Origin of the sequence: Pseudomonas sp. AM8 (genome assembly GCF_036346475.1) — a bacterium.
GTDB lineage: Bacteria > Pseudomonadota > Gammaproteobacteria > Pseudomonadales > Pseudomonadaceae > Aquipseudomonas > Aquipseudomonas marginalis.
Window position 1 is genome coordinate 168,573 of sequence record NZ_JAOTNX010000013.1, and the last position, 56,598, is coordinate 225,170.

Sequence of the window (56,598 nt, forward strand, 5' to 3'; positions counted from 1 at the left end):
GAAGTATTCGTGGGCAACGATGGCCTCGACCCGCTGGTGCGCGGCGTCGGTGGCGGTTTCGGCGCGGGCCAGCACGGCGCTGGAGTTGAAGATATTGAGGCCCTTGTTCTCCATGGCGCCCATGTTGAAATCGTTGACCGCCACGATCATGAAGATGTCGAGGTCATACTCGCGACCGTAGGTTTCTTCGTCCCAGCGCATGGATTTTTTCAGGCTGGTCATGGCGTGCTGGCACTTGTCGATATTTTCCGGCTCGACGTAGATGCGCAGTGCCACTTCACGCTGGGTCATGGTGGTAAAGCTGTCTTCGACACACCACAGGTCACCGGCCACCAGCGCGAACAGGTAAGCGGGTTTCTTGAACGGGTCTTCCCAGGTCGCCCAGTGGCGGCCGTCTTCGCCGGGACCGCTGGCAATCGGGTTGCCGTTGGAGAGCAGCACCGGGTAGCGGTGTTGCTCGGCGATCACCGTGGTGGTGAAGGTGCTCATCACGTCGGGGCGGTCGAGGTAATAGGTTATCTTGCGGAAGCCCTCGGCCTCGCACTGGGTGCAGAACATGCTGCCGGATTTGTACAGGCCTTCCAGGGCGGTGTTGGTTTCCGGGTGGATGCGCACGCTGGTGTCGACCGTGAAGGTTTCGCGGGTCGGATGCAGGGTCAGGTGGCTGTCCGTCAGCTGGTAGTCAGCCTCGCTCAGTTCCTGGTCGCCGAGGTTGACGGTCAGCAACTCCAGTTGTTGGCCGTCGAGTACCAGCGGCGGCAGGCCGGCGCCACGCTCAGGGTTACGGCGCATCACCAGCTGCGCGTGGACCAGGCTGTGGTCCTCGAACAACTCGAAGGTCAGGTGCGTCTCTTCGATCAGGTAGTCCGGCGCCTGATAGTCCTTCAGGTAAATCATCTTCGGTTGTTCGGTGCGCATGGGTGGCATCCTTCTACTGATGCACGGCGAGCTGGTAGGCCGTGTACTTACGAATATTGATCACGCCGGTGTCGAAGATCAGGTATTGGCCCTTGATCCCCAGCAGCGTGCCTTCGGCAATCGGGTTCTTGTCCAGATTGAAGCTGACGATCTTGGCTGGATACTGCTCCACCGGGTAGCGGATTTCCAACGGTTCGAGGTCGGTTACCGGTTGGATAGCCTGCAGGCCTAAGCGTTCCTGCAATTGCAGCAGGCCATCGGCGCAGGAGGCGAACAACTCGTCGCGCACCTGCTTGAGGTCCACCGCCACCGCGTCGCCCTTGAGCAACGCACGCCAGTTGGTCTTGTCCGCCACCTGGCTGCGCAATACATCCTCGACAAACCCGGATTGCTGGCGCGTCGCCACGCGCATGATCGGCAGCGCCTGGCTGGCGCCCTGGTCCAGCCAACGCGTCGGCAATTGGGTGGCACGGGTGATGCCGACCTTGATGCCCGACGAATTGGCCAGATACACCACGTGGTCGGTCATGCAGAAAGTCTCGCCCCAGCCTGGATCACGGCAGGTGCCGGCGTCGTAATGGCAACGCCCAGGGCTCATGATGCACAGGTCACACTGGGCCAGCTTGGTCATGCACGGGTAGCAATAGCCCTGGCTGAAGCTGGTCTTGGTCTTGCGACCGCAATGGCTGCAATGAATGGCGCCGAGGTATTCCAGGCGCACATGGGTGCCGATCAGGGGGTTGACCGGCACCTCGGTATCGCCCAGGCGAAACGCGTATTGAACGGTCGGCTCACCGAGTTGCGCCGACATTTTGCTGACTGCACCGCGACCAATTTCAATCAATGGATCGCATCCGACTTGAACAGGATGTTCGGCACGGTGGTCGATTTCGACTGGCATTCCTGCGGGCCCATGTAGCCGGTGCGCTGCTCTTCCGGCAGGTTCTGGATCTCCCAGGCGATCATGGCCTGCAGGGACAGCTCGCGCTGCTCGGCACTGAGCTTGCGGCCATCGGACCACTTGCCGATTTCCACGGCGAGCTTGAGGCTCGCGTAGATGTCCGGGGTGATGTTTTCGATCATTTCAGCAAAAGAGGACATAAGGCTCTTCCTTATCAAAGAGAGGATTTGCGACGGTTATACACACCGCCGAGCAAACCGGTAAGGCAACCGATAACCAGGCCGCCGACATGGGCAGCGTTGGCGATTTCGCCGAAGCCGATCATCGACACCAGCCCCGACAGGCACAACACCAGCCACACCAGCATCATCACCAGCACCCCACGGGGCAAGCGATAGGCCGGGTTGGGCGAGAGCAGTTGAAAGATCCAGCAATGCCCGAGCAGGCCATACAACACGCCGGACAAGCCACCGAACAGGCCGGGACCACCGTAGGCATATTGCGCGTAGTTGGAGACCAGGCTGAACAACAGGGTCAGGCCCAGCAGGTTGATGCTGCCCTGGCGCACTTCGATACGCCGGCCCAGCTCCCAGTACCACATGCCGTTCATGGCCAGGTGCAGGATGCCGAAGTGGATCAGCATCGGCGTAAACAGCCGCCACCATTGGCCGGAAGCCAACATGTCGGCGAACGGCGTGAACTGGATGTACTCGCCCATCACCCGGAACGGCAGGAAGGTCAGCCAGCTCATGGCTTGCAGGTTTTCACCGAGCAAGGTCACGGCACCGACAATGATGCTTGCCAGCAGCACCAGCGCCGTTACCGGGCTATGGCGCACTTGCTGGACAAAGCCCGGACGTGTGACCGGCGCCTGTTCGGGAATATCCAGTTGCTGGTCCGGGTCACCGGCGGGAAAGCGCTGGTACAGCACGCGCACGTCATCGCTGATGGTCTCGGGCACCCACAGCACCTGCTCGCCGGCTTCTTCGCTGACGCGATGGGGCACTTGCATGCGTTGCAGCAGTTTCACGAAACCGCCCAGGTCGACGCTCAACGGCAAGCGCAATACGGGCACGGCACTCATACAATCACCTCGGGCCGCTCAACGTCGACCCACACGAATTTACGCGGATCCAATTGGGTTTCCTGGTCCAGGCGGTACGCCACCAGCTTGCCGTAGAGCACCGCGCTGTAGTCCAGGCACGCCAGGTTCGGGCGGATCGGCGCCGGTTTGCCGCTGCGCCAGTAATGACCGACGAACAGCAAGGGTTCGTCGGCGCCGTAGCGCAGCAGGGAATTCTTTTCATGGGGCGACAATGGCGTGCGCGCCACCGGCTCCGGCAGTGCGTCGGGCTGGAACACAATGTCGCCGTAGGTCTTCGGGTCGTCCTCCCAGAACTTGGTGCGGAAGAACGAGCGCGTCAGGCCATCGCCACCGGTCAGCGTCAGGCCGTCCGGCAAGCGCATATCGGTGCCGCGCAACAGGCGGTCGAAGGCGTTGCAGGCAAAACTGCCGGGCACGGCGGCGGCCTGCAGGAAGTGCCGGTCGATGCAGCCATCCGGGAACGTCGCGCGCAGCGGCTGGATAAAGCCGTCGTCCCAGCACGCATGCACCACGCGGAAACGCCCGGCATCGACAAACAGCGGCATGTCGTAGAACCAGGCGAGGAAGTCGTGCCAGTCGGCCGGGTGCTGCTCGAACTGGGTCAGGGTCTCGTGGATCAGCCGCTCATGCCGTGGGGTGTGCTCGCGCACGAACTGCCTGCCACTGCCCGGCGGCGCCGGTGTGGCCCAACCCAGGGCATTGAACTCGTGGTTGCCCATGATGCACAGCGCCTGGCCGGCCTCGGCCATGTCGTGGACGATATGCAGCGCCTCGCGAATGCGTGGGCCACGGTCGATGATATCGCCGAGGAACACCGCCATGCGCGAAGGATGGCGCCAGGTGCCGCCCTGCTTGTGGTAACCCATCTGGTCGAGCAAGTGCTCAAGGGTATGAGCGCAACCGTGCACGTCACCAATCAGGTCGTAGCTACGCGCGGGATCGAGCATCAGTCGCCTCCACCCCCCAAGCGGCTGCCCCAGCCCAACTTGGTACGGCACACTTCGTAGTAGTTGTGATCCAGCGGGTGGATCAAGCGCAACTTCTGTGCCTTCTTGCTCACGGTGATGGTGTCACCGGGGGCGCAGGTGAAATGATTCTGCCCGTCGCAGGAGACTTGCGGGTAGATCTGCATGTCTTTGGACACCACGATTTTCAGCTCACTGTTGCCATCGACCACAATCGGCCGGCTGGACAACATATGGGGGTACATCGGCACGATCACAATGGCATCGAGCTTGGGATGCATGATCGGGCCACCGGCCGACAGCGCGTAGGCGGTGGAGCCGGTGGGGGTGGCGACGATCAGGCCGTCGGCCTTCTGGCTGCACACGAACTGGCCGTCGATATACAGCTCGAATTCGATCATCCGCGTGGATTTGCCCGGGTGCAGCACCACGTCATTGAGCGCATCGCCCTGGCCGATGGCTTCGCCGTGGCGGCGCACTTCGGCCTGCAGCAGGAAGCGGTTTTCCACCAGGTAATGGCCGTCGAGCACCTTGGCCACTTCGACTTCCAGCTCATCGGGGCGGATATCGGTGAGAAACCCCAGGCTGCCACGGTTGATCCCCAGCACCGGCACGTTATGCCGCGCCAGGGCCCGGGCCGCGCCGAGCAGGCTGCCGTCGCCGCCGACCACGATGACCATGTCGCAGACTTCGCCGAGCATCTTGCGCGAGGAGGTTTGCAGGCCGTGGCCGGGGAGGATTTCGGCGATGGTGTCTTCGAGGATCACATGCAGGTGGCGTTCCAGCAGGAATTTTTTCAGCCGGCGGACGGTGTCCAACACCTGGGTACTGCCCAGGCGACCGATAATGCCGATATTGCGAAAGTGCTCCATGGGGCTCCTGCGGGATTGGGGGTGGGGCAAAAAAGAAACGATTATGGGCGAAAGGCCGGCTCAGGCAAAATCCTTTGTCGCCGTGAAGCCTTGATGACAACGGTTCTCAGCCCCCTGCGCAACGGTTAAAAGGCTATGCTCGGACCATGACTGTGTTCCCGGATTTGCACAACCTGCCCCGCCAACTGCGCCACCCCGAGGTGCGCGACCTGGCGTGGGTGATGCTTGCCCCGCCGATGCTCGCGCAGACACCGTGGCCACAGCGCCACCCGCTGGCGGGCAGCGACTGGGTGCAGGCGCCCGACCGTCTTGAACACTGGCTACGCGCACTCGACCAGGACAGCCGCGCCTTGCAGCACTGGTTGAGCCTGTCACGCACCCGGCGCCTGGGCCTGTACTACGAACGCCTGTGGCAGTTCGCCGTGCAGCATGCGCCGGGGGTGGAGTTGCTTGCCGCCAACCTGCCGATCCGCCGCGCCGGGCACACACTGGGCGAACTGGACATGCTGCTGCGCGACCGCAATGGCGTGCATCACCTGGAACTGGCGATCAAACTCTACCTGGGCCCGCAGGACGGCAACGGCCAGGACACCGCGCAATGGCTGGGCCCAGGCTGCCACGATCGGCTGGACCGCAAGCTGGCGCACCTGGCCCAGCATCAACTGCCGATCTCGGCGCGGGCAGAAAGCCGCGAGGTGTTGGCGGCCCTGGATATTCAGCAGTTTGACGCGCACCTGTGGCTCGGCGGGTATTTGCTCTATCCCTGGCCTGGGCTGGCCGAACCGCCCCACGGCGCCCATCCGCAGCATTTGCGCGGGCGCTGGTTGCATCAGCGGGACTGGCGGGATTTTGTCAGCGCCAGTGCGCCAGGCCGCTGGCAACCGTTGCCCCGGCACGCGTGGCTGGCGCCGGCGCATTACCCGGCGGATGAGGTGTGGAGCGAAGAACAGATGCAGGCCTGGCTGGCAGACCTTGATCCGATGGCGCCTGCGCAGCTGCTGGTGCGCATGGTGCAGAACGGCGCGGATTGGGAGGAAGCCGAGCGCTTGTTCCTGGTGGCGGATCTTTGGCCGAATGTGCCGGGGGCTGGTTGATAGAGTGTGTGGTGTATGTGAGGGCCTCATCGGGGCAAGCCCCCGATGGCTGTGGTACCGCCACTACAACTCATCGATATGCCGATAATCCATCTGCAACCCCACCGCCAGCTCCTGGGCCCGCCCCAACCTGATCGGCCCGCGCTCGATATCCACCAGCAACCCCGCACACGCCAGTAACGGCAACCCGGTAATGTCCTTCAGCCGCCCATCCGTAATCACCAGTACACGCTGCTGCTCGGCCGGATAACGCTTGCGCCGCGCCACCAGCCAATGCCCGGCCTCGGTCAGCGCCGCCAGCAACGGCGTACCACCGCCCGCGCCCAACTGATCCAGCCAGCCCGCCAGGCCTTTCGCAGCTTTCAACCCCTGTACCTGCCACTTCGGCGCCTGGCCGCTGGCGGTCAACAACGCTATGCGCGCCCGTTGCCGGTAAGCATCGTCAAACAGCTGGGCGAGCAAGCCCTTGGCGTCGGTTAATGCACGATGCCGCCGCGTGGACGCCGACGCATCCACGATCACCAGCCACAACTCATGGGCCGAGCGGCTGCGCAGGTGGTAGCGCAGGTCTCCACGGGAGTGCGGCCGGCCGCCGAGCAAGGTGCCCGGCCAGTTGATCGAACCCAGCTGTGCGCTGCGTGCCTTGCCCTGCCTGCCGTTGTCCAGTCGCCCCGCCTTGGGCCGGGCATCCGCCCCCGCGTCAGGTCGGGGGCGAATGCCTAGGGCTTTTTTGGCCAGGTGGGCACGTCTCGGCGCGTGCCAGTAGGCAGGGCCGGTGCGGGCATATCGCCCCATTGGCCTTGGCCGGGCGAGGTGTCCGAGGGTGTCGGCGCCTGCCCTGGCTTGGGTGGACTGGCCGGTGGGGATTGCGCCTGGCGACGGTGGCGCAAGGCGAATTCCGCCACCGCTTCGATGTCTTCTTCGGCAATGGTATCCGCGCCCCGCCACGCCGCATGGGCCCGGGCGCCGCGCAGCCAGACCAGGTCGGCGCGCAAGCCGTCGACACCGGCGGCAAAGCAACGCTCGGTGATCTGCGCCAGGGCCTGATCATCCAGCTCGATACTGTCCAGCCGCGCCCGCGCCTGGGTGCAGCGCTCGCGTAACGCCGCCTGCTGCCCGGCCCACTGGGTGCAGAACGCGGCGGGGTCACTGTCGAAATCCAGGCGCCGCCGGATGATCTGCCCGCGCTCGGCCGGCAGCGTCTGCCCGCTCAGCGCCACGTTAAAACCGAAGCGATCCAGCAACTGCGGGCGCAACTCGCCCTCCTCCGGGTTCATGGTGCCGATCAGCACAAAGCGCGCCGAATGGCGATGGGAAATGCCGTCGCGTTCGATCAGGTTGGTGCCGCTGGCGGCGACGTCGAGCAACAGGTCCACCAGGTGATCGGGCAGCAGGTTGACTTCATCCACATACAACACGCCGCCGTCGGCCTTGGCCAGCACCCCAGGGGAAAACTGCGCGCGGCCTTCGCTCAGCGCGGCATCCAGGTCCAGGGTCCCCACCAGGCGCTCTTCAGTGGCGCCCAACGGCAAGGTGACGAATTGGCCGCTGGCCAGCAGATCCGCCAGACCACGGGCCAGGGTGGATTTGGCCATGCCACGCGGGCCTTCGATCAGCACGCCGCCGATCTTCGGGTCGATGGCGGTCAGGCACAGCGCCAGTTTCAGGTCGTCGGCAGCGACCACGGCGGACAGTGGGAAATGCGGAGTATCGGTCATCCGTTCTCTCTTTAAATTCTGCTGTACAAGTAATCACCCGGTCATGAGCAAGCTACTTGTGGTGAGCGGGCTTGCCCCGCGCTGGGCTGCGAAGCAGCCCCAATAGGAGCGCTGCAGTGTGCCAGGTAGCTCCGGGACTATGTTTTTGGGGCCGCTTCGCAGCCCAGCGCGGGCGGTGCGACGATTCGACAAGCCCGCTCACCACAACAAGCCCGCCAGCCACAACAAGCCGCATCTCGCGTTCTAGCTGTCTTCTTCTATATCCAGCAACAGGTTTTCCAACGCCTCGCGATACGCCCCCGGTTCCTGCCACAAACCGCGCTGCTGGGCTTCGAGCATGCGCTCGGTCATATCACGCAGCGCTGCGGGGTTGTGCTGCTGCACAAAGGCCCGGGTGTCAGGGTCCAGCAGGTAGGCGTCGGCGAGCAATGCATATTGATGATCGTCGATCAGCGCCGTGGTGGCGTCGAAGGCGAACAGATTGTCCACGGTCGCGGCCATTTCAAACGCACCTTTATAGCCATGGCGCTTCACGCCGTCGATCCACTTGGGGTTGGCGGCGCGGGAACGGATCACCCGGTTCAGCTCTTCCTTCAAGGTGCGAATCCTCGGCAGGTCCGGCTGGCTATGGTCGCCGTGATAGCTGGCGGCCTTGTCGCCACTCAGGGTTTCCACGGCGGCGAGCATGCCGCCCTGGAATTGGTAGTAGTCGTTGGAGTCGAGCAGGTCGTGCTCGCGGTTATCCTGGTTCTGCAACACCGCCTGCACCTGGCTCAGGCGCTGGGCAAACTGTGCGCGAGCAGCGGTGCCTTCGTCGGAGCCGCCATAGGCGTAGCCGCCCCAATTCAGGTAGACCTCAGCCAGGTCCTCGCGGCTTTGCCACAGGCGCCCGTCAATGGCGCCCTGCACGCCCGCGCCGTAGGCACCGGGCTTAGCCCCGAAGATACGCCAGCCGGCCTGTTTCGCTGCGGCCTCTGCATCCAGGCCGGAGGCCAGCAACGCCGCGCGCTCACTGCGCACCTTGGCGGCCAGCGGGTTCATGTCGTCCGGCTCATCCAGGGCCGCCACCGCCTGTACCGCCGCGTCGAACAGGCGGATCAGGTTGGCGAAGGCATCGCGGAAAAACCCGGACACGCGCAAGGTGACGTCCACGCGCGGGCGGTCCAGCAGGCTGATCGGCAGGATTTCAAAGTCATCCACCCGTTGACTGCCGGTGGCCCACACCGGCCGCACGCCCATCAGCGCCATGGCCTGGGCGATGTCGTCGCCACCGGTGCGCATGGTGGCCGTGCCCCACACCGACAGGCCGAGCTGGCGCAGGTGATCGCCGTGGTCCTGCAGGTGCCGCTCAAGTATCAGGTTGGCGGACTGGAAGCCGATGCGCCACGCGGTGGTCGTCGGCAGGTTACGCACATCGACGGTGAAGAAATTGCGCCCGGTCGGCAGCACATCCAGGCGCCCCCGGCTCGGCGCACCGCTTGGGCCGGCCGGAACAAAGCGCCCGCCGAGGGCCTCCAGCAAGCCGTGCATTTCCGCCGGGCCGCAGGCATCCAGGCGTGGCGCCACGACGATGCGCAGGCTTTCGATCACCGCCTTCACCTCTTCCCAGCCGGGCTCTTCCAGCTGTTCCAGCGGCCCTTCCAACGCCTGCTCGATCATTCGCGCCGCATACAACTCCAAGCGCTCGCGGGTATCCCCGGCGGTGCGCCACTGCTGCCCATCGATCTTCTGCAACACTGCCGGGCGTCGCCCGGTCCAGGGCTCGGCCAGGGCACAGTCCAGCGGGTCAAAACCCAGCGCGAACGCCTTGGCCAACACGCGCAGCAGGCTCGATTGCGGGCCACGGCCGTCTCCACGCGGGATGCGCAGCAAGGCCAGCAAGGTGTCGATGCGCAAGCGGCCCACGGGGGATTCGCCAAAGATGTGCAGGCCGTCGCGGATCTGCGACTCCTTCAAGTCGCACAGGTAGGTGTCGAGGCGCGGCAGCCAGATAGCGGCATCGGCGTCGCCATCCAGCTCAAGCTCCTGGTCGATGCGGGTTTCGCGCACCAGCTTGAGGATGTCTTTTTGCAGCTCGCGGGCCCGGCGTGGGTCGAGCAGTTGGGCTTCGTAGTATTCGTCCGCCAACAGCTCAAGGTCCCGCAGCGGCCCGTAGGTTTCGGCGCGGGTCAGCGGCGGCATCAGGTGGTCGATGATCACCGCCTGGGTGCGCCGCTTGGCCTGGGCGCCCTCGCCCGGGTCGTTGACGATAAACGGGTAGATGTTCGGCAGCGGTCCCAGCAGCGCATCCGGCCAGCAGTTTTCCGAGAGCCCCACGCCCTTGCCCGGCAGCCATTCGAGGTTGCCGTGCTTGCCCACATGGATCACGCCATGGGCGCCGTAGGTGTGGCGCAACCAGAAGTAGAACGCCAGGTAGCCATGGGGCGGCACCAGGTCCGGGTCGTGGTACACCGCGCTGGCATCCACCTGGTAACCCCGGGCCGGCTGGATACCGACGAAGGTCTGGCCCAGGCGCAGGCCGGCGATCATCAGGCGGCCGTCACGGAACATTGGATCGTTGTGCGGCGCGCCCCATCGCTCCAGCACCGCCTGGCGGTTGGATTCAGGCAAACGCTTGAACATCGCCTCGTAGTCGTCCAGGCCGAGGCTTTGATGACAGGGGCGCAGGTCGAGGCTGTCGAGGTCGTTGGTGACGCCGCCGAGCAGGTCATGGATCAGTGCAGTGCCGCTCTCAGGCAGTTGATCCGGCACCGGATAGCCTTCGGCCTGCAGGGCACGCAGGATATTCAGCGCGGCGGCCGGGGTGTCCAGGCCCACACCATTGCCGATACGGCCGTCGCGGGTCGGGTAGTTGGCAAGGATCAGGGCGATGCGTTTATCCTCATTCGGTACCCGTGCCAGCTCGACCCAACGGCGCGCCAGCTCGGCGACGAAGTCCATGCGTTCGGGCGCTGCGCGGTAGCACACCACGTCCGACTGGCTGCGCTCGCTGCGCCAGGCCAGATCCTTGAAGCTGATCGGACGGCTGATAATGCGCCCGTCCAGCTCCGGCAAGGCAATGTGCATCGCCAAGTCGCGCGGGCCAAGACCTTGCTCGCTGGCCTGCCAGCCCGGCTGGTTATCCTGGGCGCAGATCGCCTGGATCACCGGGATATTGCGACGAAACGGACGCAGATGCGGGGCTTCGGGGCTGGATTGGGCAAAACCGGTGGTGTTCAGGATCACTGCCGCGCCGACCTCATCCAGCAGGTCCTCGACCACCGCCAGGCAGCCGGGTTCTTTCAAACTGGCCACCGCCATCGGCAACGGGTTAAGGCCCGCCGCCTGCAAGCGCTGGCAGAACACATCGATAAAACCGGTATTGGCCGCCTGCAGGTGCGAGCGGTAGAACAGCACCGCCGCCACGGGCCAATCCGCGTGCCAATCGGTCTGCCAGTCATTGAGGCGAGGGTTGGCTTTGTGCGGGTGATAGATCGCGGTGCGCGGCAAGGTCTGCGGCTCGGCCCACGGGTAATCGCGGTCCAAGTAGCCGCTGGCCAGGCAGCGGAAAAAATCCAGCGCGTTAGAGAGCCCGCCCTGGCGCAGGAAGTGCCACAGGCGGTCGCGCTGTTCGGCATTCACCGTGCTCAGGCCGCTGAGCTCCGGGTCCGGGCGATCATCACCCGGCACCAGGATCAGGGTGACGCCGCGCTCGGCCAGCTCCACCAAACGCTCGATGCCGTAGCGCCAGTAACCGATGCCGCCGTGCAGCGAAATCAGGATGACCTTGGCGTGGCGCAGCACCTCATCCACATACAGGTCGACCGAGGCGTGGTTCTGCACCTGCATCGGGTTGGCCAGGCGCAGGCTGGGGTAATCCTCGGGCAACTGCTGGGCGGCTTCGGCCAGCAGCGCCAGGCTGGAATCGCCGCTGCACAGGATCACCAGTTCAGCGGGGGTTTGGCCAAGGTCGGCAATATTGTCGTCCGCGACGAAACCACCGGGCTGAGTCCTGAGCAGGTGCATGGGTTAAACGCTGAGGGCAGCGCGCAGTTGCGCTTCGAGGCCCGCTGCGTCCAGCGCCTGGCCGATCAGCACCAGCCGCGTGATGCGCGCTTCGTCGGCGCCCCAGGCACGGTCGAAGTGCTTGTCGAAACGCGTGCCCACACCCTGGATCAGCAGGCGCATCGGCTTGTTCGGGATGGCGGCGAAGCCTTTGACCCGCAGGATACCGTGCTGAACCACCAACTGGTTCAGGGCGTCGAGCAGCAGCGCTTCGTCGGCTTGGGGCAGGTCGATGGAGATGGAATCGAAGGCGTCGTGATCATGCTCGTCTTCACCTTCGTGGTGATGATCGTGGTGGCTATGGCGAGCGTCGATATGTTCTTCGGAACCCGCGCCCAGGCCGATCAATACGTCCAACGGCAGGCGACCGCTGCTGGCTTCGATGATCTTCACCGCCGGCGGCAGCTCTTCGGCGACTTCCAGGCGCACACGGGCCAGGTCTTCGGCGCTGATCAGGTCGGATTTGTTGAGGATCACCAGGTCGGCGCTGGCCAGTTGGTCGGCAAACAGCTCGTGCAGCGGCGATTCGTGGTCCAGGTTCGGGTCGAGTTTGCGCTGGGCATCGACCTGATCCGGGAACGCGGCGAACGTGCCGGCGGCCACGGCCGGGCTGTCGACCACGGTGATGACCGCATCAACCGTGCAGGCGCTGCGGATTTCCGGCCACTGGAAGGCCTGCACCAAGGGTTTTGGCAGGGCCAGGCCCGAGGTTTCGATGAGGATATGGTCGAGGTCGCCACGACGGGCGACCAGTTCGCGCATCACCGGGAAGAACTCCTCCTGCACGGTGCAGCACAGGCAGCCGTTGGCCAGCTCGTACACACGGCCGTTGGCCTCTTCTTCGGTGCAGCCGATGGAGCACTGCTTGAGGATCTCACCGTCGATGCCCAACTCGCCGAACTCGTTGACGATTACCGCAATGCGACGGCCCTGGGCGTTGTCGAGCATATGGCGCAGCAAGGTGGTCTTGCCCGAGCCAAGGAAGCCGGTAACGATGGTGACGGGGAGTTTGGCCAGTGTTTTCATCGGATGCCCTTTGGGGCGGGCATACAGGACGATAGGCACTGCGGCGGCGCGCAGAAGCGGATTTCGTCACCGGATCACCCCGCCCGGTTGAATTGGAAAATCGGTGGCGAGGCAGGTCTCCTGGCTTGGGGCTTGCGGGTCTTGCGACCGGCGCCGACTGCGCCTTCCCGCCGCAGTGGCAGTGGCGTGGCAGTCAGATAAACCCTTCACAGTTGCGGGGGCAGCCGCGGCTTGGACCGCGTTCCCTTCTTAGCTTCGGCCTGGGCCGAAGAACCTCGAGGGTGCAAGGCTACAGGGGCTCGCCGCATTTGACTACCGTCCCCGGCCCATGCTCTCCTACACATCTTGTTTCGGGTGCCCTTCACAGGGTGAAACGGGAAACCGGTGAGTCATGGCGTCATGACGAGTCCGGTGCTGCCCCCGCAACGGTAAGCGAGTGAAGCGTCAGATCCACTGTGCCTGTACGGCATGGGAAGGCGACGCTTTATAGACCCAGTGTCCCTCGCAAGCCCGGAGACCGGCCCGAATAACATCGAATAACAAACCCGCGGTGGGCGGGCGCTGTTAAAACCCTGCGTGCCTGGCTCGCGGAGTTTGCATGCGCTCGTGTCACCTTGACACCTGAAAGGGACGCGCCATGTCGATCATCAGCAGCACCTCGCACACCGCCAGCAGCTCCGCCACCCTCAGCCAACGCCTGACCGCCGCCATCGGTGCGTCGATCCTCGGCGCGTGCCTGGTGTATTTCGCCGGTTTCTCGCACATCGAGGCGGTGCACAACGCTGCCCACGATACCCGCCACAGCGCCGCGTTCCCGTGCCACTGAGGCCTGCCGACATGATCAAGCGTATTGCGCAAACCGCAGGGTTCACCGGCCTGCTGGCCGCCCTGCTGCTGACCCTGCTGCAAAGCTTCTGGGTCGCTCCGCTGATTCTGCAGGCGGAAACCTTTGAAAAGGCCCCGGCCGCGACTGAAGTGGCCCATGAGCACGCCGCTGGCGCCGCCGCACACACCCACGACGCCGAAGCCTGGGAGCCGGAAGACGGCTGGCAGCGCGTGCTGTCGACCACCGGCGGCAACCTGGTGGTGGCCGTCGGCTTCGCCCTGATGCTGGCCGGCCTCTACACCCTGCGCGCACCGACCCGCACGACCCAAGGCTTGCTGTGGGGCCTGGCCGGTTACGCGACCTTTGTGCTGGCGCCCACCCTGGGCCTGCCACCGGAGCTGCCGGGCACTGCCGCCGCCGACCTGGCGCAACGGCAGATCTGGTGGATCGGCACCGCTGCCTCCACGGCGGCCGGGATTGCGCTGATCGTGTTTGGTCGCAACTGGCTGCTGAAAGTCCTGGGCGTGGCGATCCTGGTGGTGCCGCATGTGATCGGTGCACCGCAGCCGGAAACCCATTCGATGCTGGCGCCGGAAGCCCTCGAAGCGCAGTTCAAGATCGCTTCGCAGTTGACCAACGTGGCGTTCTGGCTGGCCCTTGGCCTGATCAGTGCCTGGTTGTTCCGCCGCAACCGCGACGATCAATACTCGGCATGACCCTGGTGGTCGGCCTGGGTTGCCAGCGGGGTTGTGATGTCGACACCCTGCTGGCGCTGTTCGACAGCGCCCTCGCCGCAGGCGGGATCGAGCGTCAGCGTGTCAGCGCGCTGGCCAGTATTGACCGCAGGCAGGATGAGCCCGGATTACTCGCCCTGGCCCGGTTGCTCAACCTGCCGTTGCAGTGTTTCAGCGCCGGGCAACTGGCGGCTTATGAAGCCAGGCTGAGTCACAGGTCCACGGTCGCCTTCGCCCATACCGGCTGTTACGGCATCGCCGAAAGTGCCGCCCTGGCCCTGGCCGAACAGCTCTGCGGCGGCCCTGCCCGTTTGCTGATCACCCGTCAGAAAAACGCCCAGGCCACCTTTGCATTGGCCTGCGCCGGCTAAAATCCCGATAATCGCCCTTCCCGATCATGAGCAATCTTCATGCTCGCCCGTTTTTCCACAGGAATTCTCCATGACCGTCTACTTCATCGGCGCCGGCCCCGGCGATCCGGAATTGATCACCGTCAAAGGCCAACGCCTGATCCGCAGTTGCTCGGTGATCATCTATGCCGGCTCGCTGGTGCCGGCGGCGGTGCTGGAAGGTCATCAGGCGCAACAGGTGGTCAACAGCGCCGAACTGCACCTGGAACAGATCATCGAACTGATCAAGACCGCCCACGCCAACGACCAGGATGTGGCCCGCGTGCACTCCGGCGACCCGAGCCTGTATGGCGCGATTGGCGAGCAGATCCGTTACCTGCGCGAGTTGGGCATCCCCTTCCAGATCATTCCCGGCGTCACCGCAGTGGCCGCCTGCGCAGCGTTGCTGGAGACCGAACTGACCTTGCCGGACATCGCCCAAAGCGTGATCCTGACGCGCTACGCCGATAAAACCCGCATGCCGGCCGGGGAAGACTTCGACAGCCTGGCCCGGCATGGCACCACCATGGCGATTCATCTGGGGGTCAACCATTTGGAGAAGATCGTCGCCGAACTGCTGCCGCACTACGGAGCAGACTGCCCGATTGCCGTGGTACACCGGGCGACATGGCCGGATCAGGATTGGGCCATCGGCACACTCAGCGATATTGCCGACAAAGTCGCCGCCAAGGGCTTTCGGCGTACGGCGTTGATTGTGGTAGGTCGGGTACTGGCGAGTGATAGCTTCAGTGAGTCGTCGCTGTATCGGGCGGGGCATGCGCACCTTTATCGACCTTGATGATTTACTTCAAAAAATCAAAGCAATCCATTGATTTAAATGACTAAATACAAAAAATTTTGGAGGGGGCTTGCCCCCTCCCACACTTAATCCTACTTGTTAGATAGATGGCATAACTGTTTGAATTTTAATAATAAAAAACGACGCTCACGGGCGCCGTTTTTTGTTCGCAGTGAACACCTTACTCAGTAGTAGGCGTTTTCTTTCTGCGTGTGGTCTGTCACGTCACGGACGCCCTTGAGCTCCGGAATACGCTCGAGCAAGGTCCGCTCGATGCCCTCGCGCAGGGTCACGTCTGCCTGGCCGCAGCCCTGGCAGCCGCCGCCGAACTTCAATACGGCAATGCCGTCTTCGACGACGTCGATCAGGCTGACCTGACCACCGTGGCTCGCGAGCCCAGGGTTGATCTCGGTTTGCAGATAGTAGTTGATGCGCTCGTTGACCGGGCTGTCGGCGTTGACGTTCGGCACCTTGGCGTTGGGCGCCTTGATGGTCAATTGGCCGCCCATGCGGTCGGTGGCGTAGTCGACCACGGCATCGTCCAGGAAGGCTTCGCTGAAGTTGTCGATATACGCGGTGAAGCTTTTCAGCCCCAGGGCGGTGTCTTCAGGTTTCTCTTCACCGGGCTTGCAGTAGGCGATGCACGTCTCGGCGTACTGGGTGCCAGGCTGGGTGATAAAGACGCGGATGCCGATACCCGGGGTGTTCTGCTTGGACAGCAGGTCAGCCAGGTAATCGTGGGCGGCGTCGGTAATGGTTATGGCAGTCATGGAAACTCCTCACAGGCTTGCCGGCAGTTTACGCCAAAATATTACGCAGGTACAAAGTCCGAGTAATTTTGTCGGAAAAGACGCTGACCTCTGTCAGAGGTTTTCATAACGGTTCATATCCAGCACCCCCTCTTCCACCGGCGTCGTCTCGCGGATGTACTGGGACAAATCGTGGAAATACTGCCAGAACAACGGGTGGCTGCGGCGCACGCCCCAGCGGTTGACAATTTTCTCAAAGCGATTGGCGTCCTTGGCCCGCTCCATTTCGGCGACGAATTCGGGCACTTCCTGGGCAGGGATGTTGAACATGAAGTTCGGGTAACTGCTGAGCACTCCAGGGTAAAGGGTCAGTGTGTCCAGGCCCGGCTGATAGCGATAAGCCTCGCCCAGCAGAAATGCCACGTTACTGTGAGCGCGATTGCGCAGCAGGCTGTAGACCACGCGCTTGCCGCTGGCGGTTTCGACGCGCAGCATCGTCGCTTCGGGTAACTGGTCAATCACCTTGAGCCCCGCCGCCGGGCGTGAAGTCAGGCGGCTGAACGCCTGTTCGGCGTCCTGCAGCGCCGGGTCGATACCGTCGCGCGAACAAAACGCGCCCCCGCAACGGTTGATCGGATCCGGGCTGGCATTCAGGTCACCGTAGCGGGCAAGCAACTGGTTGGCGAAGTCGCGCTTGGGGTCCTTTTTATCCAGGTGCAAGGCAGTAGGCGTGTCGTCGTCGATGGCTTCGTAATCCAGCCACAGCTTGATCTTGCCGCTGTTCTGGTACCAATCATCCATAAACGCATCGCGGCTATCGGCCGGCATCAGGCGCAGGAAGTTCTGCTCGGCACCGTTGCGGATCAGGTCGAAGTACAGCCGGGTCTGGGCCTGGTGCGATACGTTGCCGAACACATCGAAATTGACCACCAGTTGGTAATAGGTGCGCTCGAGCAACGGATAGTCGAACAACCACAGTGTCTGCGGGACTTCACCAATCAGGCCCTTATTGACCGAGGCGCTGTCGAAGTGGCGGAAGATGCTTAACAGGGCATTGTCATTGCCGGCCCACAGGGTCGACCAACTGGGTGCCGGCAACTCGGCATAGCTGTCTCGCCGCAGGGCTTCGTACTGGTTGCGCTTATCGCGGTATTCGAGCCACAGGCTGAGCACACTGCCCACATCGTCATTCTGCCCTGGCATCGCCAGCAACGGCGTGACCTGGCCGCGATAGCGCGCATCGGTGACGTACAGGTCGTGGTCGGGCGCCTGGAACAACGCCCAGAAATTGTCGCGGATCACGTCCGTGGCAATTTGCCCGCGGCACACCGGCCCGCGAATAAAGGTGCGCACAAAGTACTCGGCGTTATCCAGCATGAACTGGTAGCGCGCCTGGGCGGGAATCGCCTCGAATGTCTCGAAAGGGTTGGCACGGCGGCCGGGGCCGTAGCCCGGCAAGGCGCTGGCCTGCCAGTCACCGCTGTAGAACAAGGCTTTGACCCGCGCCATTTTCTCTGCGCTGAGGGGGTATGTGATGTGAGTCTTGTGGACGATCACCCCTTCCACGGGCCACAGGCGGTAGTACACGCGGGTGCCGGGATCGTCATTGGGACGTCGGGTGTTGATCAGGTCAATCGGCTGGCCGCTGGGAGTACGCGAGCGCACCCACTGGAAGAAATGCCCCGGCTCACCGCCTTCGAAATACAGATGCGCAATAAACAAATGCTCGAACAGCCAACGGGCTACCAGGCTTTCCCGGGCGCCGGGGGCGTTGAACAGGCTTTCCCATTGCAGCACCTGCGCGGCTTCCTGGGCACTGGGGGCCACACCTTGCTCGTCAATCGGTGCACCGGAGGCCAGCCAGCGTTGCAGGGTCTGGTACTGCTGGTCGCTCAGGCCGGTGACCGCCAACGGCATGCCCTCCTTGGGATGGGCACCGGCATAGGCGTTGAACTCGCCCGGCGTGGCGCACATGTTTTCGCGGCTCAGGCCCAATACGATCTCTTCGGGCAACCTGGCATTGGGCTTCAGGGCTGCGGTATGCCCCAGCTCCAGCATGCGCGCCATCAACGCAGCCTGGCTGCCCTGGGCGTCGAGAACCGAATAAAAACCCTTCTGCTGCCACGCCTGCTTGCCGAAGGCGTCATAGAACAAGCGCGTGGTGGGTGTGGCCTGGCTGCGCTCGCCGTCGTACACCGGCACTTTGGTCGCACCGCGCGCCGCGCCCTCGGCACTGCCCAGGTTCAGTTGGCAGGCCGAGTCGTAGCACGCATGGCAAGCCACGCACTTCTCGGTGAAGATCGGTTGAATATCGCGCGTATAGGAGATCGCCTGAGGGGGACCTTCCGCCAGAGCGGTACTGGCTATCAATGCCAGGACGGCGCTGACGATAAGACGAAGTGACATGTATCCGGTCCCGATTCAATGCGTGCGGTTTAAAGTGGCGGTGATTCTACCGGGCCATGCACCCGCTCAACATGAGCGATATTCATGCAAAACCCCGGCATGCCGCAAATCCGCACAGGTTTGTTATGATCCACGCCCTCCGTAATGCCTGACCAGAGTAGTCCCATGTCCGATCGTAGCGCTCGTCTGCAAGCCCTTTACCACGCCCTCAAGGAACGCATCCTGATCCTCGACGGCGGCATGGGCACGATGATCCAGAGCTATAAACTGGAAGAACACGACTACCGCGGCAAACGCTTCGCCGACTGGCCGAGCGACGTCAAGGGCAACAACGACCTGCTGGTGCTCACCCGCCCGGACGTGATCGGCGGGATCGAGAAGGCCTACCTGGATGCCGGAGCCGACATCCTCGAAACCAACACCTTCAACGCCACCCGTATCTCCATGGCCGACTACGGCATGGAAGAACTGGCCTATGAACTGAACGTCGAAGGCGCACGCCTGGCGCGCAGGATCGCCGATGCCAAGACCGCCGAGAACCCGGCCAAGCCGCGTTTCGTCGCCGGCGTCCTCGGCCCGACCAGCCGCACCTGCTCGCTGTCGCCCGATGTGAACAACCCCGGCTACCGCAACGTCACCTTCGATGAACTGGTGGAGAACTACACCGAGGCCACCCAAGGCCTGATCGAGGGCGGTGCCGACCTGATCCTGATCGAGACCATCTTCGACACCCTCAACGCCAAGGCCGCGATCTTCGCCGTGCAGGGTGTGTTCGAAGCGCTCGGTATCGAATTGCCGATCATGATCTCCGGCACCATCACCGACGCCTCCGGCCGTACCCTCTCGGGCCAGACCACTGAAGCCTTCTGGAACTCGGTCGCCCACGCCAAGCCGATTTCCGTGGGCCTGAACTGCGCCCTCGGCGCCAGCGAGCTGCGCCCGTACCTGGAAGAGCTGTCCAACAAAGCCAATACCCATGTGTCCGCGCACCCCAACGCCGGCCTGCCCAATGAATTCGGCGAGTACGACGAATTGCCGTCGGAAACCGCCAAGGTCATCGAAGAGTTCGCCCAGAGCGGCTTCCTCAATATCGTCGGCGGCTGCTGCGGCACCACCCCGGGCCATATCGAAGCCATCGCCAAGGCCGTGGCCGGCTACGCGCCGCGCACCATCCCGGACATCCCCAAGGCCTGTCGCCTGTCGGGCCTGGAGCCGTTCACCATTGATCGCAGCTCGTTGTTCGTCAACGTCGGCGAGCGCACCAACATCACCGGTTCTGCGCGTTTCGCCCGCCTGATCCGCGAGGACAACTACACCGAAGCCCTGGAAGTCGCCCTGCAACAGGTGGAAGCCGGCGCCCAGGTGATCGACATCAACATGGACGAGGGCATGCTCGATTCGAAGAAGGCCATGGTGACCTTCCTCAATCTGATTGCCGGCGAGCCGGACATCTCCCGCGTACCGATCATGATCGACTCCTCCAAGTGGGAAGTGATCGAAGCCGGCCTCAAGTGCATCCAGGGCAAGGGCATCGTCAACTCCATCAGCATGAAGGAAGGGGTCGAGCAGTTCATTCACCACGCCAAGCTGTGCAAGCGCTACGGCGCCGCCGTGGTGGTGATGGCGTTCGACGAAGCCGGCCAGGCCGACACCGAAGCGCGCAAGAAGGAAATCTGCAAGCGCTCCTACGACATCCTGGTCAATGAAGTCGGCTTCCCGCCGGAAGACATCATCTTCGACCCGAACATCTTCGCGGTCGCCACCGGCATCGAAGAGCACAACAACTACGCCGTCGATTTCATCAACGCCTGCGCCTATATTCGCGACGAGCTGCCGTATGCGCTGACCTCCGGTGGCGTGTCCAACGTGTCGTTCTCGTTCCGTGGCAACAACCCGGTGCGTGAGGCGATCCACTCGGTGTTCCTGCTGTATGCGATCCGCAACGGCCTGACCATGGGTATCGTCAACGCCGGCCAGTTGGAGATCTATGACCAGATCCCGGCCGAGCTGCGCGATGCCGTGGAAGATGTAGTCCTCAACCGCACCCCGGAAGGCACCGACGCCCTCCTCGCCATTGCCGACAAGTACAAGGGCGACGGCAGCGTAAAAGAAGCCGAGACCGAAGAGTGGCGCGGCTGGCCGGTCAACAAGCGCCTGGAACACGCGCTGGTCAAGGGCATCACCACCCATATCGTCGAAGACACCGAAGAATCGCGGCTGTCGTTCGCGCGCCCGATCGAAGTGATCGAAGGCCCGCTGATGTCCGGCATGAACATCGTTGGCGACCTGTTCGGCGCCGGCAAGATGTTCCTGCCCCAGGTGGTGAAATCCGCCCGCGTGATGAAGCAGGCCGTGGCCCACTTGATCCCGTTCATCGAGCTGGAAAAAGGCGACAAGCCGGAAGCGAAGGGCAAGATCCTGATGGCCACGGTGAAGGGCGACGTGCACGACATCGGCAAGAACATCGTCGGCGTGGTACTCGGCTGCAACGGCTATGACATCGTCGACCTCGGCGTAATGGTGCCGGCCGAGAAGATCCTGCAGGTGGCCAAGGAACAGAAGTGCGACATTATCGGGCTGTCCGGCCTGATCACGCCGTCCCTGGACGAGATGGTGCATGTGGCCCGCGAGATGCAGCGCCAGGATTTCCACCTGCCGCTGATGATCGGCGGTGCGACCACCTCCAAGGCGCACACGGCGGTGAAGATCGAGCCCAAGTACAGCAACGACGCGGTGATCTACGTCACCGACGCCTCCCGTGCGGTGGGCGTGGCCACGCAGCTGCTGTCCAAGGAATTGAAGGCCGGCTTCGTCGAGAAGACCCGCCTGGAATACATCGACGTGCGTGAACGCACCTCCAACCGCAGCGCGCGCACCGAACGCCTGAGCTACCCGGCGGCCATCGCCAAGAAGCCGCAGTTCGACTGGAGCACCTACACGCCGGTCAAGCCAACCTTCACCGGCTCAAGGGTGTTGGACAATATCGACCTCAACGTCCTGGCCGAGTACATCGACTGGACTCCGTTCTTTATCTCCTGGGACCTGGCCGGCAAGTTCCCGCGCATCCTGACCGATGAAGTGGTGGGTGAAGCCGCCACCGCGCTGTACGCCGACGCCCAGGAAATGCTCAGGAAACTGATCGACGAAAAACTCATCAGCGCCCGTGCGGTGTTCGGTTTCTGGCCGACCAACCAGGTGCAGGACGATGACCTGGAAGTCTACGGCGAAGACGGCCAGCCGATTGCCAGGCTGCACCACCTGCGCCAGCAGATCATCAAGACCGACGGCAAGCCGAACTTCTCCCTGGCCGACTTCGTCGCTCCAAAAGACAGCGGCGTGACCGACTACATCGGTGGCTTCATCACCACCGCCGGCATCGGCGCCGAAGAAGTGGCCAAGGCCTACCAGGACGCGGGTGACGACTACAACTCGATCATGGTCAAGGCCCTGGCCGACCGCCTGGCCGAGGCCTGTGCCGAGTGGCTGCACCAGCAGGTGCGCAAGGAACACTGGGGCTACGCCAAGGACGAGCAACTGGACAACGAGGCGCTGATCAAGGAGCAGTACAGCGGCATCCGCCCTGCCCCCGGCTACCCGGCGTGCCCGGACCACACCGAGAAAGCCCAGTTGTTCCAACTGCTCGACCCCGAGGCCCGCGAAATGCAGGCTGGGCGCAGCGGCGTGTTCCTCACCGAGCACTATGCGATGTTCCCGGCGGCGGCGGTCAGCGGCTGGTACTTCGCCCACCCGCAGGCGCAGTACTTTGCCGTGGGCAAGGTCGACAAGGATCAGGTGACCAGCTACACCGCGCGCAAGGGCCAGGACCTGGCCGTGACCGAGCGCTGGCTGGCGCCGAACCTGGGCTACGACAACTAAGCCGGCCTGGATTGTCTATGCTGTCCCTCACACACCTTGTGTCGAGGGATGTATGGACGATCCAGTCAACAACAAGCCGCCGACCTTCTGGCAGATGCTCCACAGCGTCATGGCCGCTGCGTTTGGCGTGCAGAGCGGCAAGAATCGCGCCCGCGACTTCACCCACGGCAAGCCCAGCCACTTCGTGATCCTGGGCATTCTGTTCACAGCAGTATTCGCCTTGACGCTGTTCGGCATCGTCAAACTGGTGCTGCACCTGGCCGGCGTCTAGCGCAGCAGCAGGTGCAGGCTGAACGGGTAACGATAGGACACGGGCTTGTCCTGGGCGGACAACGCGCGGAAATTCACCGACGGTGTCGGCCCCAACAAGCGCCGCGCCTGGCCGGCATCGATCAATTGGAATAGCGCCAACTGCCGGTCGCGTCCGCCATAGGCGCCAATGTCCAGGCCCTTGGCATCGTCATGGACCAACACCATGGCCCAGCCGCCCACGGTGAAATGCCCGGCGACCAGGGACGACAAGCGTCCATCCAGGCGTGCCTGCAGGATCTCCGGCGAGCTGTTGACCGCGCTGAACAGCACGTCCCTGCCCGGTAACCGCCCACTGCCCTGCAGCGCCTGCATGGCGCCCAGCGCCATCTGATCGTTGGCCGACCACACCAGCGCCGTCTGCGGGTAGCGCTTGAACAGTTGCGTCGCTTGTTCGAAGGCGCGTTCGCGGTTCCATTCGCCGTAGACCAACTGACGCAGGCGCACCTCGGGATGCTCGGCCAGCGCCCGACGCATGCCGCGCTCACGCAATTGCGCCCCCGGGGTGGACTTGGTCCCGGAAAACGCCAACAGGTCGAGGGGCTCGCCCGGCGCAACCGGACCGTGCTGGCGCAACAGATCACGGAGCATCAGGTAGCCAGCCTGTTCATCGTCAGCCACCAGGCTGCCGATCAAACGGATGCCACGGCGGGTTCCCAGCAATTGCGCCTGATCGGATGTCAGCGCGCTGTTCACCAGCAGCAGCTTGACGCCACTGCCCTCGGCCATGCGCAGGATCTGCGGTGCAACGTACTGCTCATTCACCAGCACCAGGTAATCGGGCCGCTGGCTGCCTTGCAGCACCTCACGCGCCTGAGCCAGCGTGTTGCCGGCATCACGCTCGCCATAACGCACGCGCAAGTCCAGGCCGAGGTCCTTGGCGGCGGCCTGCATGAATTGCGCGTAGCTGACCCAGAAGGTTTCCGTCGCCATGCCCGGGTTGAGAAACACCACCGACGTTGCATGAGCCATCACCCCATACGTCGATCCCAGCAACCAGACACACGTAATCAACACCTTCAACATGGATGCTTGAGCCTCGAAAATAGGCCGCCATGATAGTGGCAATGCCTGAACCAATCGAGGCTCAATCAACGTCCTTTATTGGTGGCTGACCCAGAAAACGGCCGTTCCCACCACCAGAATGATCAGGAACAGAATGGCCCAGGCATCAACGGTACTGTCAGGTTTACGGGCTTTGGTCGGATTGCTCATTGCATCGCCTCTTGTCGGTTTTATAGGTGATTGCACTCAAACACGATCACAGTAAAGTTCACGATTGCCCGCATGACAAATGTGGGTATCGCGATAACCTTTCTCATTAGTCATTTTGGTTATGTGCATATACTCAAACATCACTTTTGCGCATAAACGCAAACTGGTATCGTGCGCCGGCTCCGTTGGGAGTGCGCGGCCGTGCGCGCAGATTTGCCGAGAACAGGACCTATATGTACGTATACGACGAATACGATCAGCGCATCATCGAGGACCGCGTCAAGCAGTTCCGTGATCAGACCCGACGCTACCTAGCAGGTGAACTGAGCGAAGAAGAGTTCCGCCCTCTGCGCCTGCAAAATGGCCTTTATGTCCAGCGCTTTGCGCCGATGCTGCGGGTGGCCGTGCCTTATGGCCAACTGACTTCGCGCCAGACCCGCATGATGGCCAGGATTGCCCGCGACTTCGACAAAGGCTATGCCCACATCAGTACCCGCCAGAACGTGCAGTTCAACTGGCCGGCCCTGGAAGATGTGCCGGATATCCTGGCTGAACTGGCCACCGTGCAGATGCACGCCATTCAGACCAGCGGTAACTGCCTGCGCAACGTGACCACCGACCAATTCGCCGGGGTTGCCGCCGACGAGCTGATCGACCCACGCCCGTGGTGTGAAATCGTCCGTCAATGGACCACCTTCCACCCGGAATTCGCCTACCTGCCGCGCAAGTTCAAGATCGCCATCAATGGCTCGACCTCGGACCGTGCCGCCATCGAAGTACACGATATCGGCCTGGAGCCGGTGTACAACGCGGCCGGCGAGCTGGGTTTCCGTGTCCTGGTGGGTGGCGGCCTGGGCCGTACCCCGGTGGTCGGTGCGTTCATCAACGAGTTCCTGCCGTGGCAGGACCTGCTGAGCTACCTCGACGCCATCCTGCGGGTCTACAACCGCTACGGCCGTCGTGACAACAAATACAAGGCGCGGATCAAGATCCTCGTCAAGGCGCTGACCCCTGAGGTGTTCGCCCAGAAAGTCGAAGCCGAGATGGAGCACCTGCGCGGCGGCCAGACCACCCTGACCGAAGCCGAAGTGCACCGTGTGGCCAAGCACTTCGTCGATCCTGAGTACAAGGCCCTGGGCAACCAGGATGCCGAGCTCGCAGCGCTCGACCAGCAGCACCCGGGCTTCGCCCGCTGGCGCACCCGCAACACCCTGGCGCACAAAAAGCCGGGCTATGTGGCGGTAACCCTGTCGCTGAAACCGACCGGTGTGGCACCGGGCGACATCACCGACAAGCAGCTGGACGCCGTCGCCGACCTGGCCGAGCGCTACAGCTTCGGCCAGCTGCGCACCTCCCACGAGCAGAACATCATCCTCGCGGACGTTGAGCAGAGCCAACTGTTCACCCTGTGGGGCGAACTGCGCGAAGGCGGTTTCGCCACGCCGAACATCGGCCTGTTGACCGACATCATCTGCTGCCCGGGCGGCGACTTCTGCTCCCTGGCCAACGCCAAGTCGATCCCGATCGCCGAATCGATCCAGCGCCGTTTCGACGACCTGGACTACCTGTTCGACATCGGCGAGCTGGACCTGAACATCTCCGGTTGCATGAACGCCTGTGGTCACCACCACGTCGGCCATATCGGCATCCTGGGCGTGGACAAGAAAGGCGAAGAATTCTACCAAGTGTCCCTGGGTGGCAGCGCCAGCCGCGATGCGAGCCTGGGCAAGATCCTCGGCCCGTCCTTCGCCCAGGAAGCCATGCCCGAGGTGATCGGCAAGCTGATCGACGTGTACATCGAACAGCGCACCGAAGATGAGCGTTTCATCGACACCTACCAGCGCATTGGCATTGACCTGTTCAAGGAGCGCGTCTATGCAGCGAATCATTAAGAACAACGAAGTCCTCGACGAAACCTGGCACCTTTTGCCCAAGGACGCGAGCTTCGACGGCATTTCCAACTGCGACGACCTGATCGTGCCGCTGGCGCTGTGGCGCGAACATGGCCACGCCCTCAAGGCTCGCGACGGCGGCCTGGGTGTGTGGCTGGACGCCGATGAAGAAGCCGAAGAGATCGGCGCTGACGTGGAACACTTCCAGGTCATCGCCCTGAACTTCCCGGCCTTCACCGACGGTCGCAACTATTCCAACGCACGCTTGCTGCGTGACCGCTACGGTTACAAAGGCGAGCTGCGGGCCATTGGCGACGTGCTGCGCGACCAGCTGTTCTACCTGCGCCGTTGCGGGTTCGATGCCTTCGCCTTGCGCGCCGACAAAGACCCGTACGAGGCGCTGGAAAGCCTCAAGGACTTCTCGGTGACGTACCAGGCAGCAACGGATGAACCGCTGCCGCTGTTCCGTCGTCGCTGAGTATCAAATGTGGGGTGGGGGGTTGCTCCCGTGACGGCTCGGGTGCTGACGACTCTCTAACTGATGCCCCGCGCTAAATGTGGGAGGGGCGGTGCGACGATTCGACTTGCCCCCGATGGCGGCCTCTGGGCCGACCATGTGCTTGGGTTGGAATGAGTACATATCCGTTGCTGCGGCAACGGCTACTTAGGGTTCCGCTCTTACAGCGGGTCACTTTTGGAAGCGCGCCAAAAGTAACCAAAAACGCTTCGCCCCACCACTCGGCACCTCGCCCAGGCTCGGTGTGCCCGTAATCCGACAGTGATTTGGGGGGCCGCCGCCACGCGCCATCCATGGCGCGGGGCGGCTAAACCGGCATCCCTGCCGGTTTACCCCCCAAATCACTATCGAATTCCGGCCAGCGTGGTTTAACGGGGCGCCTGAGATCAAGATCAAGATCTAAAGCAAGATCAAGGGCGGCTCGCTTCGCATCGTGGTTAGCGTTGGCTGCTACGCTGTGTAGATACCTATGCTCATCGAAGCTTTTTCAGGCACCGATCTTAATCGATGCCAGCACCTGCTTCTGCCCCATGGAGCACGGCACGCCTTCCGGCTGCGCCCGGACCGCCTCGATCACGCCCAGCAACTGCGCCTTGCTATGAGCCAACTGCGCCTGCATTGCCACCGCCCTCACCCTGGAACCGCAACTGATCAAACACTGGCACGAGGGGCGCGACCTCAACCCGCAACTCAAACCGATCAGTTGGCAGCGCAAACCCTTGGCCGCTCTCGCGACCCTGGCCGTGGTGCGTGACCAGATGCGCCGCCTGAGCCGCGGCCGCTTGCCCGATGCCAAGGTAGCACCGTGGCTGGCGCTGGTGCGCGACCAATGGTTTATCCCCCGGCGCACCCGGCAATACCGCGTCGCCATGACGCAATCTTCACATTAAAGGCGGAGCATTCGCCGTGATCGAACTGTCCCCTATTGATCAGCAGCTTTTAACCTCACTGACGATTGGAGTTCTTCATGGCGAAAATCAACCTGGCCCAGCAATTGGCGACCACCCTTGAACAGGCGGGGATCAAGCGCATCTGGGGCCTGACCGGCGACAGCCTCAACGGCCTCACCGACGCCCTGCGCACCATGGACAGCATCGAGTGGATGCACGTGCGCCACGAAGAAGTCGCCGCCTTCGCCGCCGGTGCCGAAGCGGCGGCCACGGGTGAACTGACGGTGTGCGCCGGCAGCTGCGGGCCGGGCAACCTGCACTTGATCAATGGCCTGTTCGATTGCCATCGCAACCATGTGCCGGTGCTGGCGATTGCCGCACAAATCCCCTCCTCCGAGATCGGCCTGAACTACTTCCAGGAGACCCATCCCCAGGAACTGTTCAAGGAGTGCAGCCACTTTATCGAGCTGGTCACCAACCCCGAACAGATGCCGCACGTGCTGCACCGTGCCATGCGTTCGGCGGTCCTCAACCGCGGCGTGGCGGTGGTGGTGATTCCGGGGGACGTATCGTTGCTGGAAGTCGAAGACAAGCTCAAGCCCTGGCCGGCCCTGCACGCACCGCGCACCCTGCCGGCGGAACAGGACCTGCAGCGCCTGACCGAGATCCTTGAAAGCAGCGAGAAAGTCACCCTGCTGTGCGGCAGTGGCTGCGCCGGTGCCCACGATCAAGTGGTTGCCCTGGCCGACACGCTGGGGGCACCGGTGGTGCACGCCCTGCGCGGCAAGGAGCATGTGGAATGGGACAACCCATTCGATGTGGGCATGACCGGCCTGATCGGCTTCAGCTCCGGCTACCACGCCATGCTCGACTGCGACACGCTGATCATGCTCGGCACTGACTTTCCGTACCGCCAGTTCTACCCCGCCGATGCCAAAATCATCCAGGTCGACCGCAACCCGCAGGCCCTGGGCCGTCGCGCCACGCTGGACCTGGGCATCGCTGCCGATGTGAGCGAGACCCTCGACGCGCTGCTGCCGCGCCTGACCCGCAAGACCGACCGCAGCTTCCTCGAGACCTCGCTGAAGCACTACGAAAAAGCCCGCCAAGGCCTGGACGACCTGGCGCAACCGTCAAAGGCCAACCGGCCGATCCACCCGCAGTACGTGGCGCGTTTGCTCAGCGAACTGGCGGACGACGATGCAATCTTCACCGCCGACGTGGGCTCGCCGACCGTGTGGGCCGCGCGCTACCTGAAAATGAATGGCAAGCGCCGCCTGATCGGCTCGTTCAACCACGGCTCCATGGCCAATGCCATGCCCCAGGCGATCGGTGCGCAGGCAGCCTTTCCTGGGCGCCAGGTGATCTCGATGTCCGGCGACGGCGGGTTTGCCATGCTGATGGGGGATTTCATTTCACTGGCGCAGTTGAACCTGCCCGTCAAAGTCATCGTGTTCGATAACTCGTCCCTGGGCTTTGTCGCCATGGAAATGAAGGCCGCGGGCTACCTGGATGCCGGCACCGAGCTGAAAAACCCGGACTTCGCCGCCATGTCCAACGCCATGGGCATCCTCGGCATTCGCGTGGAGCAATCCGAAGACCTGGAACCGGCCCTGCGCCGCGCCCTGGCCCATGATGGCCCGGTGCTGGTGGATGTGGTGACGGCCACCCAGGAACTGGTGATGCCGCCGAGCATCAAGCTGGAACAGGCCAAGGGCTTCAGCCTGTACATGCTCAAGGCGGTGATGAGTGGGCGTGGAGATGAAGTGATCGAGTTGGCGCGGACTAACTGGTTGCGCTGATCCAACACTGAGGGAGGGGGCAAGCCCGCTCACCACAGTTACAGTGTTCATCCTTAACTGACTGGCGTCAGGGCTTGCCCCTCCCACAGTGGACACTGGCGCAGATTCAAGCTGTCTGTTTTTCTACCCATTTGCCGTAGGCATCAATAAATGCCTGCAGGAACGGCCTGGTCTTTTCCGACACCTTGCCGGCGTCATCGAACACGCTGCCCGCTCCGCCCAGGTAGGCTTCCGGCTGCTGCATGCATGGCACATCGAGGAACACCAGGGACTGGCGCAGATGGTGGTTGGCGCCAAAACCGCCAACGGCGCCCGGGGATACGCTGATGATCGCCCCCGGCTTGCCGCTCCAGGCGCTTTGGCCATAAGGACGGGAGCCGACGTCAATCGCATTCTTCAACGGCGCGGGTACGGAGCGGTTGTACTCCGGTGTCACAAACAACACCGCGTCGGATGAACGTACCTGCTGACGGAAAGTACTGTAGGCTGCGGGCGGCGATGCCCCGTCGATGTCCTCGTTGTAGAGCGGCAAATCGCCAATTTCCACAATGTTCAACTTCAGGTTGGCGGGGGCCATTTCGGCCAGTGCCAGGGCGACCTTGCGGTTGATCGAGTCTTTTCTCAGGCTGCCAACCAGGACGGCAATCGTGTAGACCTTGCTCATTGGGTTTCTCGACGTCTGACTAAGGGAGCTTGTAGTTATAAAGGCTTCGCAGTGCGTTCACCAGAAGGTTTTGATAATCCTCCAGACGTTTGGCCCGCGATTTGATGCGTAGGAACCGTCTGAAAATGTCAGCGAATAGTATTTTTTTTCAATAGGTAAACTCCCCCTCTTTATGACGGTCTACAGCACCGCGAATTGAGTGTTTATCTCCAGAGGTTCTAAACAGATGGCAGCAGTACTAGTCGGACAGTTTCATGCCAGAGACGCAGAAGGACGCGTGTATTCGGTGCATGAGTTCCAGGAATCCAACCCGGCGCAAGGCGACCTGGCTGGCTCGGCACCCACCACCACCTACAAGCTGGCCATTGGCGACCGGGTAGAAAAACTCGAAGGCGATGAGTTCAAGCTGATTCAGTCGGGGACCATTATCGTCCGCGAATCGCAGACCGTCCTCGCCTCATAAGCTTGATCGCCCAGGCGTACCTGCTCAGTCCCGGCCATTGACGGCATCGACTGGGCCGGGCGGTCACGGGCTGCGAATTTCCGTCACTTCAAGCCCCGACTCACCGTCCACTTGCTTGAGCGTCACCATCAACCGGCCCCGCTCGCCTTCCACCGCGTACATCACCCGCCTGTAGCCCGGCGAGTTGTACCCCGGATACGCCACCACCTGCTTGACCTGTGTCATGCCCAGCACCGTGCCGACCTGCGCGGCGACTTGCTCCTGGGCACGGATAAATGCCTCAAGCGTGAGGTTTTCCGGGGCAGATTCTTCGTGATTGCTGAAGAGATAAGCAGCCACGCACCCTACGGTCACCAGGACCAGCAGTTGCTTGACCGTTACCCCTAGAACTGTCGAGGGCAGAGGCATATGAGACCAGACCTGTTTTTGTTGTATGTGCCGGTAATCGGCATTGGTCGTTGATGATCAGACTCGCCATTCTAGTGAGGTCCTGGCTGAACGCCAGCGATGTACACGACCCACACCGTCTTTTTTGCGCACGACGGCATGCACCATTGAATCCCCACGGCGCTGCACATAGACTCCGGCCATGCGTTTACGTCATCTCGAAGTGATTCAGGCCATCCTGCAGACCGGACACCTCGGCACCGCCGCCGAATGGTTGCAACTTCCCGTGGGCGATGTAGACGCGGCACTCAAGGAGGCCGAGCGGCAATTGGGCTTCATGCTGTTTGCCAGTGTGCGCGGGCGTTTGCAGGCGACACGGGAAACCCTGGAGCTGCAGGCAGAAATTGCCCATGTGTACGAAGCCCTGGAACCGGTGCAACGCCTGGCCAGCCGCTTGAAACACCATCACGCCCCCACCCTGCGCGCCCTGTGCACGCCGCCCCTGGCCAATCAACTGCTGCCCCAGAGCATCGCGCTGCTGCGCCGACGCTTCCAGGACACGCCGTGCAACCTGTCGAGCCAGCCAACCCGGGAAATCGTGCGCAGCCTGCTGCTGCACGAGGCCGAGGTGGGCCTGAGCCTGCATGACCCGGAACACCCGCAAATCCACAGCACGGTGCTGGCCCAAGGCAAATTGCAATTGCTGGCGCCCCACGGCTGGCTCAAGCCCAAGCAGAAGTACATTGCGCTGCCGGACCTGGCCGGGCAAGCGATGATCGGGCTCGAAGGACACGACCCGCTCAGCCGCCTGCTGGACGCCAAGCTGCAAGCCCTGCGCCCGCTGCCGGTGGTGCAGACGCGGGTGCAGACCTACCAGATGATGCGCAGCATGGTGGAAGCCGGCGAAGGCCTGGCGATAGTCGACCCATTCACCGCGTTTGGCGCGCGTGAGGCGGGTTTGGATACATGCCCGGTATCGCCGCCGATCCTGGTCAGCCTATATGCGCTGACACTCAAGGATGGCGTGACCTCGCCTGCGCTGAATGCGTTGCTGGAGATCGTCACGCAAAAGGCCCAGGGCCTGCTGGAAAGTTAACGCCGCTCGGCGTCGGTCTTGAACAATCGATACCAGAAAATCGCCACTTCACGGGTTTGCGGGTCGATGCCGCGATAGCGCAGGTGATCGATCCCGCCCATCACGTAGCCGCAACGCTCATACAGACGGCAGGCACCCAAGTTGTTGTTCTGGGTTTCCAGCATCATGCCCGGCAGGTTTTTCTTGCGGCTCCAGAACTGCGCCACATCCAGCAGCGCCTTGGCCACCCCGTGCCGACGGGCAGGCAAGGCCACCGCCAGCTCGTCAACGTGGGCAAAGCCGTTCCAATTGGTGCTGACCACGATATGCCCGACCGCACGATCATCCAGGTAGGCCATGAAGATCGCACTGTCCGGCGCATCGCGAAAACTGGCGAATTCTTCCGGGTCGATGCCATAGCACTTGCGGTACGGCACGATGCGCTCCACGGGCCATTGATCGACCCGCCTGCCCATCTCCGGCACGCCATAGGCACTGACCTCAAAGCTGAAATCATTGCCCCACACGTAGGCGTCGAAGCCCTCGTCGGCGACCCGCACACTGAGCCCTGGATACTTCGGGTTCATTACAGCTTGCATAAACATCCTTAACCCTTGATGCAATCGACGGTGTAACAACGACCACTGCCGTCATCTTCGTGTTGTAACCCGTGAACATCGGCAACAAAACCGGGGAAACTGCTATCGAACGTCCGGGCAAACGCCAGGTAGTCGATGATCGACCGGGTCGACTCGGTAAAGCGCTCGCCCGGCATGATCAACGGAATGCCCGGCGGATAAGGCACCAGCATCACGGCTGCAATGCGTCCTGGCAAGGCATCAATGGACACGGCCTCCACTTCGCCCCTTACCAATTGGTCATAGGCGTCGGCGGGTTTCATCGCGATGTCCGGCAACACCGTGTACATGCGCTTGAGGTGCCTGGCGGTGGCGTTGCTGCGGTAACAGCCGTGCAATTGATCGCACAGGTCGCGCAAACCCAGGCCCTGATAGCGCGCCGGGCCCTGGGCAAACACCGATGGCAAACAACTGGCGAGGCTGACATTCGCGTCGTAACTGCGCTTGAACTCCAGCAACTCGGTGAGCAAGGTACTCCATTTGCCCTTGGTGATGCCCATGGAAAACAACACGAGGAACGAATACAGCCCGGTCTTTTCCACCACCAGCCCACGCTCCCAGAGGAATTTGCTGACCACCGCGGCGGGAATCCCATGCTCGCTCAAGGCACCGCCGGCCGTGAGGCCGGGCATCACCAGGGTCACTTTGATCGGGTCCAGCAGCACGTAGTCTTCGGCCACGTCACCAAAGCCGTGCCAGTCATCCTGCGGCTGCAACAGCCAATCCGCCGTGGCGACGCGGTCGATGCCCGCCACCGACGGCGGCTGCCAGATGGAGAACCACCAATCTTCGGCGGCGATATGCTGGCGCAGGTTGGCCAGGGCGCGGCGAAAACTCAGGGCCTCGTCGAACATTTCCTGCAGCAGCGAGCGCCCGGCCGGGCCTTCCATCATCGCCGAGGCGACGTCCAGCGAAGCAATGATGCTGTACTGCGGCGACGTGGAGATGTGCATCATGAAGGCTTCATTGAAACGGTCGCGGTCCAGTTGACGCGCGCCGCCGTCCTGCACATGGATCATCGAGGCCTGGCTGAACGCCGCCAGCAGCTTGTGGGTGGAGTGGGTGGTGAACACCAGCGGGCTGTCCGGGGTACGCGCGGTGCCCATGCCGTAGCGCCCGGCAAAGAACTCGTGGAACGCCGCATAGGCGTACCAGGCTTCATCGAAGTGCAGCACCTCGACACTGTTGCCCAATTGCTGCTTGATCAGCTCGGCGTTGTAGCACAGGCCGTCGTAGGTGGAGTTGGTGACCACGGCCAGCTTCACCTTGGGGGGCCGGCCGCGGGTCAAGGGGCTGGCGTCGATCTTGGCGCGGATCGATTCCGGGCTGAACTCGCTCAGGGGAATCGGACCGATGATGCCCAATTCGTTGCGCTCCGGGCACAGGTACAGCGGGATGGCACCGGTCATGATGATCGAATGCAACACCGACTTGTGGCAGTTGCGGTCCACCAGCACCAGGTCATCGCGCCCGACCATGGAGTGCCAGACGATCTTGTTGGCGGTGGACGTGCCGTTGATCACGAAAAAGGTATGGTCGGCGCCGAAGTTGCGCGCGGCGCGGGCTTCGGCTTCGGCCAGGGGCCCGGTGTGATCCAGCAGCGAGCCCAGTTCGGGCACCGAGACCGACAAGTCCGAGCGCAGGGTGTTTTCCCCGAAGAACTGATGAAACGCCTGCCCCACCGGACTTTTGCGATAGGCCACGCCACCGCCATGGCCGGGGGTGTGCCAGGAATAGTTGGAGTCGGCGGTGTGTTGCACCAGCGCCTTGAAGAATGGCGGCAGCAGGCCATCCAAATATGTGCGGGCAGCACGGGCCACCTGGCGGGCGAGAAACGGTACGGTGTCTTCGAACAGGTAGAGAATGCCGCGCAGCTGGTTGAGTTCGCTCATGGCATCGGCCGGGGCGTTTTCCAGGGTGACCTGCTCGCCCAGGGCAAAAATCGGCAGGTTCGGCGCCCGCAGGCGGGCCAGGCGGATCAGCTCGACCATGTTTTGCAGCAGGTGGGTATTCTCACCGGCGCCTTCGGCGGCGATCAGCATGCACGCCAGGCCGTGATGGGTCGACGCCACCAGCCGGCCTTCGGCGTAGTCCACGGCGGAAAAGATACTGAAGCCCTCTTGTTCCAACTCCCGGGCGATGCCCCGAACCCGGTCGCCGGCAACGGTGTCGGCCTTGATGTCGCGGTGCACGATAAGCACGGGGAACTTCAGGTCTTTGTACATGAGGGCGTGTAGTCCTGAGGGCTATGCACTCAAGGGTAGAAGCTCGGGGACGATGACGCGAATGAAGATTCTGAAAGCAATGGAGGTCAACCCTGGGAGGGGGCTTGCTCCCGATGACGGTATGCCAGCTCATATTTGATTGGCTGATACACCGCTATCGGGGGCAAGCCCCCTCCCACATTTTGATCATACCTACGCAGGGCTATTGTTGTGTTAGCTGGGTCCACAACGCCGGCGCACCCGCCGACTTCGCAATAGCCTCCAACCGCGCCGCATGCTCGGCCAGATCCTGCTCGCTGGCGCGAATGATGGTGGTGGGCTTGCGATCGGCCGGCAGGCGGCGGATTTCCGAAGGGCGGTTGCCCGAGCCTTCCGCCGAGCCAGTGCCGTCGGAGGCATTGCCGGCCAGGGACAGGCTGGTCTGCCCGCCGGTCATGGTCAGGTAAACGTCGGCGAGAATCTCGGAGTCGAGCAAGGCGCCGTGGAGTTCACGGCCGGAGTTGTCGACGCCATAACGTTTGCACAAGGCATCGAGGCTGTTGCGCTGGCCCGGGTGACGCTCACGGGCCATCATCAAGGTGTCGAGGATCGAGCAGTGCTTGGAAATATCCGCACGATCCGTCTGCCCCATCAGGGCAAATTCGTTATTGATGAAGCCGACGTCGAACGCCGCGTTATGGATGATCAACTGGGCGCCGTTGATGAATTCGAAGAACTCATCGGCCACTTCGGCGAAACGCGGCTTGCCCTTGAGGAACTCGTCGGTGATGCCGTGGACGCCGATGGCGCCTTCGTCACTGTCGCGGTCCGGTTGCAGGTAGACGTGGAAGTGACGACCGGTGAGGCGCCGACCCATGAGTTCGACACAGCCGATTTCAATGATCCGGTGGCCGTCGGTCACCGGCATGCCGGTGGTTTCGGTATCGAGTACAACAGATCGGATGGCCATCAGGGTTCAGCTCTCAACGGTGTGGTGTGCAGTGTGGTGTGAGTCAAGGAGCGCGATGTTAACACGTCAACCAGCATCAGCTCTGCTTGTAGCCCCGCACTTCGTCCACACCTCTATTGGCAAGCTGGTCGGCGCGCTCGTTACCCGGATGGCCGATGTGCCCGCGCACCCATTTCCAGGTGATGTCATGGCGGTTGCATTGCTCATCGAGCAATTGCCACAGGTCGGCATTCTTGACCGGCTCCTTGGCCGCGGTCTTCCAGCCGCGCTTCTTCCAATTGACCATCCACTCGTTGATGCCTTTCATCACGTATTGCGAGTCGGTGACCAGCAGCACGTTGCAGCGGCGCTTGAGTTCTTCCAGGCCGCGAATGGCGCCCATCAGTTCCATGCGGTTGTTGGTGGTGTTGGCTTCGCCGCCCCACAACTCCTTCTCTACGCCCTTGCACACCAGCAAGGCGCCCCAGCCGCCGGGGCCGGGGTTGCCCTTGCAGGCGCCATCGGTGAAGAGTTCTACGCTATCGGTCATCGGTTACATCCATCAAGACGGGCAGGTCTGAAATCAAAAAAGTTCTACGGTTCGCTTTGCTTGCGGTTGACCTTGGCCATCGGCATCGGCACCAGTTTGCCCATGGGCTGGCGCAGCACCTGGCGCACCGGCCGCAACCCGACCACGATCTTGCGCGCCACCAATAAATAGAAGCCGCCACCCGACAGTTGCCAGGCGCCCGCGCGGCGTTCCCAACCGGCCAGGCGGCCTTGCCACTTGGCCGAGGCAAGCGGCGGACGATAGCACCCGAAGCGGCGTTTCTCCAGCGCGAAGCCCAGCAGGTTCAGCCAGTCCCCGACCCGTGATGGCGAGATGCAGCGCGCCTGACGCAGGCCATCATGGGCGAACACATGGCGCAGGCCCCAGCTGCTCCAAGGGTTGATGCCGATAATCAGCAAATGGCCACCAGGGCGCACGCTGCTCGCCGCTTCACGCAGCAGACCGTGGGGCGACAGGCAGAAATCCAGGCCATGCTGCAACACCACCACATCGGCGGCGTGCTCGCTCAATGGCCAGGCCTGTTCTTCGCAGACAATCTCCACCCCCGGCAAGGGCGCGCCCAGGCGCACGTTGCGTTGCACCTGGGGCGCGGCGGGCGGGGTCTGGGCCGACGGACCGTAATGCACCAGGTAGCCGCCAAAGAAACGACCCAACTCGTCTTCGAGCATGCGCCGTTCTTCATCCAGCAGAAATTGCCCGATGGGCCCGGACAGCCATTCACGGGCTGCGCCGATCAGGGCCAGCCACTCAGGATCGGCCTGGGCGAACGCTTTATCAGTCATTGCATTCTCCAACTCGCCTAGACGTTCTAAGATGCACCAATGTGTTCAGCTTGGCGAATCGAAGAATGATACAGATCAGTGCCCTGCCCGCCTTCACCGATAACTACATCTGGTTGCTGCAGGACCCGCAGACCCAACGGTGTGCCGTGGTCGATCCCGGCGATGCCGCGCCGGTACTGGCCTGGCTCGAGCAAAACCCGACGTGGACCCTCAGCGACATCCTGATTACCCACCATCACCACGATCATGTCGGCGGTGTCGAGCAACTCAAGGGTGTGAGCGACGCCAAGGTGTATGGTCCGGCCAACGAGATGATCCCGGCGCGGGACATCGCCCTGCGGGATAACGACCGCATCAGCGTGCTGGGCTGGGACTTCGACGTCTATGCCGTGCCCGGCCACACCCTAGGCCATATCGCCTTCTACCACCAGGGCGTGCTGTTCTGTGGCGACACCCTGTTCGCCGCCGGTTGTGGCCGCCTGTTCGAAGGCACGCCGGAACAGATGCACACCTCCCTCGAGCGCCTGGCCGCCCTGCCCGCCGATACCCTGGTGTACTGCACCCACGAATACACACAAAGTAACCTCAAGTTTGCCCAGGCGGTGGAACCGCAGAATGCCGACATCTCCGAACGGGTGGAAAACGTCCGTCAGCTGCGGGCCCGCGGCGAGATGACGCTGCCTTCCAACCTGGCCCTGGAAAAGCGTACCAACCCCTTCCTGCGCACCTCTGAAACATCCGTTAAACAAAAAGCGGACGAACGGAATGGCCGTGACAACCGCTCTGGGGCCGAGGTATTTGCTAGCTTGAGGGCGTGGAAAGATAAGTTCTAAAGGGACGCAATCTGATACGTAATTTCTGAATGGTTGACCGGAACCAAAGTGCTTTCTAGAATCGCCCGACATTTTTGCCCGGAACTTACTTCCAGCCAATGTCGTCATCTATTCGTAAATCCAACCATTCAGACGCATTGACCCGCCTGGCTCAAGCTGTGGCGGTGGCTGTGTCCGCCACGCTGGCGGGCTGCCAATCGACAAATTTCGCCGCACAATCCACCGTGCAACCCAAGCCCAACCTTGCCGCCAAGATCAAGCAGAAACCCGTCATCTGGCTTTCAGAGAAGCCTGCTCCAGAAGTGCCCCAGGACGTGTGGGAACGCATGCGCCGCGGCTTTCAATTGCAGGACAACGTGGGCGTCAACCCGCGTATCGAGCAACAGCGCCTGTGGTTCGCCAGCAACCCGTCCTTCCTGGAGAACGCCGGTGAACGCGGCAGCCTCTACATTCATTACATCGTCGAACGCCTTGAAGAACGCAACATGCCCCTGGAGCTGGCGCTGCTGCCGGTGATCGAAAGTGCCTACAACCCGATGGCGTATTCGCGCAGCGATGCCGTCGGCCTGTGGCAGTTCATCCCCTCCACCGGGCGCTACTTCAACCTGCGCCAGACCCGCGCCTACGACGGCCGCCGCGACATCACCGCCTCCACCACCGCCGCCCTGGACTACCTGACTCGTCTGCACGACATGTTCAACGGCGACTGGCTGCTGGCCCTGGCCGCCTATAACGCCGGCGAAGGCACGGTGAGCCGGGCCATCGAGCGCAACGAGAAGCTCGGCCTGCCCACCGACTACTGGAACCTGCCCCTGCCCCAGGAAACCAAGGACTATGTGCCCAAGTTCCTGGCGCTGTCCCAGGTGGTGCTGGCCCCCGAGGCCTATGGCGTCAACCTGAACCCGATTGCCAACACGCCGTACTTCGAAGTGGTCGAGGTCAAGCAAAGCATGGACCTGTCGCGGGTTGCCGCGCTGGCCGAGATCGACGAAGACGAACTGTTCCAGCTCAACCCGGCGCTCAAGCAACGCACCACCCTGGATGGCCCGCAGCACCTGCTGGTGCCGAGCTCCAAGGCACAATTGCTCACCAGCACCCTTTCGACGATGAAGCCGGAAGAATTGCTGGCGATGCGCCCGAAAAAGCAGGTGTTCGACGAAGTCGAGACTGCTCGGGTGGCCGGCCGCACCCGCAGCTACAAGGTGCGCAGTGGCGACAACCTCACGCTGATCGCCAAGGCGAACAAGGTCGATGTGCATGACCTGCAGCGCTGGAACAAACTCAACGGCCAGGCCCTCAAGGTCGGCCAGACCCTGGTGATGCAGGACACCCGCAAGCTGGTGGCCAAGGCCGACAGCAAGAAGCCGGTGCAGTACAAGGTCAAGAAAGGCGACTCGCTGTACATCGTCGCCAAGCGCTTCAACGTCGAGATGCAACATCTCAAGCGTTGGAACCCGCGTACTGGCCAGGCGCTGAAGCCTGGGCAGATGCTGGTGGTTTCCGGGCCGCGCTAAGGTTTCAAGAACCCCGGAGAACCAATGTGGGAGGGAGCTTGCTCCCACATTGGTTCTACATCATCCCGACTGGCTTTTTCCATCCGGAACAAGCTGTTACTGTACCGATCATAAAGCCCAAGCCGCCTGGATCGGATCCCTGACTTGAAGCGTCCCCTCCTTCTACTAATAAGTCTGGCCTTGAGCTTTGGTGCGAACGCGGCAATAACCGAGAGCCACGGTTACACGCAGTTCGGCACGCTCAAGTACCCGGCCAAATTCACCCACTTCGATTGGGTAAACCCTGCAGCGCCGAAAGGCGGGACCTTGCGGGTCATGGCATTTGGCACCTTCGATACCCTCAACCCCTACACGTTCAAGGGTTCAAGCCCGGTTTCCACCCCCAACTTCCTGCAATACGGCGTCAATGAGCTGAACGAGCCGTTGATGGTCGGCACCGGCCAGTACGCGCCGTCCGGCGACGAGCCCACCTCCAGCTACGGGCTGATTGCCCAGTCGGTGGAATACAGCGAGGACCGCAGCTGGGTCGTGTTCAACCTGCGTCCGCAGGCGCGCTTCCACGATGGCAAGCCGATCACGGCCTATGATGTGGCGTTTTCCTATCGCACCCTGCTGACCGAAGGCCACCCCCAATACCGCACCAACCTGCAGGAAGTGGCACGGGTGGACATCCTCAACCGTCACCGCATCCGCTTTGTGTTCAAGCGCGCCGGCAACCCGTTGTTGATCCTGCGCCTGGGCGAGTTGCCGGTATTGCCCCAGCACTATTGGAAAAACCGCGACTTCAAGGCGACCACCTTCGAACCGCCCCTGAGCAGCGGGCCGTACCGCATCAGCAAGGTCACCCCTGGACGCCAGTTGGTGTTCGAACGGGTCAAGGATTACTGGGGCAAGGACTTGCCGGTCAACCAGGGCTTCTATAACTACGACAAGGTCGAGGTGGAGTTCTACCGCGACAGCGACGTGGCCTTCGAAGCGTTCAAGGCCGGCGAGTTCGACATTTATATCGAGCACCAGGCCAAGAACTGGGCCAATGGCTACAACTTCCCGGCGGTGAACCGTGGCGAAGTGATCAAGGCGCAGATCGCCCACCAGATCCCGACCCAAAGCCAGGGCCTGTTCATGAACACCCGGCGCCCGACCTTCAGCCAGACCAAGGTGCGTGAGGCCCTGGGGCTGATGTTCGACTTCGAGTGGACCAACCGCACCCTGTTCAGCAGCGCCTACAAACGCACGCTCAGCTATTACCCCAACAGCGAATTCGCCGCTGCCGGGGTTCCAACCGGCCATGAATGGCTGATGCTCTCCCCCTACCGCGACCAGCTGCCGCCCAACCTGTTTACCCAAGCCTTCAGCCTGCCCCAGACCGATGGGCGCGGCATCCCCCGCGAAACCCTGCGCCGCGCCCTGGCGCTGCTGGGCGAAGCCGGGTGGAAGCTGTCGGGCCAACGCCTGCTCAACAAGGACGGGCAACCGCTGCGCTTCGAGATCCTGCTGGTCAACCCCAACCTGGAGCGCATCCTGCAGCCCTATGTCGAGAACCTGATCAGCATCGGCATCGACGCACGCCTGCGCACCGTCGACCGCGCCCAGTACAAGCAACGCCTGGATCAATTCGATTTCGACATGATCCTGATCACCCTCAACCAGACCTTGAGCCCCGGCCTCGAACAGTGGCAGTACTTCCACTCGAGCCAGGCCGCGATCAAGGGCAGCAAGAACTATGCGGGCATCGCCAACCCCGTTGTCGATCACCTGCTGGAACAACTGCTGGCGGCGCAGACCCGCGAAGAACAACTGGCCGCCGGCCGCGCCCTGGACCGGGTGCTGCTGTGGCAGCACTACAGCATTCCCAACTGGTACCTCAACTATCATCGCCTGGCGTACCGCAACCGGTTCGCCTTTGTCACCACGCCGCCCTACAGCCTGGGCCTGAGCGCATGGTGGCTGAAAGCTTCGGAGAAAGCCCAATGATGTATTTGCGCAACGTACTGCTCGGCAGCCTGTTGCTGTGCACCACGGCCCACGCCGCCCCGCAACACGCACTGACGCTGTACAACGAGCCGCCGAAATACCCCGCCGACTTCAAGCACTTCGACTACGTCAACCCGGACGCGCCCAAGGGCGGCACCTTCCGCGAGTCGAGCATGGGCGGCTTCGACAGCCTCAACCCGTTTATCAGCAAGGGCGTGCCGGCCGACAACGTCAGCCTGATCTACGACACCCTGGCCATGCAGAGCCTGGACGAACCCATCACCGAATACGGCCTGGTCGCCGGCAAGATCGAAAAAGCCCCGGACAACAGCTGGGTGCGTTTCTACCTGCGCCCCGAAGCGCGGTTCCACGACGGCCACCCGATCCGTGCCGAAGACGTGGTGTTCACCTTCCAGGAATTGATCAAGGAAGGCTCGCCGATCTACCGCACCTACTACGCCGATGTCGATGAAGTGGTCGCCGAAGACCCGCTGCGGGTGCTGTTCAAGTTCAAGCGCACCAACAACCGCGAATTGCCGCTGATCCTCGGGCAACTGCCGGTACTGCCCAAGCATTGGTGGGCCACGCGGGACTTTGCCAAGGGCAACCTGGAGGTGCCCCTGGGCAGCGGGCCGTACAAGGTGGCCGAGGTCAAGGCCGGGCGCATGATCCGCTACGAGCGGGTCAAGGACTACTGGGCCAAGGACCTGCCGGTCACCAAGGGTTTCTACAACTTCGACAACCGCATCACCGACTACTACCGCGACAGCACCGTGTCCCTGGAGGCGTTGAAGGCCGGGCAGTTCGACTACTGGCTGGAGTTCAGCGCCAAGAACTGGGCCAACGCCTACAACATTCCGGCCGTGACCGAGGGCCGCTTGATCAAGGAAGAAATCCCCAACGGCAACCCTACCGGCATGCAAGGTTTTGTGTTCAATACGCGCAAGCCGATGTTCCAGGATGTGCGCGTGCGCAAGGCCATCAGCCTGTTGCTGGACTTCGAGTGGAGCAACAAACAGCTGTTCAACGGCGCCTACACCCGCACCCGCAGCTACTTCGAAAACTCCGAAATGGCCGCCACCGGCCTGCCCGGCCCGGATGAGCTGAAGATCCTCGAACCCCTGCGCGACAAGATCCCGGCCGAAGTCTTTACCCAGGCCTTCGAGCCCGCCAAGACCGACGCCAGCGGGATGATCCGTACCCAGCAACGCGAGGCCTACCAATTGCTGCAGGAGGCCGGCTGGCGCATCGTCGACGACAAGATGGTCGACACCACGGGCAAACCGGTGACCATCGAGTTCCTGCTGGCCCAGACCGAGTTCGAGCGCATCCTGCTGCCGTTCAAGCGCAACCTGGCGGACCTGGGCATCGACCTGGTGATCCGCCGGGTGGACGTTTCGCAGTTCGTCAACCGTGTGCGTTCCCGGGACTTCGACATGATGGTGGGCAGCTTCCCGCAATCCACTTCGCCGGGTAACGAACAGCGGGAATTCTGGAAGTCTTCCAGTGCCGACAAACCCGGCAGCCGCAACTACATGGGCCTCAAGGATCCGGCGGTCGACCAGTTGGTGGAAGAACTGATCGACGCCGACTCGCGCAAAAGCCTGATCGCCCATGCCAAGGCCCTGGACCGTGTGCTGCAGTTCGGTTACTACGTGATCCCCAATTGGCACATCAAGACCTTCCGCGTGGCGTACTGGGACCACCTCGGCCATCCGAAAACCCCGCCACGCTATGACGTGGGCACCGCCACCTGGTGGGCAAAACCCAACGTAAAACCTGCCGTCACCCTGGAAACGACTACCGACACCAACGCCGATGCGGCGAGCGGAGGCGATTAAATGCTGGCCTATATTGTTCGCCGCCTGTTGCTGATCATCCCGACGCTGTTCGGGATCCTGCTGATCAACTTCATCATCATCCAGGCCGCCCCCGGTGGCCCAGTGGAACAGATGATCGCCAAGCTCGAAGGCTTTGAAGGCGCCACCAGCCGCATTGCCGGCGGCGGTGCCGAGGTCTCGGTGGCCGGTTCCAGCAGCTACCGTGGCGCCCAGGGCCTGGACCCGGCGCTGATCAAGGAAATCGAAAAGATGTACGGCTTCGACAAGTCGGCGCCGGAACGCTTATGGATCATGGTCAAGAACTACGCCCGGCTGGATTTCGGCGACAGCTTCTTCCGTGACGCCAAGGTCATCGACCTGATCAAGGAAAAGATGCCGGTATCCATCTCCCTGGGGTTATGGAGCACGCTGATCATGTACCTGGTGTCGATCCCCCTGGGGATCGCCAAGGCCACGCGACACGGCAGCCACTTCGATGTGTGGACCAGCTCGGCAATCATCGTCGGCTATGCGATCCCGGCGTTCCTGTTTGCGATCCTGCTGATCGTGGTGTTTGCCGGCGGCAGTTATTTCGACTGGTTCCCCTTGCGCGGGCTCACGTCCAACAACTTCGATGAGTTGAGCTGGGGCGGCAAGGTGCTCGACTACTTCTGGCACTTGGCGCTGCCCATCACCGCGCTGGTGATCGGCAACTTCGCGACCATGACCCTGCTGACCAAGAACAGCTTTCTCGATGAGATCAACAAGCAATACGTGATCACCGCCAAGGCCAAGGGCCTGACCAACCACCGCGTGCTCTACGGCCATGTGTTCCGTAACGCGATGCTGCTGGTGATCGCCGGCTTCCCGTCGGCGTTCATCGGGATTTTCTTCACCGGCTCGTTGCTGGTGGAAGTGATCTTCTCCCTCGACGGCCTGGGCCTGATGAGCTTTGAAGCAGCAATCAACCGCGACTACCCGGTGGTGTTCGGCACGCTGTTTATCTTCACCCTGCTGGGGCTGGTGGTGAAACTGATCGGCGACCTCACCTACACCCTGGTCGATCCGCGTATCGACTTCGCCAGCCGGGAGCATTGAGATGAATCTATCCCCCCTCAATCGCCGCCGGTTCGAGCGGTTCAAGGCCAACAAGCGTGGCTGGTGGTCGCTGTGGCTGTTCCTGATCCTGTTCGGGCTGAGCCTGGGCGCGGAGCTGATCGCCAACGACAAGCCACTGGCGGTGCACTACGACGGCGACTGGTATTTCCCGGCGCTCAAGCGCTACCCGGAAACCACCTTCGGCGGCGAATTCCCCCTGGAAGCCAACTACAAGAGCCCGTATATCCAGGAACTGCTCAAGGCCAAGGACGCCTGGACCCTGTGGGCGCCGATCCCGTTCAGCTACCAGAGCATCAACTACGACCTGAAGGTACCGGCCCCCGCGCCGCCTTCGCGCGTCAACCTGCTGGGTACCGATGACCAGGGCCGCGATGTGCTCGCGCGGGTGATCTACGGCTTCCGTGTGTCGGTGCTGTTTGCCCTGACGTTGACGGTGCTCAGTTCGATCATCGGCGTGATCGCCGGCGCCTTGCAGGGTTTCTATGGCGGCTGGGTCGACCTGGCCGGGCAGCGTTTCCTGGAAATCTGGTCGGGCTTGCCGGTGCTGTACCTGCTGATCATCCTCGCCAGCTTCGTGCAGCCGAACTTCTGGTGGCTGCTGGGGATCATGCTGCTGTTTTCCTGGATGAGCCTGGTGGACGTGGTGCGCGCCGAGTTCCTGCGCGGGCGTAACCTCGAATACGTGCGCGCGGCGCGGGCACTGGGGATGCAGAACGGCGCGATCATGTTCCGCCATATCCTGCCCAATGCCATGGTCTCGACCATGACCTTCATGCCATTTATCCTCACTGGCGCCATCGGCACCCTGACCGCCCTGGACTTCCTCGGCTTTGGCCTGCCGGCCGGTTCGCCGTCCCTGGGCGAACTGGTGGCCCAGGGCAAATCCAACCTGCAGGCACCGTGGCTGGGCATGAGCGCGTTTGCCGTGCTGGCGATCATGTTGAGTTTGCTGGTGTTTATCGGCGAGTCCGCTCGCGATGCCTTCGACCCGAGGAAATGAGATGAATCAGGACAATCTGATCGAAATCCGCGACCTCTCCGTCGAGTTCGTCACGGGCGAGCATCACCACCGTGTGGTGAACAACGTCAGCTTCGATATCAAGCGCGGCGAAACCCTGGCCCTGGTCGGCGAAAGCGGCTCAGGCAAATCGGTGACCGCCCACTCGATCCTGCGCCTGCTGCCCTACCCGCTGGCCCGGCATCCGTCCGGCACCATCACCTATTCCGGCCAGGACCTGCTGACCCTGAAGGAAAAGACCCTGCGGCATATTCGCGGCAACCGCATCGCGATGATCTTCCAGGAGCCGATGACGTCGTTGAATCCGCTGCACTGCATCGAGAAGCAGATCAACGAAGTGCTCGGCCTGCACAAGGGCCTGACCGGCAAGGTCGCGACCCGGCGCACCCTGGAGCTGCTGGAACTGGTGGGTATCCCCGAGCCGCACAAACGGCTCAAGGCCCTGCCCCACGAATTGTCCGGCGGCCAGCGCCAGCGGGTGATGATCGCGATGGCCCTGGCCAATGAGCCGGAGTTGTTGATCGCGGATGAGCCGACCACGGCCCTCGACGTCACCGTGCAGTTGAAGATCCTGGAGTTGCTCAAGGAATTGCAGGCACGCCTGGGCATGGCCTTGCTGTTGATCAGCCACGACTTGAACCTGGTGCGGCGTATTGCTCACCGCGTCTGCGTGATGCAGCAAGGCTGCATCGTCGAGCAGGCCGAGTGCGAGACGCTGTTCCAGTCGCCCCGACACCCTTACACCCAGGAATTGCTGGCGGCGGAACCCAGCGGTGGCCCGGCCGGCAACGAAGTCGGCCCGCCGTTGCTGGAAGTCGATGACCTGAAAGTCTGGTTCCCGATCAAGAAGGGCTTCTTGCGCAACACCGTCGATTACGTCAAGGCGGTGGACGGGATCAACTTCAGCCTGCCCCAGGGCCAGACCCTGGGCATCGTCGGCGAAAGCGGCTCGGGCAAATCCACCCTGGGCCTGGCGATCCTGCGCTTGATTGCCAGCAAGGGCGGGATTCGTTTCGAAGGCCAGCAGCTGGACACGCTGACCCAGCAACAGGTGCGCCCGTTGCGCCGGGAAATGCAGGTGGTGTTCCAGGACCCGTTCGGCAGCCTGAGCCCACGCATGTGCGTCAGCGAGATCGTCGGCGAAGGCCTGCGCATCCACAGGATGGGCACAGCTGCCGAGCAGGAAGCGGCGATTATCGCGGCGCTCAAGGAGGTGGGCCTGGACCCTGAATCCCGTCATCGCTACCCCCATGAGTTCTCCGGCGGCCAACGCCAACGCATCGCCATCGCCCGCGCACTGGTGCTCAAGCCGCGCCTGATCCTGCTGGACGAACCGACCTCGGCGCTGGATCGCACCGTGCAACGGCAAGTGGTGGAATTGCTGCGCAGCCTGCAGGCCAAGTACAACCTGACCTACCTGTTTATCAGCCATGACCTGGCGGTGGTGAAGGCGCTTAGTCACCAACTGATGGTGGTCAAGCAGGGGCAGGTGGTGGAGCAAGGCGATGCGCGAGCGATTTTCGCTGATCCGCAGCATGGGTATACGCGTCAACTGCTGGAAGCGGCCTTTCTGGTGCCCTGCCCGGAGCGCTTCTGAGCGATGAGCACGCCCACCTCCTGCGTTGGCGTGCCTCGCCATCGGATCACCGTGGCTGCCTACTCGACCTACAGCAACTCCGGATGGCGCAGGCTATCAAGCCCAGGTAAAAACCCTCGACCATGAAGTTCCGCCCAAGAACGTTTTCTTGGGCAACCTTGAAACGGAACTTCATTCATGTACGAATTTGCCCCGCTGATTGCCGCTGCGGCGACCGAGCCACTGCCTGCCAGCCCCGTCTTGTTTGCCACCCAGGATGATCTGAAGCTGATCAACAGCCTGGTTGCGCTGCTGTCGCCCGCCTTACCGCACAATTGGACTCTGCTGGGGCCTCCCGCGTTGATCGCGGTCGACCGCAACTCCAGGCTTGGCCAATGGATGGTGCTGTTCGGCAAGGCTATCAACCAGAGCGTGTTCCTGGCATGGGCCGACACGCGGCACCTGGAGTATCGAAGCATCAAGGTCATGGGAAGCTCCCTGCACGCCAATGTCATTCACGAGGACCAAATGACACCCAGGGCCTTTCATCTTCATGACGACCCAGGCTGGCTGGAAGTGTCCGTGCCGATCCTGGACATCTCCGAGATCCTTGATCCCAACCAGCTGGGCGTGCCCTATATCGACTTGCCAAACGGCCACAGTACGTTTGAATTGCCACTCGAGTTGACGCTGGCGTTCTACGGCTACACGTTGCCCAAAAACCAGATCCAGGCGCGGATGATTGTCGATGAGCTGCAGGCCTACCATGCCTTTCCAACGATGGGTGACAATGGCCGCGCGCAGTCGGCGACACGCCATGAAATGCACGCACAGCACCTGGATTTGCTGCAACTGGCCGATAACCTCGAGCAATGCATGGCCAGCGCGGCAGCCACGGATGACCCCCATGACAGCTACCTCGCTTACCGCCAGCGCCTCACGCTGAGGTCTGACTCTTTCGTAGCGCACACCTTGAAAGAAGCCGCGCAATTACTGCAGAGCGTGATCAATTCGATCGAGTTCACGCAGACGTTCCCAACTGCGCTGGGTCCCGATGAATACTTTATTTATTCCGGCGAGGATCACTCCCTGCGGGCCTCATCCGCAGAGCTCCAGGGGATCAGCATCAGCCTGCGTACACACCTGGGCGGTGCGCCAGTGGCGGGTCGGCTGATTCGCCTGGCGCAATATGCGTCGTTGCTGGGAGAACAGGTGGCCTCCAATAACAGCCTGAGCCTGGCAGAGCTCATGCACTTCTACGCCATCGAGGTCCCCCTCCAGGCCAGCGAGGTGCACGCCCTGATCGCGCGCCTGCGCCAGTCATCCGTGCCTGGGCAGCCGTACTGCAGTGAAGCGGCCCAGGATGCGCAATGGCTCAAGCGCAAACAAAACAGCCTGAGCGCCCTGAATAACTTCAATCGCCTGCAGACAGAGTTGGAACGCGTCAGCGCTGGCAAACAACCCGATGAAAAGGTTGAGCTCGACGATACGGTCGAGCTGGACACTGACTCGATGTTCTACCAGTTGCTGGAGGAGAGCGCCGAAAAACTGCTGATGATGATCAAGCACAGATCATTTGTCGCCATTTGCGTGAAACGCGGTATCGACGACGAAAAGGCGCTGGTACTGCTGACTGAAGAGGGGTACGTGGGCGCGGACGACAGGGACGGCAGGCGCAGAAACCTCACGGATGATGTCGTCGCCAGTCAAGCGCTAAAGCGCTATCTCACGCTCTTGCAGGAGCTGGCCAAACAATTGGGTGGCGAGCTGCGCAGCGATATGAAGGCCACCCTCAAGCAGTTGATGAAATTCCTGCACATGCCCGAAGTGAAGACAGCGGAGCAGGCCCGGCAGGCGGCGCACTACCTGAAGGCCGTCAGGGCCGCGACACCACGGCTGGGCAACTACTGGCAGGGCCTGGGCCAGCCGCAGCCGTCATTGCTGACCTTATCCAGCACACAACGCCAACAGGTATACGAAGCGCAACAGGCGTTTGCACAGGCACATGGAGCGCCCCTGTTCAAGTGGCTCGGCGAACTTTGTTGGGCGGGCAAGAGCGCCCCCAGGATCCGCGCCGAAGCGGACATGCTGCTGAACCAGATGGTGCAGAGCCAGCGCAGCCAGCTATTGGTCGAGCGCCTGGCCACCCTCGTCATCTGGTCCGATGCGGCACTGCACGGTACAACGCCACAACAGCGTCGACAAACACTGCTGCTCAGCGCGCTGATTCTGAGCCTGGACGAACAGGCCGGCACACAACGCAACCTGGTCGGCGGGCTGGCCATCGATACCGATTACTACTGGGGTGACAACTGTGCACTGGTGCGCAGCAATCTTGAAGCCCTCCTGCGCCAGACGCTGCTGGAGGGTGCCCCATTGGCCGCGCATTTGCTGCTCAGTGGCAGCGCGCCACAATTGCTCGTGCGCAACATCCCCGAAACCTTGCCTTACCTGTGTAACCAGAACTGGGTCGTGTTCAAGCAGTTCGTCGATTTCACCGAGCTGAAAACCCCTGGCGCCAGCCGGTACATGACACTTGAGAACATCATGACCCTGGTCCATAACCCTGCCACGACGCTCAACCGGGAATTCTGGGCGCTGCCTCCTACGGTCGATCCCGTCCTCGACTGGGCGCGTGCCAATGGCGTGGTGGATGCGACGGACACGGACCTGCCCTTTAAAGGCGAGCTCGCCGTGCGCACCTATGAGAAACAGAAGCGCACACTCAACGATGCCTTCGGATCGCTGCACACCCCCTATCCGGATCAGAAGGAGGCGGCATTGAGGTACCTGCGTGAGGTCTATCCGGATAACGCTCACCTGGACAAAACCGTGTTCATGCCGGCGCCCTTCCTTCCACCCGGTATTCGCTATCCGCAAGTCAGTACCCAGGATATTTCCTTTTCCCTGGCCGAACTGTATCTGGCCGGTGAGTTAAAGCACATTGAACGCTGGAGGGCGATTCAGCCACAGGTACGTGTCAACAGGTTTTCGCCATCCTTGAGAACGCTCAAGGACCACAACGCTGATGAAAACTTCCACGCCGCGCTCGAATCCATCCGTGAGAGCTATATCGTGTGCATTGCCTACCTGCTGGCCTGCCTGCCGCTGCCCAAGCGCGTCAGCCTGGAGCAGGGAAACATCGAACTGTACCTGCTGCGCAAACCGTCCCCCGCTGCCCGGGACACGATGATCACCGCACATTTTGGATGCCTGTTGCGTGTTCGCTACCAGCGGGATCGCTACCTGCTGCAACTGCTTCCCAGGCAGATGCTGGTCACGCAGCTGGCCAACCCGCCATCCGGTTTGCTGAATGACCCGGTCGCCCCAGGCCCTGTTCAGTTGCAGATCGATTGGAGCGCTTATCTCACCGGTTCCGAACCCGTGGCGGGCGCCAGTTCGCAGGTCCTGCTCCATCCCCTGGACGCCACCCTCATAACGGATACCCAGGGTGACCCCGCCCCCATACCGAAGTCCTGGCAATCGGCACGACTCGAAGCGATTGCCAGGATGGTCGTTGACCAGTGCCTGCTCAGTAACCACCGGGATCTGAGTGAGTCCACGCAGAACCTCAACAATGTGGAAAAGGTCCTGCTGATCAACAACCGCCGAAACGAGCGTTTGCACAATCTGAAACCCTATTAAGCCATCGGCTACCCAAACGCCAGGGTCTGTGCAACGATCCGTTTCTGATCTTGACTGCCCTGGAGTCGCGCCCATGACACCGCCCGCCCCTTTCCCCGCCGCACCGCGCTTCTGGCGCGACGAGCGCCTGCCGTTCATCGAAGCGCGCACCATCGCCGACGGGCGCAAGGTCACTTACACCCGTCACGCCCATGAGCATTTCTCCATCGGCGCGATCACCACCGGGCGCAGCTATTACCATTACGGCGCCGATACATTCCAGATCAGCGCCGGCACCGTGGTGTTGATGAACCCCGGCGATGTGCATGCCTGCAACCCTATCCACGACCAGCCCTGGTCCTATCATATGCTGTACCTCGACACGCCCTGGCTGACCGAGCTGCAGTACCAATTGGGCTTCAGCACCGACCAGGGTTATCGCCCGTTCAATACGCCGCATACCCGTGACCCGCTGCTGTACGGCGGCTTGCTGGCGTTGTACCGGATGCTGGTGAACGAGCAGGCCGAATTGCTGCAAAAGCAGAGCGCACTGGTGAGTTACTTCAGCGAAGTCCAGCAGCGCCTGAACCCTTCACCCACACCGATGCGCGAGGTCAACCACAAGCTGGAGCGGGCCGCCGAGTACATCCGTGCGCACTGCACCGAGGCGTTGAAACTCGAAGACATCTGCCTGGCGGCCGAACTGTCGCCGTCGTACCTGATCCGCGCCTTCAAGCAGTACTACGGGCTGACGCCCCACGCGTTCCTGGTCAACCAGCGCATCCAGTTTGCCCGCACCCAGCTGCGCAAGGGCGAGTTGATCGCCGACGTAGCGCTCGCCGCCGGTTTTGCAGACCAGGCGCACTTCCAGCGCACCTTCAAGCAGCATTTCGCCGCCACCCCCGGGCAATACCGCGAGGTGCTCAAGCCATCAGCAAATAACCCACACTGGCCACCAGCAACGCGGCCATCGAGCGGTTGAACAGGCGCACGCCGTGGGGATTGTCCAGGTAACGGCGTAGAAAGGTCCCGGCATAGGCCCAGCACGCCACCGACAGGTAGCAGATCACCAGGTAGAGACTGGCAAACAGCCAGACTTGCCGCCCATCCCCGTCGGCCACAAACAGGCCCATGCCCGCCACACAGGCCAGCCAGGCCTTGGGGTTGAGCCATTGCATGATCGCGCCGTAGAGCATGGATGGCGCTGTCGCGCTGCCCTCCGCGTCGAGCTGGCCGTCGTCCACCGCCAGTTTCCAGGCCATGTACAGCAGGAACGCCACCCCACCCCACTGGATCAACTGGGTCAGGATGGGCCAGCGCACCAGCACCTCGTGCAAACCCAGGCCGATCAGCACCAACAGCAAGGTAAAGCCAACGGCAGCGCCGAACACATGCTTCTGGCTGGCGACAAAACCGAAGCGCGCGCCTGAACTCAGGGCGACCACGTTGACCGGTCCCGGCGTGATGGACGTGGCCAGGGCGAAGGCGGCCATGGAAATGATCAAGCTCATTGCGGTTCCCTTTTTATGATGAGGCGTAAACAGGGTTCCACGGTATAAGGCCGGGTCAAATCGGTATTGAACAAAATCACCCTGGGGCGTGGATCACACAGTCTTCGACGCCACACACCCGCCCATCCTCAGCCAGGATCTCGACCTAGTGCAGTGGCTTGGGCAAAGGTGTGTGGATGCCGGCGTTCAACGCTGCGTGGGAATGCGGATTTCGCCATCACGGCATTGGGTTTTCACACTGCGTGGGCAACCGGCGAAGGCCAGGTCCTTGGTCAGGCACACACGCACCTCCGACAGCACCTTGCCTTTGCAGATCACCGCCAGCCCATGGGTGCCCATGCGCGGGTTACTTTCGCGAAACAGCGCCTCGATCTCGCGGGCAGGCAACGACGGCGGTGTGTTGAACGGTTGCAGTTGCTCAGGGATGGCAACCACGCCCAGCGCCGCATCGGTTTTCTCCAGGTATGCCAAGGGTTCCAGCCCGCTGCAGGTGCCGTGCTTGGCCCATTCGTGGGTGAGCAGCGAGCGCGTCGGGAACAGCGCCGCGCCTTTGTCCATCTCTTCGCGGCTCAAGCGCGATTGCGTCGCACAGGTCGCCGGCCACCCTCCCCGCGCGTATTGCGGCCACAAGCCGTGCAGCACAAAACCGTAGCCCTTGCCCGAACACTGCTCGTTGTCCGGATGCGTCAGGCAGAAGGTCGGCGACCATGACAGCGACAACACATAAAAATCAAATTCCCCAGGCGTCCCTTGGCTACGCGGGGCCGCCATCGCCGTTGTGGCAAGTGCCAGCCACAGGACCATCCAGTATTTCATTCAGCTATTCCTTGGAAAATCATCCCGGCAGATTGGGATTACGTTGCAGGACCTTGTCCAGGATCCGATCGGTCTTCAACGCCTCGATGGCCAGCGACGGATGCTCGGCTTCGCCGCGAATATGCGCGTTCATGGCCAATACGTGGTGCCATTGGATATGCGTGTGGCATGGCACTTCCAGCACCTCGCTGGTCTCGCCCTCCAGGTGCAGCGGCTGGTCTTCGAAGACCGAGAACTGGATGCGCCCACGGCTACCGATCAATTCGACCCGGTCCTCACGGCGGTCGGCGACGAAGTTCCAGCAGCCCATGCCCAGCGCGCCCGAGCTGAAGGTCCAGCAGGCCGTCACGGCGTCCTCGGCGGCATAGCTTCCGGCCTGTCGTGCAGTAAAGCCCGCCACTTCGACAATATCCCCGGCCAGGTACTGGAACAGGTCGAAACCGTGGCTGGCCAGGTCGGCAAAGTAGCCGCCACCGGCAATGGCCGGGTCGGTGCGCCAGTTGGCGGCGCTGGCGTCCTCGGCGGCCGGCGGCTTGCACAGGGTCCAGGTCAGCTGGCGTAACGTGCCGATGCGCCCGTCCTGCAGCCACGCGCGCACTTGCTGGAAGCGTGGCAGCGAGCGCCGGTAGTAGGAAACAAACAGGTGCAGCCCGGCGCGCTCGAAGGTGCGCTGCATCAGCGCGCTCTGTTCGGCGTTCAGCGCCATAGGCTTCTCGACACAGCAATGCTTGCCGGCCGCCGCCACCATCAGGCTGTATTCCAGGTGGCTGTCGGGCGGCGTGGCGATGTACACGGCGTCCACTTCGGGGTCGTTGATCAGTGCCTGGGCGTCGGTGTAGTAACGGGCAATCCCATGTCGCGATGCATAATCGCGCACGGCCTCCTCGCGCCGCCCCATCACGGCCACCAGCGCCGAACCTGGCGCTTTGTAGAAAGCGGGTCCACTCTTCAATTCAGTGACACTGCCACACCCGATCATGCCCCAACGTACGCTGCTCATCTGTTTTCCTCGTCCGTTTTCATCAATCAGGCAGTATCCACATCCCCACGCCGACACGCCATAACCACTTAGCATGACAATTGCATTACACTTTTATGACATTCATCCCGCTGCGGGGGCACAGACGATGAAAATACGCGCAACGGTCATTTGCGAACACGAGGGGCATATCCTCTTTGTGCGCAAGGCCAGGTCAAAATGGGCCTTGCCGGGCGGCAAGGTGGAACGGGACGAGCGCCCGGTCGGTGCGGCCGAACGGGAGCTGGAAGAAGAAACCGGATTGAACGTGGACGGGCTGCTGTACCTGCAGGAGCTGAAGGCCCACGACACCGTGCACCATGTATTTGAAGCCTCGGTGGTGAATATCGCGGATGCGCGGCCGCTGAACGAGATCGTCGACTGCCAGTGGCACGCTTATGGCGCCGTGGACCAACTGGACACCACCGACGCCACGCGGCACATCGTCAAAGCCTTTCTCCGGCGTCTGTAATACAGCGCCCAACCTGTTATCCAGCCCCCTTCGTTAGACCAGGCCATTTACTCTCTGCCGTTCGACAAAGGATCTGTCGACCGCGGCAGCCGCTGTGTGTGTCAAAGGCACCCACATGGCCTGGTGAAGGGCGGCAGGCGGAGGTACCAGTGGCGAGGGCGCTTCCCCTCACCGCTGGGGGCAAGACTCAAAAACTGATCTGGGACGGGCCATTTCCTGCTGCCGATTCTTCTCCCGGGCGTTTCACCCGCGTTTGCTCTGCCATGTCCTCCGGCTGTGCGCCGCCGAAATCGGTGATTGCATCCAAAGAGTTAGGTTGAGCAGCAGCCTGCGCGGGACGTACGTTAGAGCTTTCGATCATCGTTCTTTACCTTGTTGCTCTACCCAACGGAATGTCGGGTTTCTCTGAGCTCTACCTTCGTGGCACTTTGAGATTTCCAGTTCCATCAGCCTGCTCACGACCGAGGTTCTTTGCCTGCCAACTTTGCTTGGGCCTTTGCCTGCCCGCGCCTGTACAAGGCCTCCACCAGCTGCTGCCGTTCATCCTGGGGCAAGGTATTGGCGAACTGCGCGAGGGTACCGTCCACCAACGCCCGCAGCGCCATATCGGCCTCCCGTGCCTTGGCCAGTTCCGCTACCAACGCCTCACGATCCAGGCTCGGCGCTTCCAATTGCTTGATCACCCCCAGCCGCGCCTCACGCCCGGCCATGATCAGCGGCTGGCTGTCGTCGCGATTGCGGCGCAGCAGTTGGCGCAGTTCCCTGCGCCGCTCCGGCGGCAACTTGACCATCGCCTGGCGCAGGCCATGCTGGTTGACCACCGCTTCGGCGGGCCGGGCGTTGGCCATCCAATGGTAGAGACCGCCGCCCACCCCACCGATCAAAAATACGTTGAGCAGGATCGAGGCAAACAACCACGGCTTCAGGGATCTGGTGGTCATTGTTCGGTTTCCTCGGCATTGACGCTGAAGACGACTTCCGCGTCGCCCTGATCAAAGACACTGGGCAGCACGTCGGAGGACAACATCGGCAGCGGCACGCTCATGGACGCCACCAGCATCCCGGTGACGATGCCGGCAATGCCCGCACCGACAAGGCCGGCGGGCGATAACCAGTTGGCATAGCGTGACCAGAATGAGCGTGGGGCGGATTGGCGTATCTGCCGGACCAACGCCGGGTCGGGGAACGCCAGGTGATGGCTGTCCAACTGGCTGTCAAGCCAACGCGCCTGCTGCAAGGCTACACGGGCATGGACGTTGCCGTTGTCGAGCAGCGCCTGGGCCGTTGCCCGTTCTGCCGCGGGCCAGCGACGCAGGTCCGCCCCATAGACGTCGGCCAGGTAGACAAAGCGTTCGGGTGTCATGATTTTCCCCTTCCTGGGCGGGCAAGCCCGGGTGTATCGGCAAGTTGGCTGCGCAACTGGCGTCGGGCCCGCGACAGCAGGCTCTCCAGTGCCTCGACGCTGATATTCATCAGGGCCGCGGCGTCGATGTTCGACAGCTCTTGGTAGTACTGCAACACGATGGCTTCGCGCTGGCGTTCGGGCAAGGCCGCCAACGCGGCGGCCATGCGTGTACTGCGGTCCTGGGTCTCCAGTTGCTCTTCAGGCGATGGCGAGCTGTCTGCCACCTCCACCGCCGCCTCATCGCTCAGCGGGCGCTCCTTGCGCCGCCGCAAGCGGTCGTGGCACAGGTTCAGCGCGACCCGGTGCAGCCAGGTGTCGAAACGCGCCTCGCCACTACGCCAGTGGGCGGCCTGGCGCCAGATGCGCAGGAAGCTTTCCTGGGCCACGTCCTTGGCCTCGTCGGCGTCCCCCAGGATCCGACTGGCGAGCGCCAGCAAACGCGGGAGCTTGCGCGTCACCATTTCGTTGACGGCGGCAGGTTCGTTATTGCCGATACGCGCCAGCAGCTCAACGTCCGGATCAGTGTCTTTCAATCGGGCAGTTCTCAGGGCCAAGGGTCAGGGTTCAGCGGATCCAATGCCCTTCGCGCCAGTACCAGTTGGGGCCATGGGCTTCCCAATGACCAGGCTCCCAGCGCGCATGACGCATCACTGGCTGCCAGTGGCCCGGTACCCAGCCATAACCGCGCCCTTCCCAACGCCAGTGGCCACGGTCCCAGGCATAGCCGGGGCGCTCGGCCGGGATCATTTCCACACGTTGCGGCGGCGGTGCCTGCTGGATAATGATCTCGGTCTGGGCAAACGTCGGGGTGCTGACAAACGCGGCGAGGGCCAGCAGAGCAAGCAAGGCAAAACGCAATGTGGCCTGGGGTCTCATTGGCAACTCCTCCATGCAACCCGCGAAAGTGCAGGTTGCTGATGGGTTGAACGGCGCGTGCACAAAAATCCGTCGCGGGCTGCGCAGATTTTTTCAGCAGGGTGCGAGACCAGTATTGCTCAGGGGTTGGCGGGGCTTGATGAAATGTCTGAAAGGATTGCGACGGATTTTCGCCGGTCGCCGCGTTGAAGGATTAACCCCGGCCAAACCAAGAGGAAACACCATGTACCGTCGACTTACCC

Annotated in this window: 51 protein-coding genes, 2 pseudogenes and 2 riboswitches (2 of these 55 running past the window's edge); of the genes and pseudogenes, 24 read left to right on the forward strand and 29 right to left on the reverse strand. The window is 62.4% G+C overall.

What is annotated here, in order from left to right:
* The 6 genes in view from pepN to V3W40_RS27320 are tightly spaced (at most 14 nt apart) and all read right to left on the reverse strand, a layout consistent with a single transcriptional unit that may run on beyond the window.
* A protein-coding gene (pepN, locus tag V3W40_RS27295; protein WP_137212422.1) for an aminopeptidase N crosses the window boundary here: on the reverse strand, nt 1-918 show its beginning. It extends 1,740 nt beyond the left edge of the window; 918 of the gene's 2,658 nt are visible here — the first part of the coding sequence; the start codon lies at nt 916-918; its stop codon lies off the left edge, out of view.
* 13 nt (nt 919-931) lie between these two features.
* The gene (locus tag V3W40_RS27300; RefSeq protein WP_330216030.1) at nt 932-1,762 is read right to left on the reverse strand and encodes a DUF2797 domain-containing protein; all 831 of its coding nucleotides are present in this window, start codon (nt 1,760-1,762) and stop codon (nt 932-934) included.
* The gene (locus V3W40_RS27305; RefSeq protein ID WP_065927897.1) at nt 1,759-2,019 is read right to left on the reverse strand and encodes a YeaC family protein; all 261 of its coding nucleotides are present in this window, start codon (nt 2,017-2,019) and stop codon (nt 1,759-1,761) included. Before V3W40_RS27305 ends, V3W40_RS27300 begins: the two co-directional genes overlap by 4 nt.
* A gap of 14 nt (nt 2,020-2,033) precedes the next feature.
* Nucleotides 2,034-2,903 (reverse strand): rhomboid family intramembrane serine protease, encoded by an 870-nt coding sequence (locus tag V3W40_RS27310; RefSeq protein ID WP_330216031.1) that lies wholly within the window; start codon nt 2,901-2,903, stop codon nt 2,034-2,036.
* Nucleotides 2,900-3,874, reverse strand: coding sequence for a metallophosphoesterase (locus tag V3W40_RS27315; RefSeq protein ID WP_370737681.1), 975 nt, complete (start codon nt 3,872-3,874; stop codon nt 2,900-2,902). Before V3W40_RS27315 ends, V3W40_RS27310 begins: the two co-directional genes overlap by 4 nt.
* The gene (locus tag V3W40_RS27320) at nt 3,871-4,761 is read right to left on the reverse strand and encodes an NAD(+) kinase (RefSeq protein WP_003190745.1); all 891 of its coding nucleotides are present in this window, start codon (nt 4,759-4,761) and stop codon (nt 3,871-3,873) included. The genes V3W40_RS27315 and V3W40_RS27320 overlap by 4 nt, the downstream gene beginning before the upstream one ends.
* Nucleotides 4,762-4,907: 146 nt before the next feature.
* Between V3W40_RS27320 and V3W40_RS27325 the strand changes: the two genes are divergently transcribed.
* Entirely contained in the window at nt 4,908-5,855 is a 948-nt protein-coding gene (locus tag V3W40_RS27325) for a DUF1853 family protein (protein ID WP_330216032.1), read from the forward strand.
* Nucleotides 5,856-5,918: 63 nt separating this feature from the next.
* Here the strand turns inward: V3W40_RS27325 and V3W40_RS27330 are convergent, their stop codons facing one another.
* The 4 genes from V3W40_RS27330 to cobW all read right to left on the reverse strand — a co-directional run bounded on the left by V3W40_RS27330 (nt 5,919) and on the right by cobW (nt 12,643).
* Nucleotides 5,919-6,521 (reverse strand): vWA domain-containing protein, encoded by a 603-nt coding sequence (locus V3W40_RS27330; RefSeq protein ID WP_330216070.1) that lies wholly within the window; start codon nt 6,519-6,521, stop codon nt 5,919-5,921.
* 53 nt (nt 6,522-6,574) lie between these two features.
* Entirely contained in the window at nt 6,575-7,573 is a 999-nt protein-coding gene (locus V3W40_RS27335) for an ATP-binding protein (protein WP_330216033.1), read from the reverse strand.
* A 243-nt stretch (nt 7,574-7,816) separates the two neighbouring features.
* Nucleotides 7,817-11,578: a cobaltochelatase subunit CobN gene (gene cobN, locus V3W40_RS27340; protein ID WP_330216034.1), complete on the reverse strand. Its 3,762-nt coding sequence runs from the start codon at nt 11,576-11,578 to the stop codon at nt 7,817-7,819.
* 3 nt (nt 11,579-11,581) lie between these two features.
* A complete protein-coding gene (gene cobW, locus V3W40_RS27345) occupies nt 11,582-12,643 on the reverse strand; it encodes a cobalamin biosynthesis protein CobW (RefSeq protein ID WP_065947746.1) in 1,062 nt (353 codons plus the stop codon).
* Nucleotides 12,644-12,736: 93 nt separating this feature from the next.
* Nucleotides 12,737-12,936: riboswitch (cobalamin riboswitch) on the reverse strand.
* A 42-nt stretch (nt 12,937-12,978) separates the two neighbouring features.
* Nucleotides 12,979-13,183, forward strand: a riboswitch (cobalamin riboswitch).
* Nucleotides 13,184-13,280: 97 nt separating this feature from the next.
* Here cobW and V3W40_RS27350 point away from each other — a divergent pair.
* The 4 genes from V3W40_RS27350 (at nt 13,281) to cobM (ending at nt 15,391) form a co-directional block, all read left to right on the forward strand.
* Entirely contained in the window at nt 13,281-13,469 is a 189-nt protein-coding gene (locus V3W40_RS27350; protein ID WP_027606475.1) for a CbtB domain-containing protein, read from the forward strand.
* A gap of 11 nt (nt 13,470-13,480) precedes the next feature.
* On the forward strand, nt 13,481-14,185 hold the full coding sequence (locus V3W40_RS27355) for a CbtA family protein (protein ID WP_065927904.1): 705 nt from the start codon (nt 13,481-13,483) through the stop codon (nt 14,183-14,185).
* Complete coding sequence (locus V3W40_RS27360) at nt 14,182-14,574, forward strand: cobalamin biosynthesis protein (RefSeq protein ID WP_074846404.1); 393 nt, start codon at nt 14,182-14,184, stop codon at nt 14,572-14,574. The genes V3W40_RS27355 and V3W40_RS27360 overlap by 4 nt, the downstream gene beginning before the upstream one ends.
* Nucleotides 14,575-14,644: 70 nt before the next feature.
* A complete protein-coding gene (cobM, locus tag V3W40_RS27365; protein WP_330216035.1) occupies nt 14,645-15,391 on the forward strand; it encodes a precorrin-4 C(11)-methyltransferase in 747 nt (248 codons plus the stop codon).
* A gap of 185 nt (nt 15,392-15,576) precedes the next feature.
* Here the strand turns inward: cobM and nfuA are convergent, their stop codons facing one another.
* On the reverse strand, nt 15,577-16,161 hold the full coding sequence (nfuA, locus tag V3W40_RS27370) for a Fe-S biogenesis protein NfuA (RefSeq protein WP_017136914.1): 585 nt from the start codon (nt 16,159-16,161) through the stop codon (nt 15,577-15,579).
* A 93-nt stretch (nt 16,162-16,254) separates the two neighbouring features.
* The gene (locus V3W40_RS27375; protein ID WP_330216036.1) at nt 16,255-18,546 is read right to left on the reverse strand and encodes a fatty acid cis/trans isomerase; all 2,292 of its coding nucleotides are present in this window, start codon (nt 18,544-18,546) and stop codon (nt 16,255-16,257) included.
* Between the two features lie 165 nt (nt 18,547-18,711).
* Between V3W40_RS27375 and metH the strand changes: the two genes are divergently transcribed.
* Together metH and V3W40_RS27385 are read left to right on the forward strand one after the other, a co-directional pair.
* Nucleotides 18,712-22,422 (forward strand): methionine synthase, encoded by a 3,711-nt coding sequence (gene metH / locus V3W40_RS27380; RefSeq protein WP_330216037.1) that lies wholly within the window; start codon nt 18,712-18,714, stop codon nt 22,420-22,422.
* 52 nt (nt 22,423-22,474) lie between these two features.
* Nucleotides 22,475-22,693 carry a DUF2970 domain-containing protein gene (locus V3W40_RS27385; protein ID WP_027606482.1) on the forward strand — a complete coding sequence of 73 codons (219 nt, stop codon included), beginning with the start codon at nt 22,475-22,477 and terminating at the stop codon, nt 22,691-22,693.
* On the opposite strand, the gene V3W40_RS27390 is transcribed toward V3W40_RS27385, so the two are convergent.
* The gene (locus V3W40_RS27390; RefSeq protein ID WP_323146802.1) at nt 22,690-23,757 is read right to left on the reverse strand and encodes an ABC transporter substrate-binding protein; all 1,068 of its coding nucleotides are present in this window, start codon (nt 23,755-23,757) and stop codon (nt 22,690-22,692) included. The genes V3W40_RS27385 and V3W40_RS27390 overlap by 4 nt on opposite strands.
* A gap of 422 nt (nt 23,758-24,179) precedes the next feature.
* Here V3W40_RS27390 and V3W40_RS27395 point away from each other — a divergent pair, with 422 nt between their 5' ends.
* Both V3W40_RS27395 and V3W40_RS27400 read left to right on the forward strand, forming a co-directional pair.
* On the forward strand, nt 24,180-25,838 hold the full coding sequence (locus tag V3W40_RS27395) for a nitrite/sulfite reductase (RefSeq protein WP_092488659.1): 1,659 nt from the start codon (nt 24,180-24,182) through the stop codon (nt 25,836-25,838).
* On the forward strand, nt 25,822-26,316 hold the full coding sequence (locus V3W40_RS27400) for a DUF934 domain-containing protein (protein ID WP_003235539.1): 495 nt from the start codon (nt 25,822-25,824) through the stop codon (nt 26,314-26,316). Before V3W40_RS27395 ends, V3W40_RS27400 begins: the two co-directional genes overlap by 17 nt.
* Before the next feature lie 526 nt (nt 26,317-26,842).
* On the opposite strand, the pseudogene V3W40_RS27405 reads toward V3W40_RS27400, so the two are convergent.
* Nucleotides 26,843-26,974 (reverse strand): annotated as a pseudogene (locus V3W40_RS27405) (MerR family transcriptional regulator); the annotation flags it as partial.
* Between V3W40_RS27405 and V3W40_RS27410 the strand changes: the two are divergent.
* Both V3W40_RS27410 and poxB read left to right on the forward strand, forming a co-directional pair.
* Nucleotides 26,967-27,245: pseudogene (locus tag V3W40_RS27410) on the forward strand (2,4-dienoyl-CoA reductase); the annotation flags it as partial. The pseudogenes V3W40_RS27405 and V3W40_RS27410 sit on opposite strands and share 8 nt — an antisense overlap.
* 77 nt (nt 27,246-27,322) lie before the next feature.
* Complete coding sequence (gene poxB, locus V3W40_RS27415; protein WP_315871760.1) at nt 27,323-29,047, forward strand: ubiquinone-dependent pyruvate dehydrogenase; 1,725 nt, start codon at nt 27,323-27,325, stop codon at nt 29,045-29,047.
* Nucleotides 29,048-29,153: 106 nt separating this feature from the next.
* On the opposite strand, the gene V3W40_RS27420 is transcribed toward poxB, so the two are convergent.
* Nucleotides 29,154-29,711: an NADPH-dependent FMN reductase gene (locus V3W40_RS27420; protein ID WP_027606488.1), complete on the reverse strand. Its 558-nt coding sequence runs from the start codon at nt 29,709-29,711 to the stop codon at nt 29,154-29,156.
* Between the two features lie 226 nt (nt 29,712-29,937).
* Here V3W40_RS27420 and V3W40_RS27425 point away from each other — a divergent pair, with 226 nt between their 5' ends.
* Entirely contained in the window at nt 29,938-30,174 is a 237-nt protein-coding gene (locus V3W40_RS27425; RefSeq protein WP_065927911.1) for a hypothetical protein, read from the forward strand.
* 63 nt (nt 30,175-30,237) lie between these two features.
* Here the strand turns inward: V3W40_RS27425 and V3W40_RS27430 are convergent, their stop codons facing one another.
* Nucleotides 30,238-30,582: a hypothetical protein gene (locus V3W40_RS27430; protein ID WP_115486250.1), complete on the reverse strand. Its 345-nt coding sequence runs from the start codon at nt 30,580-30,582 to the stop codon at nt 30,238-30,240.
* Between the two features lie 181 nt (nt 30,583-30,763).
* On the opposite strand from V3W40_RS27430, the gene V3W40_RS27435 reads away from it, so the two are divergent.
* Nucleotides 30,764-31,657 carry a LysR substrate-binding domain-containing protein gene (locus tag V3W40_RS27435; RefSeq protein ID WP_330216038.1) on the forward strand — a complete coding sequence of 298 codons (894 nt, stop codon included), beginning with the start codon at nt 30,764-30,766 and terminating at the stop codon, nt 31,655-31,657.
* On the opposite strand, the gene V3W40_RS27440 is transcribed toward V3W40_RS27435, so the two are convergent.
* The 5 genes from V3W40_RS27440 to V3W40_RS27460 all read right to left on the reverse strand — a co-directional run bounded on the left by V3W40_RS27440 (nt 31,654) and on the right by V3W40_RS27460 (nt 36,780).
* A complete protein-coding gene (locus V3W40_RS27440) occupies nt 31,654-32,223 on the reverse strand; it encodes a GNAT family N-acetyltransferase (RefSeq protein ID WP_027606492.1) in 570 nt (189 codons plus the stop codon). The genes V3W40_RS27435 and V3W40_RS27440 overlap by 4 nt on opposite strands.
* Nucleotides 32,224-32,243: 20 nt before the next feature.
* Nucleotides 32,244-34,499 carry an Orn/Lys/Arg decarboxylase N-terminal domain-containing protein gene (locus V3W40_RS27445; protein WP_330216039.1) on the reverse strand — a complete coding sequence of 752 codons (2,256 nt, stop codon included), beginning with the start codon at nt 34,497-34,499 and terminating at the stop codon, nt 32,244-32,246.
* A gap of 202 nt (nt 34,500-34,701) precedes the next feature.
* Complete coding sequence (dnaQ, locus tag V3W40_RS27450) at nt 34,702-35,442, reverse strand: DNA polymerase III subunit epsilon (protein WP_176718769.1); 741 nt, start codon at nt 35,440-35,442, stop codon at nt 34,702-34,704.
* Nucleotides 35,443-35,524: 82 nt separating this feature from the next.
* Nucleotides 35,525-35,977 carry a ribonuclease HI gene (gene rnhA, locus V3W40_RS27455; RefSeq protein WP_003173571.1) on the reverse strand — a complete coding sequence of 151 codons (453 nt, stop codon included), beginning with the start codon at nt 35,975-35,977 and terminating at the stop codon, nt 35,525-35,527.
* Nucleotides 35,978-36,021: 44 nt separating this feature from the next.
* The gene (locus V3W40_RS27460) at nt 36,022-36,780 is read right to left on the reverse strand and encodes a class I SAM-dependent methyltransferase (RefSeq protein WP_053134936.1); all 759 of its coding nucleotides are present in this window, start codon (nt 36,778-36,780) and stop codon (nt 36,022-36,024) included.
* A 65-nt stretch (nt 36,781-36,845) separates the two neighbouring features.
* Between V3W40_RS27460 and gloB the strand changes: the two genes are divergently transcribed.
* From gloB to V3W40_RS27505, 9 genes are all read left to right on the forward strand, one after another.
* Nucleotides 36,846-37,613: a hydroxyacylglutathione hydrolase gene (gloB, locus tag V3W40_RS27465; RefSeq protein WP_330216040.1), complete on the forward strand. Its 768-nt coding sequence runs from the start codon at nt 36,846-36,848 to the stop codon at nt 37,611-37,613.
* A 98-nt stretch (nt 37,614-37,711) separates the two neighbouring features.
* On the forward strand, nt 37,712-39,127 hold the full coding sequence (locus V3W40_RS27470) for a lytic transglycosylase domain-containing protein (RefSeq protein WP_092357791.1): 1,416 nt from the start codon (nt 37,712-37,714) through the stop codon (nt 39,125-39,127).
* 144 nt (nt 39,128-39,271) lie between these two features.
* Nucleotides 39,272-41,101, forward strand: a complete 1,830-nt coding sequence (locus V3W40_RS27475) for an extracellular solute-binding protein (protein ID WP_330216041.1) — start codon at nt 39,272-39,274, stop codon at nt 41,099-41,101.
* The gene (locus V3W40_RS27480; protein ID WP_330216042.1) at nt 41,098-42,942 is read left to right on the forward strand and encodes an extracellular solute-binding protein; all 1,845 of its coding nucleotides are present in this window, start codon (nt 41,098-41,100) and stop codon (nt 42,940-42,942) included. Before V3W40_RS27475 ends, V3W40_RS27480 begins: the two co-directional genes overlap by 4 nt.
* Nucleotides 42,943-44,019, forward strand: a complete 1,077-nt coding sequence (locus V3W40_RS27485; protein ID WP_027606500.1) for a microcin C ABC transporter permease YejB — start codon at nt 42,943-42,945, stop codon at nt 44,017-44,019.
* Nucleotide 44,020: 1 nt separating this feature from the next.
* Nucleotides 44,021-45,040, forward strand: a complete 1,020-nt coding sequence (locus V3W40_RS27490) for an ABC transporter permease (protein WP_027606501.1) — start codon at nt 44,021-44,023, stop codon at nt 45,038-45,040.
* Nucleotide 45,041: 1 nt separating this feature from the next.
* On the forward strand, nt 45,042-46,655 hold the full coding sequence (locus tag V3W40_RS27495; protein ID WP_330216043.1) for an ABC transporter ATP-binding protein: 1,614 nt from the start codon (nt 45,042-45,044) through the stop codon (nt 46,653-46,655).
* Between the two features lie 177 nt (nt 46,656-46,832).
* The gene (locus tag V3W40_RS27500) at nt 46,833-50,279 is read left to right on the forward strand and encodes a hypothetical protein (RefSeq protein WP_330216044.1); all 3,447 of its coding nucleotides are present in this window, start codon (nt 46,833-46,835) and stop codon (nt 50,277-50,279) included.
* A 73-nt stretch (nt 50,280-50,352) separates the two neighbouring features.
* Nucleotides 50,353-51,240 (forward strand): AraC family transcriptional regulator, encoded by an 888-nt coding sequence (locus tag V3W40_RS27505; RefSeq protein WP_065927923.1) that lies wholly within the window; start codon nt 50,353-50,355, stop codon nt 51,238-51,240.
* Here V3W40_RS27505 and V3W40_RS27510 read toward each other — a convergent pair.
* The 3 genes from V3W40_RS27510 to V3W40_RS27520 all read right to left on the reverse strand — a co-directional run bounded on the left by V3W40_RS27510 (nt 51,182) and on the right by V3W40_RS27520 (nt 53,585).
* Nucleotides 51,182-51,769, reverse strand: a complete 588-nt coding sequence (locus V3W40_RS27510) for a LysE family translocator (protein ID WP_027606505.1) — start codon at nt 51,767-51,769, stop codon at nt 51,182-51,184. The genes V3W40_RS27505 and V3W40_RS27510 overlap by 59 nt on opposite strands.
* Nucleotides 51,770-51,955: 186 nt before the next feature.
* Entirely contained in the window at nt 51,956-52,585 is a 630-nt protein-coding gene (locus V3W40_RS27515; protein WP_137212909.1) for a ribonuclease T2 family protein, read from the reverse strand.
* Between the two features lie 19 nt (nt 52,586-52,604).
* On the reverse strand, nt 52,605-53,585 hold the full coding sequence (locus V3W40_RS27520; protein WP_065927926.1) for a Gfo/Idh/MocA family protein: 981 nt from the start codon (nt 53,583-53,585) through the stop codon (nt 52,605-52,607).
* A 127-nt stretch (nt 53,586-53,712) separates the two neighbouring features.
* On the opposite strand from V3W40_RS27520, the gene V3W40_RS27525 reads away from it, so the two are divergent.
* Nucleotides 53,713-54,075 (forward strand): NUDIX hydrolase, encoded by a 363-nt coding sequence (locus V3W40_RS27525; protein WP_065927927.1) that lies wholly within the window; start codon nt 53,713-53,715, stop codon nt 54,073-54,075.
* A 187-nt stretch (nt 54,076-54,262) separates the two neighbouring features.
* Here V3W40_RS27525 and V3W40_RS27530 read toward each other — a convergent pair whose 3' ends face one another.
* The 5 genes from V3W40_RS27530 to V3W40_RS27550 all read right to left on the reverse strand — a co-directional run bounded on the left by V3W40_RS27530 (nt 54,263) and on the right by V3W40_RS27550 (nt 56,356).
* On the reverse strand, nt 54,263-54,436 hold the full coding sequence (locus tag V3W40_RS27530) for a hypothetical protein (RefSeq protein WP_159440245.1): 174 nt from the start codon (nt 54,434-54,436) through the stop codon (nt 54,263-54,265).
* 94 nt (nt 54,437-54,530) lie between these two features.
* Entirely contained in the window at nt 54,531-55,016 is a 486-nt protein-coding gene (locus V3W40_RS27535; RefSeq protein WP_065927928.1) for a periplasmic heavy metal sensor, read from the reverse strand.
* Nucleotides 55,013-55,438 carry a hypothetical protein gene (locus tag V3W40_RS27540; protein ID WP_065947733.1) on the reverse strand — a complete coding sequence of 142 codons (426 nt, stop codon included), beginning with the start codon at nt 55,436-55,438 and terminating at the stop codon, nt 55,013-55,015. The genes V3W40_RS27535 and V3W40_RS27540 overlap by 4 nt, the downstream gene beginning before the upstream one ends.
* Nucleotides 55,435-56,013 (reverse strand): RNA polymerase sigma factor, encoded by a 579-nt coding sequence (locus V3W40_RS27545; RefSeq protein ID WP_065927930.1) that lies wholly within the window; start codon nt 56,011-56,013, stop codon nt 55,435-55,437. The genes V3W40_RS27540 and V3W40_RS27545 overlap by 4 nt, the downstream gene beginning before the upstream one ends.
* Before the next feature lie 31 nt (nt 56,014-56,044).
* Entirely contained in the window at nt 56,045-56,356 is a 312-nt protein-coding gene (locus tag V3W40_RS27550; RefSeq protein WP_330216045.1) for a YXWGXW repeat-containing protein, read from the reverse strand.
* A 223-nt stretch (nt 56,357-56,579) separates the two neighbouring features.
* Here V3W40_RS27550 and V3W40_RS27555 point away from each other — a divergent pair, with 223 nt between their 5' ends.
* A protein-coding gene (locus tag V3W40_RS27555; protein WP_162844259.1) for a hypothetical protein crosses the window boundary here: on the forward strand, nt 56,580-56,598 show its start. It continues 122 nt past the right edge of the window; only the first 19 of its 141 coding nucleotides appear in the window; it begins with the start codon at nt 56,580-56,582; its stop codon lies beyond the right edge, outside the window.

What these genes read in the sequence shown, in the direction of transcription:
- cobM (WP_330216035.1), top strand. Translation starts at nt 14,645, where the DNA reads ATGACCGTCTACTTCATCGGCGCCGGCCCCGGCGATCCGGAATTGATC.
- V3W40_RS27510 (WP_027606505.1), bottom strand. Translation starts at nt 51,769, where the DNA reads ATGAGCTTGATCATTTCCATGGCCGCCTTCGCCCTGGCCACGTCCATC.
- V3W40_RS27500 (WP_330216044.1), top strand. Translation starts at nt 46,833, where the DNA reads ATGTACGAATTTGCCCCGCTGATTGCCGCTGCGGCGACCGAGCCACTG.
- V3W40_RS27355 (WP_065927904.1), top strand. Translation starts at nt 13,481, where the DNA reads ATGATCAAGCGTATTGCGCAAACCGCAGGGTTCACCGGCCTGCTGGCC.
- V3W40_RS27495 (WP_330216043.1), top strand. Translation starts at nt 45,042, where the DNA reads ATGAATCAGGACAATCTGATCGAAATCCGCGACCTCTCCGTCGAGTTC.
- V3W40_RS27310 (WP_330216031.1), bottom strand. Translation starts at nt 2,903, where the DNA reads ATGAGTGCCGTGCCCGTATTGCGCTTGCCGTTGAGCGTCGACCTGGGC.
- V3W40_RS27385 (WP_027606482.1), top strand. Translation starts at nt 22,475, where the DNA reads ATGGACGATCCAGTCAACAACAAGCCGCCGACCTTCTGGCAGATGCTC.
- V3W40_RS27395 (WP_092488659.1), top strand. Translation starts at nt 24,180, where the DNA reads ATGTACGTATACGACGAATACGATCAGCGCATCATCGAGGACCGCGTC.
- cobN (WP_330216034.1), bottom strand. Translation starts at nt 11,578, where the DNA reads ATGCACCTGCTCAGGACTCAGCCCGGTGGTTTCGTCGCGGACGACAAT.
- V3W40_RS27550 (WP_330216045.1), bottom strand. Translation starts at nt 56,356, where the DNA reads ATGAGACCCCAGGCCACATTGCGTTTTGCCTTGCTTGCTCTGCTGGCC.
- V3W40_RS27350 (WP_027606475.1), top strand. Translation starts at nt 13,281, where the DNA reads ATGTCGATCATCAGCAGCACCTCGCACACCGCCAGCAGCTCCGCCACC.
- cobW (WP_065947746.1), bottom strand. Translation starts at nt 12,643, where the DNA reads ATGAAAACACTGGCCAAACTCCCCGTCACCATCGTTACCGGCTTCCTT.
- V3W40_RS27535 (WP_065927928.1), bottom strand. Translation starts at nt 55,016, where the DNA reads ATGACCACCAGATCCCTGAAGCCGTGGTTGTTTGCCTCGATCCTGCTC.
- V3W40_RS27335 (WP_330216033.1), bottom strand. Translation starts at nt 7,573, where the DNA reads ATGACCGATACTCCGCATTTCCCACTGTCCGCCGTGGTCGCTGCCGAC.
- V3W40_RS27480 (WP_330216042.1), top strand. Translation starts at nt 41,098, where the DNA reads ATGATGTATTTGCGCAACGTACTGCTCGGCAGCCTGTTGCTGTGCACC.
- V3W40_RS27525 (WP_065927927.1), top strand. Translation starts at nt 53,713, where the DNA reads ATGAAAATACGCGCAACGGTCATTTGCGAACACGAGGGGCATATCCTC.
- V3W40_RS27540 (WP_065947733.1), bottom strand. Translation starts at nt 55,438, where the DNA reads ATGACACCCGAACGCTTTGTCTACCTGGCCGACGTCTATGGGGCGGAC.
- nfuA (WP_017136914.1), bottom strand. Translation starts at nt 16,161, where the DNA reads ATGACTGCCATAACCATTACCGACGCCGCCCACGATTACCTGGCTGAC.
- V3W40_RS27515 (WP_137212909.1), bottom strand. Translation starts at nt 52,585, where the DNA reads ATGAAATACTGGATGGTCCTGTGGCTGGCACTTGCCACAACGGCGATG.
- V3W40_RS27430 (WP_115486250.1), bottom strand. Translation starts at nt 30,582, where the DNA reads ATGCCTCTGCCCTCGACAGTTCTAGGGGTAACGGTCAAGCAACTGCTG.
- V3W40_RS27420 (WP_027606488.1), bottom strand. Translation starts at nt 29,711, where the DNA reads ATGAGCAAGGTCTACACGATTGCCGTCCTGGTTGGCAGCCTGAGAAAA.
- V3W40_RS27485 (WP_027606500.1), top strand. Translation starts at nt 42,943, where the DNA reads ATGCTGGCCTATATTGTTCGCCGCCTGTTGCTGATCATCCCGACGCTG.
- V3W40_RS27530 (WP_159440245.1), bottom strand. Translation starts at nt 54,436, where the DNA reads ATGATCGAAAGCTCTAACGTACGTCCCGCGCAGGCTGCTGCTCAACCT.
- V3W40_RS27490 (WP_027606501.1), top strand. Translation starts at nt 44,021, where the DNA reads ATGAATCTATCCCCCCTCAATCGCCGCCGGTTCGAGCGGTTCAAGGCC.
- V3W40_RS27305 (WP_065927897.1), bottom strand. Translation starts at nt 2,019, where the DNA reads ATGTCCTCTTTTGCTGAAATGATCGAAAACATCACCCCGGACATCTAC.
- metH (WP_330216037.1), top strand. Translation starts at nt 18,712, where the DNA reads ATGTCCGATCGTAGCGCTCGTCTGCAAGCCCTTTACCACGCCCTCAAG.
- gloB (WP_330216040.1), top strand. Translation starts at nt 36,846, where the DNA reads ATGATACAGATCAGTGCCCTGCCCGCCTTCACCGATAACTACATCTGG.
- V3W40_RS27320 (WP_003190745.1), bottom strand. Translation starts at nt 4,761, where the DNA reads ATGGAGCACTTTCGCAATATCGGCATTATCGGTCGCCTGGGCAGTACC.
- V3W40_RS27435 (WP_330216038.1), top strand. Translation starts at nt 30,764, where the DNA reads ATGCGTTTACGTCATCTCGAAGTGATTCAGGCCATCCTGCAGACCGGA.
- V3W40_RS27390 (WP_323146802.1), bottom strand. Translation starts at nt 23,757, where the DNA reads ATGTTGAAGGTGTTGATTACGTGTGTCTGGTTGCTGGGATCGACGTAT.
- poxB (WP_315871760.1), top strand. Translation starts at nt 27,323, where the DNA reads ATGGCGAAAATCAACCTGGCCCAGCAATTGGCGACCACCCTTGAACAG.
- rnhA (WP_003173571.1), bottom strand. Translation starts at nt 35,977, where the DNA reads ATGACCGATAGCGTAGAACTCTTCACCGATGGCGCCTGCAAGGGCAAC.
- V3W40_RS27460 (WP_053134936.1), bottom strand. Translation starts at nt 36,780, where the DNA reads ATGACTGATAAAGCGTTCGCCCAGGCCGATCCTGAGTGGCTGGCCCTG.
- V3W40_RS27400 (WP_003235539.1), top strand. Translation starts at nt 25,822, where the DNA reads ATGCAGCGAATCATTAAGAACAACGAAGTCCTCGACGAAACCTGGCAC.
- V3W40_RS27520 (WP_065927926.1), bottom strand. Translation starts at nt 53,585, where the DNA reads ATGAGCAGCGTACGTTGGGGCATGATCGGGTGTGGCAGTGTCACTGAA.
- V3W40_RS27375 (WP_330216036.1), bottom strand. Translation starts at nt 18,546, where the DNA reads ATGTCACTTCGTCTTATCGTCAGCGCCGTCCTGGCATTGATAGCCAGT.
- V3W40_RS27505 (WP_065927923.1), top strand. Translation starts at nt 50,353, where the DNA reads ATGACACCGCCCGCCCCTTTCCCCGCCGCACCGCGCTTCTGGCGCGAC.
- V3W40_RS27440 (WP_027606492.1), bottom strand. Translation starts at nt 32,223, where the DNA reads ATGAACCCGAAGTATCCAGGGCTCAGTGTGCGGGTCGCCGACGAGGGC.
- V3W40_RS27470 (WP_092357791.1), top strand. Translation starts at nt 37,712, where the DNA reads ATGTCGTCATCTATTCGTAAATCCAACCATTCAGACGCATTGACCCGC.
- V3W40_RS27445 (WP_330216039.1), bottom strand. Translation starts at nt 34,499, where the DNA reads ATGTACAAAGACCTGAAGTTCCCCGTGCTTATCGTGCACCGCGACATC.
- V3W40_RS27360 (WP_074846404.1), top strand. Translation starts at nt 14,182, where the DNA reads ATGACCCTGGTGGTCGGCCTGGGTTGCCAGCGGGGTTGTGATGTCGAC.
- V3W40_RS27425 (WP_065927911.1), top strand. Translation starts at nt 29,938, where the DNA reads ATGGCAGCAGTACTAGTCGGACAGTTTCATGCCAGAGACGCAGAAGGA.
- V3W40_RS27325 (WP_330216032.1), top strand. Translation starts at nt 4,908, where the DNA reads ATGACTGTGTTCCCGGATTTGCACAACCTGCCCCGCCAACTGCGCCAC.